This is a genomic window from Savagea serpentis, from assembly GCF_015351395.1.
In the GTDB taxonomy this organism is placed as follows: domain Bacteria; phylum Bacillota; class Bacilli; order Bacillales_A; family Planococcaceae; genus Savagea; species Savagea serpentis.
The window spans coordinates 807400-865070 of record NZ_JADKPV010000001.1 but is presented as its reverse complement, the minus strand read 5'-3'; the positions used below and the strand labels follow the sequence as shown (position 1 = coordinate 865070).

The following is a 57671-nucleotide window of genomic DNA, read 5'->3' as shown; positions in this document are numbered from 1 at the left end:
GAAATTGCAGAACAATTGCATTTGACGGTCGCGAGTGTCGACAATCGCTTGTCCCGTGGACGCCGACAACTGGCGGTAACTTTACATCCGAAAAGGAGAGATGACGATGCCACACCAATCTTTTGATGATTTAGATGTTGAACAAATTGAACCGATGGAGATGACCAATATGGAAAAGAAAAAAATAGAACGTTATGTGAGAGCAGAAGTCCCGACAAAACGACGTGTCGGCGTGATTGGACGCGTCGCAGCCGCTGCGGCAATTTTAACGACGAGTGTCGTCGGAGCAAGCTTTATGTCCCCAACGATCGCGTCGCAAATCCCGTTTATGGAAAACGTCGTTTCGCTCTTTGATCAAAACGAAGCGAAAAATGAACATGCGACGATTATCGGACAAGTGAAAACGTCCAATGGAATATCGACGATGGTCGACCGTGCAATTTTCGATGGAAATACGGTGACGATTTATTTCGCGGTTGAATTAGATGAGCCGGTTCCAGGAGCGGTTGGATTGCAGCAAGGCGTTGGAAATTTACAAGTGAAAAAGTCGAGCGGTATGGCGGGAACAGAACGTATCGAAAAAATTGATGACTTGCACTATATCGGCATGATGGAAATGACATTGTTCGACCATGACGCTCCGACAGCTTCTGTCGTATGGGATATGGAGGCGTGGGAATTTTACAATGCGGATAATGAAGTCATTAAAACGGTCGATACGGATTGGACGATGGCCTTTTCAGTAGAGGCGGAAGAAGCGACGACAACGACGGTTATGGAGCGCTCGTCTGTGGAAGGCGTCGATGTCATTTTAGAATCGATGACACGCACACCGATTTCGACAAGCTTACATGTGAAAACTGTCGCTTCAAAAGAAGCTCGTGAAGCATTGCCCCCTTTACAAGGAGTTGCGCTCAGTTTATTCGGGGGAGAAACATCGATTGAAGAATTGAACATGTTTAGCCCGACATTCCGCGTCGTAGATGATTTAGGCAATGAATATGTCGAATCAGGAGGAGCGGGAACGATGGAAGGAGAAGGGCCGATGTATTCTCTTTCAACATTTGATCCGATTCACGAGGAGGCGAAAAGCTTAACGATCACACCTATTTTAATCGAACGCGACATGCAAGAAATGCCAAGCATTACGATTCAGTTATAAAAGGATAGAAACATCTCACGTCATTTGATGTGGGGTGTTTTTGTATGAATGTAAATTTTCTGTAAATTCCATTATTTCCAATGATTTATTTCGAAAAATCTGACAATATAGAGGGGAATAGGAGGGGAAAGTATGAAAATCGTTTTATTGTTTATTTGGAAATATGTAGGGATTCCTTTTATTGCAATATGGATTATCTTTTCTTTGCCGCTTACAGAAGATACGCAAGTTATTCTTGTTTTGGCTGTACTCATCATCGTCATTTTGTCGCTCGTCGTACCTCCGATTGTGAGAAGGCTCGTTGGAAAATTTGGTGTACAAGCGCTCGCTTATATCGAGGCATCTAACAGGCAACACGCGTACATTGTAGCGCACGTCATCCAATTTGATCGGGTAGACGCTGAACTGTTAGTCATTGAAGAGAACGGAGAACAATTTAGAGCGAAAGCCCGAATTTATATAGAAGAGTGGGAGGCAAGAACATTCGGTCCCCATCAAAAAGCAATCGTCCGTTATTTGCCATTTTATAAAAAACGAGTCGCTTTCGACATCATGCATTATTCGAAAAAGCGAGAGGAAGTTTTAAAGCAGTTTTATAAAAAGAAGAACGTTCAAAAGTCGCGAACGTGAAGTGAGTATAAAATGCAATATGTAGTCATGAAGGATCCATTAAACACTCATTCTACTGAAAAGAAAATAAGACAACTCGATGGAAAGAGTTGTCTTATTTTTGTTACCAATCTCGTTCTTGTAAGGCATCTTCTACGTCGAGTGAGATATCGTAATGGTCGAGCATGTCGATGACGGTGACGGCGATAGAGTCACGGGCGACCGTTTCGATTTCGCTATTTTCCGCTTCGAACAATTCAGCTAATTCGTTAATTTCAATCGTCGCCCGGTCAAATGCGGCTTGAATGACTTCTTCTTGTCGTTCGCCGGTTGCGAGCAGTGCGTCCACTCGTTGTAACGCTTCTTTTACTCGGTCGACGAGATGTTTCGGGTAGTAAGCATCGCGATACATGTCGACGACATACCATTCTTCTTTCATACAATCCCTCCTGTTAATATGTCCTTTTTAATAAAGGAATGTGTAGTTTTTCGTGAATGTCGGTGTGACATTCGGGTGGCGTAAGAAATAGTCTGCCAACACTTCCGTCATATCGACTTGTGGGTCCGCGAGACGTTTCGCTTCTTTAAACATGTCGAAATGTCCTGCACCTGTCGCACGGTAATTGTTCATGACGACGTCATACAGTGCGTCGTCTTTTACAGGTACTCCTTGGTGAGTAAGCATTGTGACACGCTCGCCGACTGGTTTTCGCAAGTCTGCGACAAATTCCACACCGTCCCACATATCATAGTTGTACGGCTCTTCTTTCGGATAAAGGAAAGCTTCTGATACAGTCGGTTCACCCGCTTCATTCAAAGTGAAATAACTTGCGGATTGTTCGATCGCTTCTCGAATGTCTCGCCCTGTTAACTGTAAAACGACGAGTGTGTTCGGGAAAATATAATTCGTAATAATGTCGCGCATCGTCACTTCGCTCGGCAATCCACCCGGGCCATTTTGGAAAATCGACGTACATGAAATGTTCGTATCCGTCGCTTCCATTTGTACCGCATTGATCCATTCGACATACGGATGCTTCTGTAAACGCGCTTCGAATGCATCTTGATACTGCAAGTTCCCGTCGATCGTGCCGAGCGGTTGGTCGAGCCACGTTTGAAGCTTTTCATCTAACGGTGCTAAATGATCTAATAAGTCCACATTCGGTGACGTCGTTTCTTCGATTGGAACGAGAGTAGGGAAATGTTGAATGCCTGTCATTTCACCTGCGTCATCTTTCGTCACTTGAACGATCACTTGGCCGAGCATTTGGCCTTTAGAGCCAGGTTGCACGATGCTCACATCACCGATTCGTTGAGCGAGTTGTCGATGTTGGTGACCGGTTAATAAAACATCGATTCCCGGCACTTCGGTCGCGAGTGCATAGCCTTCGTTTTCTCCCGTCGTTTCGAGCACTTCGCCTGTTTCTAAGTCCGTTTCGAATCCGCCGTGATAGGCGACGACGAGGCAATCGATGTTTTCATGTTGTCGAATGTAAGGAACCCATTCTTTCGCTGTCTCTAATGCGGAGCGGAACGTTAATCCTTTAATATGGTCAGGGTTTTCCCAAACAGGAATGTATTGTGTCGTGAGTCCTAAAATGGCGACACGTACACTACCGATTTCTTGCACGATATATGGCGTTCGTAAAGGTTCGTTTTTTTCATCTAAAATCGAGGCAGTTAAGTACTGGAAGTTTGCAGCATCCATCGCTTTTGTTAAATAATCCATCCCGTAGTTAAACTCGTGATTGCCGAGCACGGCTGCATCATAATTGAGCATATTGGCAAGTTCAATCATCGGGCTCGGTTTTTCTGAATGAAAAGTGGCGTGATAATACGTGAGCGGACTTCCTTGAATGAGGTCGCCGTTATCGATGAGTAAAGTTGGGCGTTCTGCGCGTTTTTCAGCGATGCGTGTCGCCAGTTTCGCAAGTCCAAGGGGAACGTTTTGATCTTCGCCATAAAGGGTCGGGTAGACGAAGCCGTGTACGTCGCTCGTTAAAAGCAGTTGAATTTCATATGTAGACATAGGGGAATCTCTCCTTTGAAATAGTATTCCATATTATGGGATGTCATTATTTCTTTATAATGATAGTTTACATGGAATGAGCGAAAAAGTAATCAATTCATATGAAATTTACGAAAAAGCTATATTATTTTATCAATTGACAATTATAATTCTTTTTATGTTATAATAATTTTGTTGTAACTAACTTACTAGTAGTCAGGAGAGATTGTATGAAGAAAATGAGTATGCTGTTGATGGCTATGCTCCTTTCGGTTGTACTCGTTGCATGTGGTGGCGGGGACAAAGAAGCAGAAAAAGATCCGGAAACAGGCAATACGAAAATCGAGAAGTTATCGATCGGTTTCGTTCCATCACGTGATCCACAAGAAATTACGACAGCGACTGAGCCTTTGAAAGAAATGTTAACAGAACAGTTAGCAAAACAAGGATATGACGTTGCGAAAGTAGATATTACAGTCGGTACGAACTTCGAATCAGTCGGAGAAGCATTATCAGCAGGTACGTCGGATATCGGATTAATTCCAGGTGGCACATACGTATTGTATGACGATGGCGCTGAAGTCATTTTAACAGCGACACGCGCTGGATTAAACAATGATTCTGAAGAAGCGAAAGATTGGAACGACAACAAACCAACAGCTCCAACAGAAGAACAAACAACATCTTATCGCGCGATTTTAATCGCAGGTCCAACTGAAAAAGGACAACAATTAGCGGAGAAAGTAAACGCTGGAGAACAATTAACATTTGAAGACTTAGACGGTGCAAACTGGAACGTCATGTCATCATCATCACCAGCAGGTTACATTTACCCATCTCTTTGGTTAAAAGAAAACTTCGACAAAACAATTCCTGACTTATCTAAAGTCGTCCAAGCCGATTCATATGGTAATGCGTTTGCACGTCTTGCGAGTGGCCAGACAGACGTTCTTGTCACATATGCGGATGCACGTCGTGACTACGAAGACCAATGGACGAGCGAATTTGATCGCAAAGAATCAATCTGGGATGAAACGAACGTCATCGGTGTTATGCCAGCGATTTATAACGATACGATTTCAGTGAGCAAAAACTCAAAAATTATGGATGCTGACTTGAAAAAAGCATTACAAGAAGCATTTATCGAAATTGCAAAAACAGATGAAGGTAAAGAAGTGATTGCCATTTATAGTCACGAAGGATACAAAGAAGCATCAGATAGCGATTACGACAAAGAGCGTAAAGCGCAACAGTTATTGCAAGAATTACAATTAAATTAAGAAATTTCGAGTGTCTTTGTCTGTCATAGGCAAGACACTCTTTCTTTTATAAGAAGAAGGAGTGAACAGCTTGATTCAATTTAAAGAAGTCGGCTTGACGTATCCGAACGGATTTCAAGGATTAAAAGATGTCAACGTCACAATCGAACAAGGAGAATATGTGGCGGTCATCGGATTATCCGGAGCGGGGAAGTCAACCTTTATTCGCTGCGTGAACCGCATGAACGAAATTACGGAAGGAGAATTGATCGTACAAGGTCAAAATGTCCCGACGTTAAATAAAAAAGAAGTGCGCCAAATGCGTCGTTCCATCGGAATGGTTTTCCAATCATTCAACTTAATTACGCGTGCGACCGTATTGAAAAACGTACTCGTTTCATTCGTTCCGGATTTACCCGTTTGGCGTAAAGTGTTCGGGATTTTCACGAAAGAAGAGAAAATGAAAGCATTAGAAGCGTTAGACCGTGTAGGAATTTTAGATAAGGCGTTCGTGCGTGTCGATCAACTATCAGGAGGACAACAACAGCGTGTTGCGCTTGCGCGTACACTCGCTCAAGAACCTTCAATCATTTTAGCGGATGAACCGGTTGCCTCTCTCGACCCGGTCACAGCAAAAGCAGTGATGGACGATTTTAGAACGTTTAACAAAGAATTAAATATGACCGTTATTATGAACATTCACCACGTGGAACTCGCGCTGGAGTATGCTTCGCGTGTCATCGGAATTCGCGCAGGTGAAGTCGTTTATGACGGACCAGCAAGCGATGTGAATGAAGCGGTATTGAGCGCCATTTATAACGGTCAATTGCCTGAGGAGATAGGGGGAGAGTAACGTGAAATTATTCGGAATGAAGCCGTCTACCGTCACGTTGTCAAATGGCAAAACGGTCGTAATGAAACGTTCACAAACTCCTTTCGTCGTGCTTTTATTAGTTGTTTTGACGATCGCTGCAGGAAAATTGACGGGCTTTAATATCGTCGAGTTATTTGAACGTTTGCCTGCTTTATGGGTCATTTTAGAACAATTGTTTAACCCGAACTTCGCCTATGCGAGCAAATTATGGATTCCGTTACTCGATACGATTAAAATGTCGTTTATCGGTTCGGCTTTAGGCGCTTTGTTAGCTTTACCGATGGCGTACCTTGCTTCATCGAATATGATCAGCAATCGTGTCGTCGTATCGTTAAGCAAGTTTTTCCTAAGTGTGTTGCGAACATTGCCGACACTCATCGTCGCATCGATTGCGACATTTATTCTCGGACTCGGGACGATGGCGGGTACGGTAGCGATCTTTATGTTCACAATCGCTTATGTCGGGAAATTATTGTACGAACAAATTGAAAACGCAGATATGAAAGCGTACGATGCGATGCTTTCAGTTGGGATGACACCTTTGCAAAGTTTCCGCTATGCGATTCTTCCGCAAGTGTTACCGTCTTATTTATCGACTGCACTGTTTTCATTCGAAGGGAATGTTCGATACGCTTCAATTTTAGGGCTCGTTGGAGCGGGTGGAATCGGACTCATGTTGAATGAAAACATCGGATGGCGAAACTATTCGAACGTCGGTATGATTCTTTTATTGTTGATGGTAACCGTTATTGTCATTGAGACGATCAGCGAAACATTGCGTAAGAAATTAATTTAGGAGGTGCGTCCATGAATGCAGTACAACGTCAATACGAACAAGAACCGAGATGGAAAACATCGACGATTATTTCGATGATTTTCGCATTTTTGTTTTTAGTTTGGTCGACGACAGCGATCGACTTTTCGAACTTTACGGAAAGCGGTATGAAAATAGCGAAAAATATTTTGCTCGGGATCGTCCAACCGAATATGGACTTATTGTTTAACTTTACACAACAAGGCGTACCTTACTTATTGCTAGAAACAGTGGCGATCGCCTTTTTAGGAACGATTGTCGGTTCTGTCTTAGCGATTCCGCTCGCCTTTTTATCTGCGACGACAATCGTGCCAAAACCAGTGGCGTATCTCGTTCGCTTATTACTCATTGTTATCCGTACGATTCCTGCGATCATTTACGGTTTATTGTTCATTCGCGTGACAGGGCAAGGGGCTTTTACTGGTGTGTTAACGATGTCATTCGTTTCCATTGGGATGTTGTCTAAGTTGTATACCGATGTCATCGAAGAATTAGATCACGGTGTGCTCGAAGCGATGGAATCGGCTGGGTGTACGACGTATGAGAAAATTCGTTTCGGCGTCATTCCACAACTTTCCGCTTTATTCGTTTCGATTGTCATTTATCGTTTCGATATGAATATGCGGGATGCGGCTGTGCTCGGATTAGTCGGTGCAGGAGGTATTGGGGCGCCGTTAATCTTCGCGATGAACTCTCACCGCTGGCCAGAAGTTGGTGCTTTATTGATCGGTTTAATTATTTTAATTTTAATTATTGAATGGATGTCAAATCGCCTTCGTTCAAAAATTATTAAAGGTGTATAATGTACAAAATCCTGTCCGCTTCATGAGCGAACAGGATTTTTTTATTCGAGTGGGCCATCGTAAAGTAAGCCGTCTTTCGTTAAATGCACGAATTTCACATGGTTTTTTTGAAGGAGGGCGATACTTTTATAGGTTTCTTGCCCATTGACTGACCAAAGGATGATGCGTTTATGTGGATTGTCTTCAATGATTTTAGAAGGGATCGCATCGTCGATTCCGAGCTCTCGTAATTTTAAAGCTTCCGCTCGCTCTTCTGAAATATTTTCCTTTTCATCTTGTTCGCGAGTTGGGGCAACGGGGGTTTCTTCTGTTTCGACAGCCTCTTGCTTTTCCACTTGTACGGGTGGAGGTGTCTCCGCCTGTTCAGAACATCCTACAAGCAATACACTTGCGAGGAGCCACGTATATTTTTTCATAAAAAATCTCCTTTCATTCTCTGTACATGTACTGTAACGAAGATAAAAAAGAGAAACAACTTCGCCCCCTCATCGAAGACAGAAACAGTCCGTCTGACGTAGAAAATTTCCAATATTTATAGAATGAAACTATTATTTTATAAAAGTAATTTAGTCATATCAGAAAAGATATGTGACTTATTTTTACAAAGGAATTTATGGAATAAAAAGCGTTGATATATAAGGGAAAATGAAAATATTAATCGTTTTCTATCCAATCTATTCCATTTAAAAAATAACAGAAAAACTGTTGTTGACTTTACTATTCGCATAATTTATTATAGTCACTATGTTCAGAAAATTTAGATAGAACGTAAGAGACAATGTTAGGGGGAGAAGCGGCATGAATGATCAACCGCTGAAAGGCATTACGATAATTGAGTTAGGAAATTTAGTAGCAGCTCCTTTTGCTGGGAAAATTTTTTCGGAGTTTGGAGCGACCGTCATTAAAGTAGAGCAACCGAAGACGGGAGATCCACTTCGGAATTGGCGTGTCATGCATGAAGATACTTCCGTTTGGTGGCATGTGCAAAGTCGCAATAAAAAATCAGTCACTGTGAATTTACGCGAAGAAGAAGGACAACAAATTATCCGCGATCTCGTAGCAAAAAGCGACGTCGTGTTAGAAAATTTCAAGCCTGGAACGATGGAGCGTTGGAATTTAGGTTATGAAGATTTAAAAAGAGTTAATCCATCCATCGTTTTAACGCGCATCTCAGGGTATGGACAAACAGGTCCTTATCGTGAAAAACCAGGATTCGGTAGTGTAGCAGAAGCGATGGGCGGATTACGTTATTTAACAGGCTATCCAGATCGTCCTCCAGTCCGTGTCGGTGTCGCAATTGGCGATATGATTGCAGGATTGTATGCGGTCGTCGGGACAATGTTCGCTCTCCGTGCTCGAGACATTCATCCAGAAAAGCTTGGCCAAGAAGTCGACGTTGCGTTGTATGAAACGGTATTCTCGTTATTAGAAGGGATGCTTCCTGAATATGACTTAACGAATATTGTACGAGAACGTACAGGCAGTACATTACCAGGAATTGCGCCTTCTAATACGTACTTATGTAGTGATGGCAAGTACGTCGTGATCGGAGGAAATGGAGATCAAATCTTCAAACGCCTCATGGTAGCCATTGGACGCCCTGACTTCGCAGAAAAATCAGAATATTCGACAAACCAAGGGCGTGCAGATGATGTGGAGACGATTGATGAAGCGATTGAAGCATGGACGAAGCAACATACTTTAGAAGAAGTGCAACATTTGTTAGATGAAGTGAGTGTACCCGTCGGCCCGATTTATAGCATCGCAGATATTATGAAAGATCCGCATTATATTGCGCGCGAGATGTTGCAAAAAGTGGAATTAACGAGCGGCGAACAGTTAACCGTGCCGGGCATCGTTCCGAAATTATCGCGGACACCAGGGTCATTAGATGCGACAGGCCCTCGATTAGGGGAACATAATGATGAAATTTATGAAGAGTTTTTAAACTTTACGTTAGAAGATTATAAACAATTAAAAGAGCGAGGCATCATTTAAATGACAGCAGTAGAAATCATTGACGTAAGCCCGAGAGATGGACTGCAAATTGATTCACGAATCGCATCGGTGGATGAAAAAGTGACATTAATTGAACGATTAGCGCAGTCTGGCTTACGTCGTATTGAAGTGACGAGTTTCGTTCATCCCAAATTCGTCCCGCAAATGGCCGATGCGACAGAAGTGCTCGCACGTGTGACGCAAATTCCAAATTTGCAAACGATTGCACTCGTCCCGAATTTAAAAGGATACGAACGCGCGAGGCAGACTGAAGTTTCGGAAGTGAACTGGGTAAGTGCAGCGACAGAGACATTCAATGCTAAAAATATCGGACAAACGAAAGATGAAAACTTTCACCAATTTCAACAAATGCTCCGCCTAGCAAAAGAAGACGGGAAGCGTACAGCGTTTTCGATTGCGGTATCCTTCGGTTGTCCGTATGAAGGCGAAACAGATCCGCAAGCAGTTCTTGACTTGGCGGAGCGGGTTCTCGCAACAGACGTTGACCGATTAATGATTGCCGATACGATCGGGATTGCGATTCCGACGCAAATTGAAGCACTCATGCCCGAACTCGTTGAAATGACAGAGAAAGCTGGAAAAGAATTATCTTTACACCTTCATGATACGCGGGGATTTGGGGTTGCGAATGCGTATGAAGCGTACCGCATCGGTGTGCGTTCATTTGAAGCTTCTGCGAGCGGTATCGGTGGATGTCCATTTGCACCAGGAGCAGCAGGTAATATTGCAACGGAAGATCTTGCCTATTTGTTTGAGCGTATGCAAGTTGATACTGGATTGCAGATGGACCGTTTAATCGAAGCGGCGAACGTAGCTGCTTCTTTATCAACGAAAACACCATTAGGAAAAATGAGAGAGATTTATAATCGAGAAAAGGGGAATGACCAATGAAAAAAATGTGGCAATGGGCATTGATGCTCGTACTCGCAATGGTATTAGCAGCATGTGGCGGGGGAGATAAGCCGAAAGAAGAAACAGGGAAAGAAGAAAGCAAAGGGGAGTCTGACGGCTATGAAGAAGCACGCATTCGACTCGCGTACAACTTACCACAAGATCATCATATTTCTGTAGGGATTGAAAACTTCGCGAAAGAAGTGAAAGAACGTTCTGACGGTAAAGTGAACATTCAAGTGTATCCAGCAGGACAATTATTGAGCGATAAAGATATGAACCAATCGATTTTATCAGGTGGTGTAGAAATGGGGATGAACTCTTCTACATTATGGGCTTCGACTGTACCAGCGATGGGCATTTTCGACGTACCTTACGTATTCAATAACTACGCGACAGTGGGTGAGTTATTACAAGGTGAGTTTGGAGACATTTTACGTAAAGAGATGGAAGCAAAAGGCGCATATCCTTTAATTTTCGCAGACTACGGATATATGCAGTTCGCGAACAATAAACATCCTTTAAAATCGCCAGATGACTTCAAAGGCTTAAAGATTCGAAGCATCGGGGATTTACCATCCGAATTAATTCAAGCATATGGTGCTTCACCTGTCTTTATGGGAGGCGGCGAAGTGTACATGGCTTTGCAACGTAAAACAGTAGACGGTGCAACGAGTGGTACGACAGCGATGTTGCAACGAAAATACGAAGAAGTAACAGATTATTTAACGATTAATAATTATGCATACCTCGAATTTTTACTTGCGGTAAACGGCGATTTTTGGAACGGCTTACCTGAAAAGACACGTCAATTACTGACGGAAGTAGCAGCCGAAACAGAAACGTGGATTCGTGAACAAGCGGAGAAAGAAGATGCAGACTCTGCGAAACAATTAGAAGAAAAAGGGATGGACGTTTACGTCGTGCCAGACGAAGAATTGCAACAATGGATTGATGCATCTGCACCTGTACGAGACGTCTTCGTACAAACAGCAGGAGAAGTCGGACAAAAATTGTTAGATTTATCCGACCAACAATAATCGAGCAACGGCATGTAGCAATCGCTGCATGTCCGTTCGCTTTTCATAGAGGAAGGAGAATAGAATGTGAAAAAAGTGTATCAATTATTTGATCAATTATTGTATATTGGCGCCTACCTTGCTGGAATTTTAATTTTATTGACGACGATTATGACATTTTATGAAGTCGTTTCACGTTCGTTCTTCCATCAGCCAACGTCTTGGGCAACAGAATTATCCATCTATGCTATTATCGGAAGTTGTTTTTTAGGAAGTGCTTACGCGGTTCGCACGTATTCACATATTACGGTCGATTTGCTTGTGAACAATGTCAGTCCGAAAATGAAAGTCGTTTTAGCTTATGTGACGAATAGTTTAGGCCTTATTTTTAGTTTAATTTTTACATTATATAGTTTTTACCACGTTCAAAAAACGTATGAGCTCGGTGTAACGTCCGCTTCTTTATTGCGTATTCCGATGTACATACCGGAGTCGTTTCTCGTCGCAGGGGGCGCTTTATTAATTATTGCGTTTACCCTACAATTAATCGACGGTGGGGAACATGAAGGAGGCGAGCATTTATGAATTTCTTCTTCACAGGTGGGTTAACATTATTGCTCATTTTAGGGTTACCTGTCGCCTTCACTCTCAGTTTGCTTGCGGTAGCTGGCATGTATTTCTTTGATGGAGGAACATTTGCCTTTGCACAAATTCCAATCATCTCCTATAAATCATTGGATGATTTTTCATTGACAGCTTTGCCGATGTACGTCCTGATGAGTCAAGTGCTCGTCATTAGTGGTGTCGGTCGTGATTTGTACGATATGGCAAGCTCATGGTTCCGCCATTTACCCGGAGGACTTGCGATTGCGACGATTTTCGTCTGTACGGTATTCTCCGCAATTTCAGGCTCTAGTGTAGCAACTGCGGTAACAGTCGGTTCTGTAGCATTGCCTGAAATGGTTCGCCGTGGTTATGAAAAGCGTCACGTGCTCGGATTACTCGCAGCAGGAGGAACGCTCGGTATTTTAATTCCACCGAGTATTCCGATGATCATTTATGGATCCGTAACAGGGGAATCAGTCGGTAAATTATTTATTGCGGGTATCGTACCTGGTATTATTTTAACATTATCATTCATGGCTTTCTCGGCTTTCCAAACGCGTCACATTCGCGATGAAAAAGCAACATGGAAAGAACGCATGCAAGCTTCTCGTAAAGCGATTTGGGGATTGATTTTACCAGTCGTCATTATCGGTGGTATTTATAACGGGACATTCACACCGACGGAAGCCGCGGCAGTTGGGGTTGTTATTAGCTTCGTCATTGCGATTTTCGTCTACCGTACGATTAATTTAGCAACGATGAAAGAGATTTTACTCGCAACGGTGAAGACGAACGCGATGATTTTATTCATCATTGTCGGTGCGATGTTGCTCGGATATATTTTGACAATTTTACAAATTCCACAAGATATCGTCAATTACGCAACAGGCTTAGACATTTCACCTTGGGTTATTTTCATCTTTATTAATATCGCGCTTTTAGTGCTCGGAATGTTTTTAGAAACGGTTTCGATTTTAGTCATTACATTGCCGATCTTATATCCGATTGTCATCGCATTAGGATTCGATCCGATTTGGTTTGCGATCATTATGGTCGTTAATATGGAGCTTGCCCTCATTTCTCCGCCAGTCGGCTTAAATTTATTCGTACTAAAAGGATTGGACAAAGAAAATACCATTAGTGAAATCGTAAAAGGCGTCGTTCCGTACGCTGCGATTATGGTTATTTTTATCGTCATCTTGTCAATTTTCCCAGAAATTGCGACAGGCTTAATTGACAATGTCGATTAAATGAAAGTAAAAAAATGTATGAAAGGAAGAAGTATTTCCATTTCATACATTTTTTAATTGTGAATCATTAGCTCGCCATAATGAAAAATAATGGGATGAGTAAGAGTAAAATAAAAAAGACGATGATGACAGTGACAATAATGGACGGTAATACGACCGTGAAGAAGGCACGCCATCCAGAGAGATTGTGGACGACTCGCATTCCTTGAACGAGAACGACAAAGGACCAAATGTAAGAGATGACCATGATTAATGAACTGAAACCGAGGACCAAATCTTGTGTTGGTGTATTGAATTCAGGATTTTGGAACAATTGACTTCCCATTACTATGCTAATGACGATCGCTAAAATCGCTCCAGGAATGATGGAAGGTAACGCGGCGAAGCCAATCGTGCGCAATGTGTCGCGGTAGGATCCTGTCCCTTTCATCATGCGAGCAAATAGCATGTAAAGTCCTGCGCTAATGGCCGCCCCGACGAGACTAAAAATAGGTGTAACGATTAAAATGACGAACCAAATCCATCCAGAAGCGATGAAATTTTGCATATCTTCATCCGGCATAGCGAAGTTGAAAAATGCGCCGATGACGGAACCGAGCATAATAAGAATGAGAGTAGTACTTAAAGTCGTTTCATCGAGCAAACGGCGAATCGTCGCACGTGGTTGAAACCAAATCGTACGTAATGCATTCGATAACATAATATCTTCCTCCTTTCTTTTCTAATACCTCATTATCATCTCATACAAACATTCGCACTGTAAACAAATAATGGGAATTTTCATAAGAGAGCATACAATGCTCTTAAAGAGGGAAAATATGATATATTAAAGAGCGCAAGGTGAATTGACAGGCATGGGAGGATTTTTGTGAACAATATTATGAAAGGAATTTTACTGATGATTATTTCGTCCATCGGTTTCGCTGCGATGACGGTATTTGTTAAATTATCAGGAGAATTACCTTCGATACAAAAAACATTTTTCCGAAACTTAATTTCGGCGATCATCGCTTTTTTCTTCGTGATGTATTATAAAGAATCGTTATTCGGAAAGCGCGAAAATCAAGTCGTTTTATTGTGGCGTTCGATTTTCGGGACATTAGGCATTATCTTTTTATTTTATGCGATCGATCATTTAGTATTGTCCGATGCGGATATGTTAAATAAATTAAGTCCGTTTTTAGTCATCATTTTTTCAGCGATCTTTTTGAAAGAAACAGTGCAACGATTCCAAATTGCGACGATTGTCATCGCATTTATCGGAATGTTGTTCATCATTAAGCCGTCGTTTTCCGTCGACTTTATGCCGTATCTCGTCGGTGTGATGTCGGCCGTATTCGCAGCTGCAGCATATACATTGTTGCGCGTGCTCGGGAATCGGGAGAAGTTTTATACCGTCGTCTTTTACTTTTCATTTTTCTCGACAGTCGTATTGTTGCCGTTCCTCATTATTTTTTATGAGCCGATGACAACACAGCAACTCGTCTACTTATTGCTAGCAGGTGTATTTGCGACGGTCGGGCAATTTGGCATTACGCTCGCATACAAATACGCACCGGCTCGTGACATTTCGATATTTTCTTATTCGACGGTGCTCTTTACGACGATCATGAGCTTTATGATTTTCGGGCAAGGGCCAGATATTTACAGCATCATCGGATACATTATTATTTTAAGCGCGATGACGTATATGTTTTTACAAGGGCGGAAAGCGACAGTATAAATGAAACCGACAACGCAATGTTGTCGGTTTTTTTAGGTTGTTTTGTATGTTAAATTAAGCTTCTACTGTTGCGTCTTTATTTTTCTTTTTCACCATCGCATTCCACGCTTCAATCATTAAGAACACACAGAGGACGAGCAGTAAAAAGGCTGCGATTGCTCTAACATTTAGTTCGAGCTTTGATACATATACTAGATGAATTTATAAAATCGGTAATTTTGATAAAATAGTAATATTACTTCTGAGTTCAATTAGGTAGTAATCGATCATTTTAAGCCGGATAAATTATTCCATTAGGTCGTTCAATTTTGATTCGCTTCACGATTTTTCCATAAAGTGGTTCGCAGTTCAATCATTGGTTGTGTTAACATGCGGACAGGTTGGCTTGATAATACGAGAACGAGTATCGCTGCAATGAGCGCAAGCGCGAATAAGTCAATCGTCGCATCGACTGTAAAGAAGTCGTTTGCGCGCGCATATTGAATGAAAAATCCGTGCAATAAATAGACGTACAATGTTCGCTCACCTAGCACTGTCCCACGCCACTCTTTCGTCGGAATGAGTGCAAGTACGCTCATCGTCATGACAGCCGCAACACTATACACGACGAGGCGCCATAACGCACCGGTTTCGGAAGCGCCAAGTGTTTCATAAGACTTTGACGCAAGCAACCATCCCGTATCAATTTCAGGTCCGTAATAGATGAAAAAGAATGCAATGATTAAAATGAATATCGCTCCTATACGAACGAGGGGACGTTGCAATTTGTCGAAATGTTCTTTCGTCAAAAAGTATCCGGCTAAAAAGAAAGGGAAGAAGACGAATGTGCGAGATAAACTGAATGCATGTCCAATATCCGCATTGTAACCGACGACGAGTCCAATGACGACTGCAATCGGTAAACCGACATAAGCTGGAAAGCGGCGGAACACGGTCAACAGTAAATGCCAGCTGAATAAGCTAAGTAAAAACCAGAGCGACCAGTGTGGCACAAACATATTGTCGGTCGCCCAATTATTTTTCCCAATCCAAAAATAGTAGCCGGTGTAGGCGATTTGGAAAATGAGATAGGGCACGATCAATTGTTTGAATAATTTCCACACGTCGCGCAATGAATGCATTCCTTTTGCAAAAAATCCCGATAATAAAATAAAAGCAGGCATATGAAATGTATAAATCCATGTATAAATCGCGGAGATGCCTGTCGTTTTTGATGTGAATGGTTGAATTAAATGCCCGAAGACGACGAGAAAAATGAATAACACTTTCGCGTTGTCAATATAGGCGTAACGTTTTGTCGTCATGAAAATCACCCTTTATAAATGATTACTTCCTAATTACCCTCTATTTTGCTCTTTTACACATTACAATTGGGTAACAAAAAACCCTCACCGTAGAAGGTAAGGGTTAGTTGAGAATGCTATGGACGCTGTTCGCTCTGTTCATAGACGTTTAAAAGACGTTGTTTTAATTCGCCTTCCATACGTGCGATTTCAATTTCGACTTCTTGACGTTTCGCACGGCCTTCTTGCTGGATCGTAAGCGTTTCTTCAATCGTCGTAATTAAGTTTTCTTGCGTCTGTTTCAATGTTTCAATTTCGACTAAACCACGTTCGTTTTCACGAGCGGTTTCAATCGTATTTTGTTTCAACATTTCAGAGTTTTTTAACAACAGATCGTTCGTCGTTTTCGTGACGAGCTTTTGAGATTCAACCGCTTGTTGTTGGCGATTTAACGTAAGTGCAATCGCAATTTGATTTTTCCAAAGCGGAATCGCCGTCATAATGGAAGACTGAATTTTCTCCGCAAGCGTTTGGTTCGTCTGTTGAATCATGCGAATTTGAGGCGCACTTTGAATTGTAATTTGACGCGATAATTGTAAATCATGTAATCGTTTTTCAAGGCGATCGACGTATTGAAGCATGTCGTTCATCTCTTGAACTTCCATCTGGTCTTGTGACGCTTCGGCTTTCGCACGGAGTTGTGGAATGACTTCGTTCATAATTTCATCGCGTTTTAATTCTGCTGCTGCGATATAAATATTGAGCGCTTGGAAGTATGATTTGTTTTGTTCATACAATTGATCTAAGTTTTGAACGTCTTTCAGTAATCCTGCTTTATTATGTTCTAATTGGACGCTAATTTTATCGATTTGCGTGCCGAGTTTTTGATATTTTGACATCATTTCGTTGATTGAGCCTTTTGCTTTGCTGAACATCTTGCCGAAAAATCCTTTTTTTTGCGGGGATAATTCATCAGGGTCGAGTGTTGATAATTTGCCCATTAATTCGTTTAAGACATCCCCGATTGGTCCGATATCATTTGCTTGTACGTGATTGAGCATCGAGTTTGAGAATCGTGTCAATTCATTTTGAGCGTTCGCTCCGTATGTGATGATCGCTTCGTTATTGCCGACCGGAATTTGTGCCGCGATTTGCTGTGCTTTTTTCTGTTCTTCTTCGCTTAAGCGCTCGAGCATCGTCGTTGGACGTTCTTCAGTTACTTCAGGCACATGAGGCTGCGCTGGTTGTGGGTCAAGCTCAAATGGATTTTCTAATAAGTCGTCTAATGATTTTGGTTCGTTGTGGTTTGTCATTTCGTATCCTCCTCAGGCGGTTTCGGTAAGTGTTGTCGGTGTGCGACGTCGATGTAATCGAGTTCGATTTTTAATTGTTCGACATCGGTGGACACCGCGCGTTTTAAATCGGATTCGAGCAATTCTTTCACCGTCGTTAATTTTTCTTTCGTCGCAATGAGTGCATGTTTAATTTCAGCATCTTGCAACGGTTGGTTGGATAGCATCGTATATTTGGATGTAATGTCGACAGCGGATTCTAAGTGTGCATAGAAAAAGCTATCGACATAATAAAATTTGCGCGGATTTTTTTCTACGATTTGGATGATGCGTTTGGCGAGTTGGTTTAACTCATGGAGTTGTCGAAATGAATGAACATTACGCACTTGCGCATAGCTCGTATTTAATTCACGTAATTTCGCACGCGCTTGATCGAGCTGATCGACGATGGCGCGATATTCTCCACGAGAAAGGCCGAATCGCTTGGCGGTACTTGAGATTTGAACTTGTTTCGAAATGAATAAAGTGCCGGCATAGGCTCCGATTAAGGCGCCGGTCGCACCGAGGAATCCGACATTTGTATTGAACAATAAGTAAAACCATGTCGTGAAACTAATCGGTAAGGCGAGTAAATGCCGCACGAAAAAATGTTTAATTCGATTCATAGTAAATGGCCTCCTCTAGAAAACTTCTAACTCTACTACGTAATCGAGGGCTAAAAGGTTCCATTCTTACTTATGTATTATACATGAAACGCTTGAAAAAATCGGCTTTTCGCTTTGCAGTAAGCAAGAAAAACCCATGCTATTTTAAAATATGCTAAACTATGGGTAAATCAGGTAGGAAGGAGACGGTACGATTGTTTGAAATCATTTATATGAAAGCGGACTATGAGCCGTGGTGGATGTTTGACGATTGGGAAGACTGGGTAGAATCGAAGCAGGCGTATCGCTCTTTAGAAGAAGCGACTGCACAATTTCATAACATTATCGAAGAATGGCAACAAAAACATGAGTTTTTTGAAGTGAGAAAAGGGTGCTTTGCCGCGTTTTGGACGAAGGCAGAACAGTGCTTCTGTGACCATTGCGACGATGATTTACAAATGTTTCACGGCTTCATTTTAATGCAGGAAGGTAAACCGATTGTAAAGGAATGTTAATATTCAAATCATTCGGTAAATAGTTTGACAATTTAATCTGTTATGGTATATTAAAGGTAATAAAGACAGGAACTTGATACATCTTCACCGAAATTGACGTATTCACATATTACAAAAAGTGATCGGCTTTAGCGGTACTTTTTGTAATATGTGAATTTTTCTTTTTTCGACAAGTTCATGTATTTATTAGTAAAATTTTGGAGGTTTGTTCACATGAAACAAGGTAAAGTAAAATGGTTTAACTCAGAAAAAGGCTTCGGATTCATCGCTGTTGAAGGCGAAGACGACGTATTCGTACACTTCTCAGCAATCCAAGGCGACGGATTCAAAACTTTAGAAGACGACCAAGAGGTTGAATTCGAAGTTGTTGAAGGCGAGCGCGGATTACAAGCAGCAAACGTTGTAAAATTATAATATTTGCGAATTCAACATCTCCCACCTATGAAAATAGGTGGGAGATGTTTTTTTATTTCTTCTCTTTTCCTTTCCTTTCATGGTACGATTGTAGGAAAGGAGCGATTATGATGGAACAACGTGAACAGACAGAACAAAAAGAACAGCAAGAACAAGTTTTTTTATGTGAAGATTGTGGCTATCCGCATCGCGGAACAAAGCCGCCAATCTACTGTGTGAAATGCGAGAGCGATGCACCAGAAGACGCTTGTTGGACGGGGGTGTGACGATGGAGATAGAGTTTCAGCTATTGACGAGTGAGCATATGTCGACCATTTTACATATTCAAGAAGAAGCATTGCGTGTTGTGGAGCGAGAAGGGCAGTTGCAACCGCTAAGTGAAGCGGAATATCGCTTTATATTAGACGAGGGGCGCGGCATGATGTTAGGAGCATTTTTACAAAGCGAACTCATCGCCTTTCGTGCTTTATTACATCCATTTGTCGATGAGGCACATCTTGGACAGTATGTTCGATTGCCAAAAGAAGTATGGCCTCATATGTACTATAGTGAGATTACGATCGTTCATCCCGATGCGCGTGGCAAAAGTTTACAAAAGCGTTTAGGAGAACGATTGATGTCGCTTTGTGAAGCGGAGCATATTGCGGCGACTGTCGCACCAGACAATATTCCGAGCATCCTTGATAAGTTTCACCTCGGATTTCAATTATATGCTTTAGAGCAAGTATATGGTGACCACTGGCGTTACGTTTTTCGTCGTGACCGACAATCACCGGTTTTTTCAGAGAAATGTACAATCGCAAAAGAAGAGGAAGAAAAGCAAAGGCAACGGTTTGCGGATGGTTGGATCGGTACGTCTTACAATCGTTTGACAAATGAATTGTGCTTGGAGAGGTAGAGTGTGATATGTCGAACATATTAAAATTTTTAATCGTATTTGGTGGAGCGTTAGCAATTGTCCTCATCTTTATGGTATTGCGTTCACCTGCGACAATGCTTATTGCAACGAGTGCTCCGATTGTCGCGTTCATCTGTTTTTACTTTTGGACGAATGGGAATCCGACGAATAAACAAAAATAACAGCGAAGTCGCTGTTATTTTTTTGTGCGAAAAGTCGCGGTATAATAGGCAAGCATATCGCCCGATTCATTATACAGTTCCCCTTGTAGGAGGGAAGTGCTGCGCATTTCTTTGATGACGCTCGCTTTTGCGATAATCGTTTCTTCGATGGCGGGTCTTAAAAAATTGCTCACCATTTGAATCGTCGTCGCATCATTCGCCCCACGTGCTAAGACGAGCATACCCATTGCTGTATCCATAATGGACATGTAGACACCCCCATGAACGGTTTGTTGTGTATTGTTCAGTTGTTTGCGAAACGGCAAGCGAATGACCGCTTCTTCACGTGTACAACGAACATATTCAAATCCGAAAAAACTCCAAAAATCACTTTTCGTAAATCGTTCGATGATTTCTTGTTCTATCATTGCATATTCTCCTTTATTCGCTCGATCAGTCGCTCGCTTGTATTTTCAATGATGAGTTGTGAACGCTCGGGTCCAGATAAAAAGCCGTTTTCTTCCATCGTTTCGAGAAATTGAATGAGTCCATCATAAAATCCATTCGTATTGAGTAAGCCGATCGGTTTTTGATGCAAGCCAATTTTCGCCCATGTGACGACTTCGAACCATTCCTCCATCGTACCGGGTCCTCCAGGCATCGCGATGAAGCCATCCGCAAGATCAATCATTTGTTGTTTTCGCTCATGCATTGAGTTTGTTTCAATCACTTTCGTTATGTGATGGGCGGTAATTTCGCGTGCAATGAGCACTTCGGGCATGACGCCAATGACTTCGCCACCTGTCTCCATGACCGCATTCGCAATTTCACCCATTAATCCAACTGTTGCACCTCCGTAGACGAGTCCGAGCTTTTCGTTTGCTAAAGTCGTGCCGAGCATTTTCGCTTCTTGTTTAAAAATCGGTTTCGCACCATCACGAGAACCGCAATAGACTGCTATTCTTTTCATATTGATTCTCCTATTCTTTTGCGTATAGTACGAGGTCGCTAAAATATAACTGACAAACCGTATCGATTGAAACGGCTTCGTCGAAAGGAAAGTAGCGACTATACACTTCCGTCCATAACGGAATGTCGTCGAATTTATCCGAATCAAAAATATCGAGCAAGGCGACGACTTCCCATTGTACATTTTCTCCAAATGTATTCATATAAGCTTCTTCTTGCAATTTTTTTGCGAGCTCGTGAAAAATTTCTTCATACGTACTGCCTTGGCACTCTCCGATAATGATGCTGTGCTCATACGTATGAGCGATTCGGTCTGCCGGTTGACGTTTCGACATTTTTAACACGCTATATGATTGTTTCATCGGCATGCTCCATATGAGAAAAAGTGAGTTGATACGTCAAGCCTGTTAAAAAAGGCAAGAAGCCGAATATGAATAAAATGCCATTCATCGGAAGAAGGGGGGTGAGCATAAGTGCGAAAAAGATATAGAGCGTCGTCACTTGCATCGCGTACATTCCCGCTCGCTCTGTCAGTTGTCGTTCTCGTTCGTCACGCGCTAACAATTCGGGGAAGAAAAATAACTGTAAGCTCGGTCGTAAATAGACAGGTTGAAGCCAATATTTTTTAATGAATAGGTGGATTCCCCAAAAAAGCAAGGTGAACGTATATGTAGCGATTTTTCCAGATAGTGACCCGTTCGCTCCTTCATTGAGTCCGATCGCAAAAAAGGGAATAATCAAAAGGATAAAGATGCGTAAGCGAAAAACAGTTTGTCTCGTCATAAAGAGCTCTCCTTTTTAAAAAAGATTTGTTCAATCGGTAATTCGAATAGTTCCGCAATATTCATGGCGAGTAAAAGAGAAGGGATGTAAGAGCCTTTTTCTAAGGCGACGATCGTTTGGCGTGTGACATGAATGCGATCGGCAAGTTGTTGTTGCGTCATATTGTGCAGTACCCTCAATTGCTTCACTCGATTATCCACTTCGTTGCCTCCTTATAAAAGTTAAGTCAACTTGACATCATGTAAAGTGTACCATACATTGAATTGTTTGAAAATAGAAAAAACGACGAATCAAGTCGATTCATCGTTTAATAGTGGTTTCAACATGTCTTCGTTTTCGATGACATCTTGTAACGTATATTGGTCAAGTACTTGAATGAAAGCTTGCAGCGCTTGGCCGAGCATCCCTTTTAGACGACATTGCGGAGAGACGACACATAAATTGTTTTCCGAAAAACATTCGACAAGATGAAAATCATCTTCCGTTTTGCGGACGACTTGTCCGATATTAATGTCTTTCGGATCGATATGAAGCCGAATGCCTCCTCCTCGACCTCGAATCGTTTCGATATAACCGAGCAAGCCGAGTTGATGAGTCACTTTCATTAAATGGTTTTTAGAAATATTGTAAGCATCCGCAATATCTTGAATCGTGCTTAACCGATCTTTCGGTTGCAGCGCCAAATACATGAGGGTGCGGAGCGAGTAATCTGTATACATCGTTAATCTCATAGGATTTCACCTCTTTCTCTATCATAGCGAAACCGATTGTAAAAGTGAACATTTTGTAAACATGTACATAATATATATCTTTTAATCGAAAAGTTTGGTATAAATAACATATATACAAAATACATCTTTAAAGGAGATCATTTGAATGACTTTATCGAGAGAGACGAAAGATATTATTTTAGCGACAGTTCCTGTATTAGAAGAGCACGGTGTAGCCATTACGACAGTTTTTTACAAAAGAATGTTTGAAGCGCATCCGGAATTGTTGAACATTTTCAATGAAGCGAATCAAGCGCAAGGGCGCCAACAGTCAGCGCTCGCGATGATGGTGTATCAAGCGGCGAAACATATCGACAATTTGGAAGCGGTCGTGCCGCAAGTGATGCTCGTTGCGCATAAGCATCGCAGTTTAACCGTTCAGCCAGAACATTATCCGATTGTCGGAAAGTATTTATTGTTGGCGATTCAAGAAGTGTTAGGAGACGCAGCAACGCCTGACATTATGCGAGCATGGGAAGAGACGTACGGCGTCATTGCGAATATTTTCATCGACGTCGAACGCCAACTGTATGAAGCGAGTGCATGGGAAGATTTCAAACCATTTATCGTGAAGAAAAAAGAAGTAGAAAGCGAGCTTGTGACGTCGTTTTATTTAGAACCGAAAGATGGGCTTCCTTTGCCGACGTATGAAGCGGGACAATATATTACGGTGCGTTTACATACAGGAGACGAGTATTTAGCGAATCGTCAATATACAATTTCATGTGCGCCGAACGGTCAAACGTTCCGCATTTCAGTGAAACGTGAGCCGAATGGACGCATATCGAACTATTTGCACGATCACGTTCAAGTAGGAGACGAATTAGAAGTAACGGCACCTGCAGGAGATTTCTATTTAGAAAAAGCAGAGCGCATTACCCTACTATCAGCAGGTGTCGGCATTACACCGATGATGGCGATGGCAGAAGCGGCTCGCGGACAAGTCGATTTCATCCATACGTCAAAAAGTAAAGCGGTACAACCGTTCATATCAATTTTACCGAATATAGTGGAACAAGGCATTTATATTTATACAGACGAATCTCCACGCATCGACGAGCGAGTGCTTCGTGACTACGTCCATAATGGCACGTACTACATTTGCGGTCCTGAAGGGTTCATGCGCGATATGAAAGAAGCATTATTACAACAAGGGGTGAAAGAAGACCAAATTCGCATCGAATATTTCGGCCCAGCGATTGCATAAAAGAAAAACGACTCAAGCGGACGAAGCTTGAGTCGTTTTTTAATGGTGAAGTACTTTCGATAAAAAAGCTTGTGCTCGCTCGGATTTTGGAGCTGAGAAAAACTGTTCAGGTGGGGCGACTTCGACAATTTTACCATCTGCCATAAAGACGATTTCATCACAAATTTCTTTTGCGAAGTTCATCTCGTGTGTGACGACGACCATCGTCATCCCGGCGATCGCAAGTTTACGAATCGCGTCGAGCACTTCCGTTACCATTTCAGGGTCAAGTGCGCTCGTCGGTTCGTCGAACAGCATGACGTCAGGGTCCATCGCAAGGGCGCGAGCAATCGCGACACGTTGTTGTTGACCACCGGACAATTTATTCGGATAAGCGTCGTATTTGTCGCCGAGTCCTAGAGAGTCCAGCAGCTCTTTTCCGCGTTTCTCCGCGTCTGCTTGTGCCATTTTTTTCACTTTGATTGGAGCGAGGGTCACGTTTTCGAGCGCTGTTAAAAAGGGATATAAATTGAAGCTTTGAAAGACGAAGCCGATTTTACTGCGCGCTTCGTTAATATTAATTTTCGGGTTGTGAATGTCAGACCCATTGATTGTAATTTGACCGGAATCGATCGGTTCAAGTGCGTTCAGTGTGCGAATGAGCGTCGATTTTCCGGCACCACTCGGCCCGATGACCGCGAAGACATTCGATTGTGGGACATGTAGTTGAATGTCTTGTAAGACGGTGTGATCGCCGAATGTTTTCGTCACATTTTCCATTGTAATCAATGCGGATTCCTCCTAGTTTTCGCGTGATAACCAACGCTTTTCGAGCGTGCGGATCACGAGTGATAATGTGAGTGTCATGACGAGGTAAATGAGGGCAACAAATGTCCAAATTTCAAGACCTCGGAATGTCGTCGCAACGAGATTTTTTGCGTTTAATGTTAAGTCTGTTGCCGAGACGACCGACACGAGTGATGAATCTTTAATTAAAATGATAAACTGAGAAGCGAGCGGTGGGAGCACTTTTCGGAATGCTTGAGGTAAGACGACGTAACGCATTGCTTGAACGTGTGTCATCCCTGCTGAACGCGCGGCTTCCATTTGCCCTTTCGGGACAGCTTGTACACCTGCGCGAACAATTTCCGCGATGAAGGCTGCAGAGAAGAGGGCGAGTCCGATAATGGCTGACCAATATGCACCTAAATTTAAAAATCGTCCGAGGACGAAAAAGATCCAAATTAATAAAACAAGTAGCGGAATTCCGCGCATCAGTTCGATATAAATCGTGCTGATCACTTGTAAAAATTTATTGCGTGAAATGCGTCCGAGTCCAATGATGATGCCAATCGGGATACTAAAAAGTAATGCGAGCGCTGAAATTTCTAATGTTTTCAGCGCTCCGTCGATAAAGACATCCATATTGTTCGTAATGACGGACCAATCGTATTGATAGGAATTCATAATAGATGTCTCACTCCTTATTCTTCGTCAACTTCGTTTAACCAATCACTATTGTCGAACCATTTTTCACGAGAAGTTAATTCTTCTGGGCTGTCGACATAGCTATCTAAAAATGAATTGATCCATTGAATCGTTTCGAAGTCATTTTTTGGTACGGCAATTCCTAATTTTTCTTTTGATAATAATTCAGGTAATACTTTCACATTGTCGCCTTGTTGGGCTTTCCAAACGGCAATGGCTGGTTCATCGTAGAGCACCGCGTCCGCTTGACCTTGACCCATCGCTGTCGCTGCGAGTGGGAAGTCATCGAAGACCATCACTTCCGCATTTTTGAAAATGTCTTGAGCCAAAATGGCACCTGTTGTTCCGACGCCGACCGCTACTTTTTTACCTTTCACATCTAAGTCTTCCCAAGATTTCGTCGCATTGTCGTCACCTGGTAATAAAATCGCTTGACCTGCTGTGTAGTAAGGTTGAGATAAGCTGACTGCTAATGCGCGGTCTCCGCGAATTGTAAGGCCTGCGATGATCATATCGACTTCGCCTGCTTGAAGCGCTGGTGTTAAACCGTCAAAGACGAATTGTTTAAATTCGACATCCACGCCTAACCATTTTCCCATCGCATTCGCTAAATCGACATCATACCCGATAAATTCTCCATCTGTATTTTTCATTTCAAATGGGAAGTATCCTGGTGCCGTGCCAACGACTAATTTTTTATTCTTTTGAATTTTTTGAAGTGTTGAGTTTACCGTTTGGCCACCTTCTTCGCTTCCATTCCCTCCGCAAGCTGCTAAAACGAGCACGAGTGAAGCGACCATGGCAAATAATAATTTTTTCATGATAAATTCTCCTTATCCAAATTAAGTAATAGTATGAAGTTTTACTAATATATCATGTATATTTATACAAATCAACTACTATTTTATTAATTTCAGAATATTATTTAATTTGAAAAGCGTGAGAAAAACCGCTACAATTAAGGAACTTTATGTTTAGAAGGAGAAGACGTCTAATGCAATTGTTAAAAGAGAAGATTGAACAAGAAGGTAAAGTGTTGAGCGAGAAAGTATTGAAAGTTGATACATTTCTTAACCACCAAATCGATCCGAAATTAATGGTCGAGATTGGCAAGGAATTCGCAAGACTGTTCCGGGAAGAAAAGATTACGAAAGTCGTGACGATTGAATCATCAGGAATCGCACCAGCAGTCATGACGGCATTGAAATTAGAAGTGCCTGTCGTATTCGCACGCAAACATCAATCCTTAACATTAACAGAAAATTTATATCGTTCGAAAGTATATTCATTCACAAAACAAGTATCGAGTGAAATTGCGGTAAGCGGTGATTTCGTCACAGCAGATGATCACGTTTTACTCATCGACGACTTTTTAGCGAATGGACAAGCGATGCTCGGGTTAATGGATATCGTAGAGCAAGCAGGTGCGACAATCGGTGGTGTTGGAATCGTCATCGAAAAAGGATTCCAAGACGGAGGAGCGGTCATTCGAGATAAAGGAGTACGTGTCGAATCGCTCGCAATCATCGATAATATGTCACCAAATCATATTACTTTTCAATAAAGAAAACAATCGCCTCGCATATTTGTGCAGGCGATTTTTTTATAAGGAGGGAAAATATATGCGAGTCATTCAATTTTTATTCATTTGTTGTTTAGTCGCTTGCGCTCCAACTGAATCTGAGCCGATGTCACGTGAGCCTTATACAACCCAAGAAACAGAGCGTTTCGTTCGTGAGCAGTTAATGAATGATCAAGGAGAATTACGGACGAATCGAACAGACCGGAAAGATGAATATTTATCAGAATCACTCGGGCTTTGGATGATGTATTTAGTCCGCATTGGAGATAAAACCTCTTTTGAACGACTCCATGAGACTGTGCATCGATGGATGACAAAAGAGGGAGCGGTTTATTGGCAACGAGACGGACAAGTATGGAAACAAGCAACAGCGAGTATCGATGATTTACGCATCGCCTATGCGTATTTATGCGCCTTTGAAAAATGGGAAAAAGATGAATATTACACATTTGGAGAAAAAATTGTTCATCATTTCTCCAAGTATCAAGTAAAAAATGGGAAATTCTCTGATTTTTATGATTTAACAATGAATAAAGAGGGAAACACTCAAACGACGAGTTATTATAATGAATATGCTTTACGCACATTCGCTCAGCATGGATGGTTGGAATCTACTGTAGTAGAACGGTGGGTGGAAGGTCGCAAAGAGGAACCGACTGACGGTACAATGTATCCCCCGACTCGTTTTCTGATCGAAGAAGAACAATATGAGTTCGATGAAGAAATAAATGGCATCGATATCGCATATACGTTGTTGTATCGTGCCGATTGGACAAGTCGAGAACGACAGTTGTATGACGCATGGCGCGAGCAATTTATGACAGAAAGCCGTCTGCCAGGACGGATAAGCCGCTCTAATCATCCGCTCGTTACATTTGAATCGCCTGCACAATATGCTTTGTTAGGGCTCGTAGCGCTTCGCCAAGAGGATCAAAGATTTGCTGAGCAATTGTATGCCAAGTTACGTTCTATGCAAAGTACAATGCCCGGGTATGAAGGGCAATTCGTCGATGAAAAGACGGGAGATTTACACGTTTTTGATCATGTATTATTTTTAATTTTTGAACAGGAGGTGGCCTATGACAACGTGGAGTAAAGAGCGTATTCAAATTACGCTCGCTTTTATTTTGTTTTTTCTCATCGCTATTTTTTTCTTTCCTTTACTTGTAGATGATCCGTCGAGTCATCTTATTTTAAGTGTGTTATTTATAACAATTGTCATCATCACTTTTATAAAAGGAACGATTCTCGGTTTAATTATGACATTATTTTATATTTTTAGTTTCGGTTCTGCGCTTTTTTTCACGCATTTGACGCAGACGACATTTTTTCCTTCTTTGCATACTTTTTCAATACAAACTTTTTTTCTCGTCTCTTTCATTTTAATTATGATCGTCATTTTAGCGGGAGCGATGCATCGTTTCGTAGAACGTTATGATGAAGAACATCGACAAATAGCTGAGCAATTTGAAACTTTATTGACGATTGATCTTGTGACAGGTTTTGATAATCGCTCTCGTTTATTGTTTGATATGCGTTCTGAAATGAGTCGAGCGAAACGGTATGAAGAACCTTTTACGTTAATCATGTTGCAAATTGATCATTTTCATGCGTTTTATAAGCTGTACGGCGAGTTGGAAGGCAATAATATGATTCGCATGGTAGCCGATGGGATGGAAGAAATGATGCGAATTTCAGACCGCAAATATCGTATCGCTGCTGATCGCTTCGTTCTATTATTACCGCATACGGCCGAGGAAGGAGCACTCGTCGTCCAGCGAAAATTAAAAGAGCGACTAAGTGAGCATCGCTTATTAAATGGAAAAAAAGTTGATCTTTCTTATCATGTGAGTCAGTATACGTATGATTTATCCGAAGTGACACGTGAAGAAGTGATGACGATGATGGAAAGTGAGTTGAAAAGTAGTGAACTATAAAACATTTGTTTTCTTTTTCCTTTTTTTATATTTCGCGATTTTTCACTTTCCGACATTTGCTCACTCCGCGAGTCTTCTCATCGATCCTTCGGACACGAGGACAGATGACAGCTTTATTATGGAAACGACAATCCGCTCTTATGACGAGTCGCTCGTTGTGCGAAAGCCGTATGATGTCACAACACTCGGGAGATACGATACGATTTTTATTTACAGTGAACAATCTTTTCCTTTGCCAGAACATCTCGAACAACAATTTATTACTTATGAAGGCCGTCTGATTTTAATTGGAAACATTCCTGAAACGAAAAACATTTGGTCGAGTTTTGAGACAGATGGGACGGTAGAAATTTTTTCTCTACAAGGGGAGCCAATGCAATCGGGTTTATCGATTGAACGGGTCGTACCGAATAAATATTTACAAACCATTGTAGAAGGGGAGCGTTACGGTGACTGTTATCCATATATCGTATCGAATGGATATGACATATATTATGTAGCTTCCACTAGAGTAGAAGGTTTGAAGCAATACACGTTCAATCGCCTTTTAAATAATTTATATCAAAATCAATCAGGGCATCCCGCATTTATTCGGTTAGAAGGCATCGATGCGACGAGTGATGTAGAGCAACTTGAAGCGATTACGCAATATTTAAAATCTCAACATGTACCTATTTTATTATCCGTCAAATTAAACCCTACAAAAATTAAAAACCACGCATTCAAACAAAATAAAAAATTACTACAATTATTACAAAGTCTTCAACAAGATGGCGCTCGTATTATTTTAAATACTTCTATCTCTAATATGGACTGGGCGATTCGTTATTTAGCTCATCAAAAATTGTATCCATTTGCGATTGAAACGGAAGATTTAACATTTTCTTACGAACGATATAAACAGATTCAACATTATAGCAACTTATATTTCGGTCCTTTAACATCGAGTCATATCGGAAAAGTTCAACATATATTACCGTCGACAATTGATGGCTTACCAAATTTAACTCTCTATCCAGAAACATTAGGTTTTGTGCAACAAAATGAGACATCTATTTTTAGAACGTGGCAACATAAATTACAATTGCTGATCGAATTACCAGCGAGCGTTTTATCGATATCGTATCATCCGTACTTAGGAGTAGACCCGTTAAAAGAAGTTGTTCAAAAGATGAATCAAACGAGCGGCATACAGTGGATTCAGTGGGATGAGTATGAAACGACGGTACAAAACGAGACGATGGCGATTGCTTTTTCAAAAGACCGCACGATTCAAGTGACGAAAACGAAGCCGTTTTACGATCAATGGCTCTACCTTTGGGAAAACAAAACGACGGAAACTGTATTATGGATATTAGTCGGACTCGTCGCAACATTCGTCACGTTATTTATTTTTTACATCGTGCGGATGCGCATGCGTTTACGGAAGCGATTATTCCGGGAAAGGAGCAGTTAAATGGCGAATATACTCTTTTATACAGCGCTCATTTTAATATGGTCGATGCTTTTGTACCATATGTTTTTAATGCAAGGCGGGTATCGTCATTTCGCGACTTTCGAAAAAGTAATACCGAAGTGGGAAAAGAATATGGTCGACTTGCCGAAAGTGAATGTATTTATTCCGGCACATAATGAAGAAGTCGTCATTCGCCAAACATTAGAAGCGATGAAGCGACTATACTATCCGAAAGAATTATTAGAAATTGTCGTCATTAACGATAACAGTTCGGATTGTACAGGAGAAATTGCAGCGGAATATGCGGCGAAATATCCGTTTATTCGTGTGATTGATACGGAACCACCGAATAAAGGAAAAGGGAAGTCGAGTGCACTAAACGAGGCATTGCGTCAAACAGATGGGGAAGTGATCGTCGTATACGACGCGGACAATACCCCTGAAAAAATGTCGGTTTGGTATTTAGTGATGGGCTTATTAAATGATGAACAAGCGGCAGCAATTGTCGGGAAATTTCGTGTCGTCAATGCGAAAGAAACGTGGCTCACACGATTTATTAATATTGAAACGATCACATTTCAATGGATGGCACAAGCAGGGCGTTGGTATTGGTTCGGTGTAACGACGATTCCCGGAACGAACTTTGCGATACGACGTTCAGTCGTCGAAGAGCTCGGCGGTTGGGACGTGAAGGCACTCGCAGAAGATACGGAGTTAACGATTCGTGTGTATGAAAAGGGCTATCACATCCGTTTCTTCCCGAAAGCGATTACGTGGGAACAAGAGCCAGAAACATTGAATGTTTGGTGGAAGCAACGGACACGCTGGGCGCGAGGCAATCAATATGTCGTGTTAAAGTTTTTAAGTCAAATTAAAACATTGAAACGAAAATCGATTATTTTTGATTTGTTTTACTTTTTCTTCACGTACTTTTTATTTTTCTTCGGTGTTATTTTGTCGAATAGTTTATTTATCATTAATTTATTTTATGATTTGAACTTATCGATCGGCAATGTTGCCCTCGTCTTATGGGGGCTCGCGTTCTTACTCTTTATCGCAGAAGTGATGATCGCGCTCAGTATCGAGACGACCGAGATGAATACGAGCAATTTTTTCCACGTGATCGCCATGTACTTTACGTACTCGCAAATGTGGATTATCCTCGTCATTTATTCTCTTTATTTAGAAATGAAACGCGTCCTCTTTAAACAAGAAGTGACTTGGTATAAAACAGAACGATTTGATAATAAGAAAAAATAAGGCGGTGTACACATGATTAAACGTATTTTATTCCTTACTGTTTTCGTCTTGAGCTTCTCATGGACGACCGCCCATGCAGCGGAACGCGTCGACTTACCTTTATCGTTTGAGCCAATTCAATTGTATGGGCCGACGAGTGAACATACGATGTATTATACAATTGAAGGACAAGCAGAAAGTGCTAATTTAGAGCTTATTTTGACACATTCTACTGAATTGATCGAACCATCTGCTATTACAGTCGAAATTGACGGTGAGCTCGTCGCAACCCGTGCTTTGCAAAAAGGAGCTGATCCGAAACTCGAATGGTCGATTCCTCTACAAGATTCAATGAAAAAGCATGGTACGCATACAGTGCGTGTCAAATTTAACGGAGTGATTTTACAAGGAGTTTGTGTCGATCAACAGACAACATCGAACTGGATGATGGTGCATCTTCAATCGCATGTTCAGTTGAATGGATACGAACGACACTATACGAAGTCGTTAAAAAATTGGACAGAAGAATATACGCCGATGGTAGATGAAGTGACCGCAATTGTCATTCCTACAAAAACGTCGTCCTCTGTTCAATCTGCGGCAATGCGTTTGCGCGCTCATTTAGCTCAGTTGGCAACACAATCTAAACAAGTCGTCATCACAACAGATCCTGCAGTAGGTAATCAACAAATAATCGTCGGATTGTATGACGAATTTGATGATCCCATTCGCGAACGTTTGGAAAGCGTTGAACGTATAGAAGGGGAAATGCAATTAGGCAGAATCGATGAACGTTTCGCATATGCTTTAGCAGATGACGCAGAACAATTAGAGCAGTTGCTTCCCGTCTTATACGACGAAACATGGCGCAAACAGTTATCTCAAGAGCGTTTATCTATTGGAGCCTTGCCTGAGAAAAACAATGCACAAACTCGCTTCACCTTTTCAGAATTAAATATTGCACCAGTCATTCTCGATTCCGTTACAACGGAAAGTGCGAAATACATCCTTTCTTTACCGTATGCCTTACCAATGAATGGGGAAACGACGATTCAACTGCAATTACAAAAATCATCACTACTTGAGCAAAACGAAGAGTTTGGAACGAATGAACAAGCTGAATTAATCGTTGCGATTAATGAGTTTTTATATCCGGTGGAATTAAAAACGAAGCAAGAAAATTCATTATCTGAGTTTATAGAAGTTACCATTCCAAACGAGCAACTGATGCGTGACTCCAAATTTACACTTCAATTGAAAAGTAATGGCCTACGCGTCAATGATCCATGTATTTCAACAGACCGTAATCTATGGGTACAAATTGATCCAAAACAGTCAGCAATTCAATTTGCAAACGGTGCTATACCAACTGATGCGGTATCTTTCTCTCGTTATCCGTATCCTTTCGCTTATGAAGAAACTGTCGTCGTTCTCCCTTCTTGGACAGATGTAAGTGAAGAGGCAATCGATACATTAGTGCAACGTTTTCACTTAAATGATTCGATGACCTATTTCCGTACTGCTGATGAGGTGGAAGAATCATTAAAACAAAATGCACATGTTATTTTTATACAGCCTCATCATTACTTAGAGGCGGAGCAACTTGATTTTAAAATCGTAGAGGAGCGTTGGCAAAGTGCAGCGTTTGGATTTTTAGAAGGGACGGAAGACTTCGTATTAACGGCGAAAGCAAGTCCTTGGAATGCGGAAAAACAAGCATTTTATATCGATACGATGCGACCGAATATTGCTTCTTTTCATTGGATTGACCGTTTCGTTCAAGACCAACGAGAAAGCACACATGCAATCGTCAATACAGTAGGAACGATTATTTATGAAGGACATCATTCGGCAAATAATGAATCTGTCGTGAAAGAAAAGACAAATGAATGGCCACTCTTTTTCATCGGTTTCGGTTTATTAATTCTTCTATTAGTTGGTGGAATTATTATATTGGCAAAACGTCGTAAAAAAAGAGGTTAATACAAAAACGTGTGATATCAGAAGTGATCTGACGTCACACGTTTTTTTAACTACGAATAAGCGGAATGTGTACGAGGTATGTAATATCATCATATTGAACCGAACTTCCTTGTACGGCGATACTCGCTTTCGCTGTCGTTTTTGCACCGGCGTCGCGCACGAGTTGCTCGAGCAGTTGAATGGCGCGCCCTGTACCGACGAAATCATCGACGACGAGAACATGTTTTTCTTTTAATCGTTTGGCATCTTGACCGTCCAGCACATATGTCAATCCCTCTGCTTCTTGTGAAAGACTTGTTTGCATATACGGTTTATGTTCTTTACGCGCGACGATAAAGTGTGACATACCGTATAAACGAGCGAGTTCCGCAGCGAGTGGGATTCCTTTCGTTTCAGCTGTGACGATGAGATCAGGACGTGTCACTTTCTCCACTAAGGCACGTGCACATGCTTCAACGAGCTCACAATCACCTAAAATATTTAATGTCGCGATTTGCAATTGATCATTTACTGAAATGACTGGTAATTGACGAGATACACCAGCAATTTCCATCGTAAATAAAGCCATGCTAATTCCACCTTCCTTTTTCAAAATATTTTGTTTTTATTATTATAGCATTATGTTCGAACGATTTCGATATGGTAGAGTATTTCATTCAAAAGATGGTATACTTTCATTATTGTAAAAAAGAGAGGTGAACGAACTTGCGCCATTGGTTAATGACGCTTTGTATAGCGAGTCTACTTCTCGTAGCTGGCTGTACAACAGATACAGTACGAACAGAGATTATCCTCGATCCGAATGAGATTGGTATGCATGTGGATGGGACAGATGCTCTTGCGATTCATTCGTTCGATTATGGAACGCATACGATTCAATTAGAAAGTGGAGAAAGTTTTAGTTTTCCGATGCGTGGCTCTTACAGCGTACCTGAAGAGAAAAAACTATATCCGATTGTCTTTATGGGACATGGGCGCTCAGATTTATATGAACATGCGGAAGACTTGTATGCAGGATATGATTATGTCATTGGTCATCTCGCGGCGAATGGAGTCGTCGGATTATCACTTGATTTGCATGCTGCATTTCCACTCGACCAAACATACGAGGATGAAGGAGAACGCGTTCGCAAAATGATGAAAGCAACGATTGAAACGGTCATTGCGCGCTCACGTGAAGCGAACAATCCGTTCTCTCAAAAAGTACATCCTGATAAAATTGGCATCGTCGGCTTTACAGAAACAGGTCAATACGTCTTTGAATTAGCGAACGAAATGCAGGCGAATAAAATAAAAGTCGATGCCTTATTATCTGTCACCCCACAATTTGTAGAAAAAGAAACGAAATGGCCAGAAGAAGTGGACCGTGCGATCATCGTTTCTGAATATGATAGCATCGTCAAAACATATGACGGCTATGCCATGTATGATGAATTGTCGAGTGAGTCTGCTTTAAAATTAATCACCTTATTAAAAAGAGGCAATCATCATTACTTTAATACGAAATTGACGACCAATGACGTAGCAGAATACGGAACGAACTTCGAATTGCGTCATCAATTAAAACGTGATGAACAGGAACAATTTTTCAAACAGTATGTGACCGATTATTTTTTAGGAATTTTAAATCGAACGGAAACATCTTTAATTCGCAGTTTACAAACGAAATCACAGCCTGACCGCATGTATGGGCAAGACGTTTTGTTGACAGCAGAATTAAAAGGAACACGTCTTCTTTTAGATCCTAAAAAAGTAGATTTAGAAAATGTTCATTATGAGAAAACGAAAGCGGAACTTGTCCAAGATACCCTTATCCAAAAAGAAGCTAGCATTCCTTTATTAACTGGCTTACATCCTAATGGGACCATTCAAGAACGCTCTTTCTTAAAAGTAGATTGGTTGAAGAAAAGCGCATCCATCGACTTTGAACCATTGCTTCAAAATATTGTCGGAAATGAAGTGTTGACCGTCAACTTTATTTTAGGTCCAGCGAGTGAACGTAATAAGCCTTATTTGCACCAAGCTTTTGCAGTAGAGCTTGAAGATGAAGAAGGAAATGTAGGACGTGCTCGCTTACCTGAACAATTAAATGCCATTGAAATCGAAGAGGGTGGCTTACACGAAAATGAGGCAGGTGAACTCCGTTGGTCTCGTTACACACCGATTCGTTCCGTTCGAATACCGTTAGAACGATTTGTCGATATTGACTTCGAACATGTGACAAAACTTAGTCTTTATTTTGGAGATACGGATGAAGGAACAATATTAATCCATTCAATTACTGTGCAATAATCCAAAAACACCCCTCTGCCTTGCAAAAATAAGGTAAAGGGGTGTTTTTTCATGTTGAAAAAGTGTGAAAAGTCCGTTATAATTCGTGATAGTGAGAATCATTATCAATAAATGGAGGTGAAAAATATGTACTTTGAGAAAAAGGAAAAGTGGAATCCAGCAGATCATTATTTACTTTTTGTCTTTAAAGGATCCATTGTCGTGCAATTTGCGACGCATTCGATTCAATTTAAAGAAGGGGAATGTTACACGGTTGAGAAAGATAGTCAATTGGTGGACATTAGACAAGAAAGCGGAGCGGAATATGCTTTGTATGCGTTCCAATTCGTCGGAGAAGAAGATGTATTGAACTGGCCAATTATTCGATATACACCGGATAAGTTAAAGTCCGCTTTAGTCCGCATTGAAGACATTCGCGCGTTAAATCAGCCTTTATTATTCCAAAAAGAAGTGTTTGATTTTATTTACCTTATTCATAAACATAAAGATCGTCGCAGTCGTCAATGCATCCACCAAATGGAGTATATCCGGGAATATATCGATCAATCGTTTGCAGAAGCTTTAACCCTTCAACAAATGGCAGACCATTTCTATATGAGTCCGAATCATTTGAATGAATTGTTTAAAGAGCGTTACGGTATGACCGCGATGGCTTATGTGACGGAACGCCGCATTACGATGGCGAAATTTTTACTCGCGCGCAATGTGTATCGCGTACGAGATATCGCACATAAAGTGGGCTATGATGATGAATTTTATTTCAGCCGTAAGTTTAAACATGAAACGGGGATGACGCCTACGCAATTTGCGAGAAAAGCGAAGCATGATCCCCAGTATGATGTGCTTCCTATGTAGTCCTTCTCCGCAGTCTTTGGAGGAGCGCGAAGAGGACTAACATCGTGAAAGCACCTGCGCTGTCGAGCACGACGTCTTGCATCATACCTCCCCGGCCAGGGATGAATGATTGATGCCATTCGTCGAAACAAGCGACAAGCACAGTGATGAAGAAGGCGAGAGCATAATGACGAGTCGCATAAAGTGCCGTGAGCGCAATTGCGCCAAAATAAAAGAAATGCATCATTTTGCGCGCAATAAAGCGTAATAAACCATTGACTCCACGCGTCTCTGTCGAAATATCTCCGCCCCAAAATGTAATGTGGAGGTTGTGTAACCAAGCGAACTGAACGATTGGTTCACTGTCATTCACAACAGGTGGTCCTGCTGGTTGATGAGAGCTCCACGTTACGATTATAACGAGTAGTACAAAAGGAATCCAACGTTTCACAATTAACACCCTTTACGAATAGCCATCGCTTCGTTGCGATGGCTATTTTTGTCTATCACTTTAATGTATCAGCTTTTCTATGATTTGAAAAATATTTCGATTGTCACATATTGCATTCACAAAGTTGTATAAAACTTCACAATCTCTCGTTAAAATATTTTGTGAAAGAGGTGTTCGATTGATGAATGCATTATTACTCATTGGGTTGTTCGTTTTATTTATCGGCCCTTTAGTCGTGGCTTACTTCGTGTATACATTTATGATGAAGCGCATTAAAGAGCATGAGGCGTCACAAGAGGAAGAACGGCCAGCAACAACATCAAATCACGCTTTGCAACAAAGAATAGAGCAACTTGAGCGTCGAGTGGATGAATTAGAAAAAAGAAAATAAAAATGCTGCACTACGTTTTGACGTGTGCAGCATTTTTTCATCTAGATCATCAATTGAATGCCGGTATAAATAATAATGGCTGTAAACAATACGGTTAAATGAATGAGCGAATAGAAAAATAAGACCGTCGCCCAGCCATATGCATCTTTCTTTCGATAACTCGTATAACTCATATACAACCAGATAAGGGAGAGGATGAGCGCAAGTCCCGTAATAAAATAACTGATTGGGATGAAAAGAAAACTTGATAACACGAGCAAAATTAAGTAGAATTGAGTCTGTTTATATGTACGTGGCATCCCTTTCGCTACAGGAAGCATCGGTACATGCGCTGCTTTGTAATCGTCATGTTTGCGAACAGCAATCGCATAGAAATGTGGCATTTGCCAGAGAACCATGACGACGAATAATGCCCATAAGCCGATGTCATTCACATCGGTCGTAATTGCGGTCCATCCGATTAGTGGAGGCATCGCACCGGAAAGAGCTCCCACTTCTGTATTCCAAATCGTTCGACGTTTTGTCCAAATGGTATAAGGGAAAATATAAAGGAACAATCCGAGCAACCCGAGTATCATCGCCAGCATCGAAGCGAAGTATAAACTAACCGCTCCGACGACTGTAAAGCTAATCGCAATGGTCCATACTTTCCGATTTGAAAAAGCACCAGTGACAGTCGGTCGATTTTTCGTACGATCCATAATCGCATCAATATCTGCATCATATAAATTATTAAAAGCGCCGGCTGCACCAATAATGAGAGCGGAACCGATTCCCGCAAATAATAAATGATAAATGTACTCACTGAAAGGAGCGTCCATTCGATAAAGGGCCATCATCGCTCCAGCGAACAACGGAATTAAGTTTGATTTAATAATCCCCGTTTTCACTACTTGTGCGAAAAGCGATGGTTCTTTTTTTACACGTTGCTTACTCACGCTAATACTCCTTCCGATATTTCAATCTTTTTTCACACATAATCGATAGATATCGTATCGACTATTAAACTAATTGTCAAGAAACGAAGCGTTCCTTCTATCGTAACGCTTTGAACATGAACATGACATGAACAAATTGTGAAGAATTTTAAAAAAGAAAGCAGGATCACTATGTCTATGATAATTCCATTGAAAATTAAGTATGAATATGAAAATCGACCGTATTTTTTATACCCGACCGTTATTAAAGGAAAGCGAAAACATATACTCATTAACTTAGGATATCCCGGTTCATTACCGCTCATAGAAGACGCATTGCGACAAGAAGGCATCGAACCAAAAACGATACGAACCGTTTATTTTACCCATCATCACGATGAAGCAATTGGTGCCGCAGCCGAATGGAAGAAAAAATATTGGCGTACAAAATTTATGACATCGATTGAAGAAGCCCCTTTTATCGACGGACGCAAAAAGCCGTTTAAAATCGAACAAGCGGAGCAATTATTAGAAGCAGCAGAAGACGAATTACAAGAACAAACTGCGGCACAATATATGGTGGCACTCGCGAGTATTCCACCTGTCAAAATTCACCGCACGATAGCGGATGGCAATCGATTACCTGTCGAAACATTCGCGGAAGTAATCGCGACTCCTGGCCAAACACTTGGACATACGTCGATTTATTGCCCGGAAGAAAACATCATCATCGCTGGCGAAGCGGCAGCAAAAGAAAAAAGCTACATTACAGTAGGAGACATGAACACCGCTCTCGATTTAAAAGAAGCGTCAGAATCTCTTGAGAAAATTATCAATGTCGACCCTGAAATGATTATTTGTTATAAAACAGGCATTTTTGCTAAAAGTGAAGAGACCGAGTATACTGAACAAGATTAACAAAAAAGGAGTGAATGGCATGAGCTTACCAAACTGTCCACAGTGTAACAGTGAATACACATACGAGGACCGTCATTTAATCGTTTGTCCGGAATGTGCACACGAATGGGACCCAAACGCTGCCCCAGAAGAAGAGGCAGGACCTGTTTACAAAGATGCATTCGGCAATATATTACAAGACGGGGATACGGTAACGGTCATTAAAGATTTAAAAGTAAAAGGCAGTTCAACCCCAATTAAACAAGGAACGACAGTGAAGGACATCCGTCTTAAAGAAGGCGATCATGACATTGACTGTAAAGTGCCTGGTTTCGGTGCAATGGAACTGAAAACACAATTTGTAAAAAAGATTTAATGGGATACAAGGCTGTAGGAATGATGAAACTCCTACAGCCTTGTATTTTTAATGTTTTGTAGAAATAATAATTTTTTGGATTAAACAATCGTTCAGGCAATATTTCGACATTCGAATCATCTATATGTAGCGCTTTCAAAATAAAAATCAATTTATTCAGTATATTTCGATTGATGATTGCAATAATAAAAGAGTCTGTGCTAATCGTGAAAGTATTCTGTATATTTATTCATTCATTGACATTGAGAATTAGAGATATTATTCTATTATCATGTTATATATCAGTATAAATATGCAGAAGGAGGAAACGAGTTGACACAAGTATGTACGAACCGCGATCAATTTATGCTCGGGGTGAAAGATTGTATGCCGACCGTGCTCGGTTATTTGAGCGTCGGATTCGCAGCGGGAGTTGTCGAATATACGGCAGGATTAAATATTTTTGAAATTTTATTATTATCTTTACTTGTCTATGCAGGTGCCGGTCAGTTCGTTGTCGCAGGCTTACTCATTGCGGGGGCTCCTACGTTTACCATTATTTTAACAGTGTTTATTATTAATATGCGACACTTTTTATTAAGTGCCGTGCTCGCACCAGCATTCAAAAATAATACGACATGGCAAAATGTCGGAACTGGCTTTTTATTAACGGACGAAACATTCGGTGTTGCGGCTAACCAAATGGCCCGCTCTGGTGGAAAAATCAACTATTACTGGATGCAAGGATTAAATATTACCGCATATGCGAACTGGGTGCTTGCCAATTTGCTCGGTGGAATTTTAGGGAAATGGATTACCGACCCATCGACATTTGGACTCGACTTTGCGCTTGCTGGAATGTTCATCGGTTTACTCGTCTTACAAATATCGTCGCAGGCGAATTTACGCACAGATATTTTTGTCATTCTCGCATCGGTTATTTTCACAATTGGAAGTACACCGTATGTACCAATCGGTTTAAATGTGATGGTCGGAGCATCACTTGCAGCTATCGTAGGAATGGGGGTAGAAAAATGGCGATCGATTCAACCATCTTCCTCATCATCATAGGTAGCATGATCGTAACGGCATTACCTCGTATTTTACCGATTACAATTTTAAGTCAGGTAGACTTACCGAACTGGTTTATGAATTGGTTAAAATATATCCCGCTTGCGATTTTGACAGCGATTCTCGTCCAAGAAATCGTACCGCTCGGGGAAGGTGAAACGTGGAATCCTGCACACCTCGTCGGCACTGTCGTTGCTTTCATCATCGGCTTCTGGACAAAAAGTCTCCTTTGGACCGTCATCGCCGGTATGCTCACCGTCGTTCTCATGAACTTTTTCTTGTAACATGATAAGATAATAAATAAGAACAAAATCGGATTGCGCGTGATGCAGTCCGATTTTTTATGTATGTAGGAGGGATTTAAATGGATACGAGACGATGTTCGGAATGTGGTCGGGACACGACAGGTCCACTAAAACACTATGTGACAGAACAGTTCGAGTGGCGTTCTGTCTGTGAAGATTGTTTACAAAAAGTGACGGATCGTAAATACGGAGCCATTGAATCAAAAAGAGGAAAATTACAGCCGATTTCGAAAAATAGTAAGCGAATGAACGGCTATTTGCAAAAATCATTGCGTATTTCATCCTTTGTGCTCGTGATATTTCTCATCATTTTCATCATTCAACGTCTCGCTTAATGGTATACTAGTCATAAGTATAAAGGAAAGGTAGAGGAAGAAGGATGCGAACTCGTATCGTTTGGCTCACTTGTCTATTTTTAATAAGTGCGCAATTACCGCTCGCTCATGCTGTTTCTTTTAAAGAATTGCAGTTGGATCAACGTCAAACCGAACAACGCAAACTTCAACTTCAAGTAGAAAAGGATACCCTCGACCGCAAAGTTGAACAAAAAGAACAGCAACTGAATGAGAAATTAGAAACATTAAATGAACTCGAAAAAGAACACCAAATGATTGAACTAAACATTCAAGAAACAGAGCAAAAATTGGTAGAACAACTCGATGTGTTAGACAAAATTCAAGAGGAACTAGCCGAGGTACAAGCGCTATATGATGAGCGTAAAAAAATCGCCGATCAGCGACTCATTGCCTTACAAATTCATGATCGACAGTTAAATTATGTCGACATTTTACTCGGAGCGTCTAATATTTTAGACTTCTTTAAGCGAATTGAAGGAGTGAATTTATTTTTGCAAGTAGACCGTGATTTGATGACGGCGATGAATGAAGAGAAGGAAGAAATCGAGGAACAACAATATATCGAACAGCAAGCGCTTCAAGCGATTGAAACGTCGAAAGAATTACTGGAAGTGCAACGAGATTTCGCCAAATTGCATGAAGAGCGTCAACGAGAAATCGTCGCTCAATTAAAAGAATCATTCCATACATTGACAACGGAACAACAAAAGGTGACGCAACAATATGAAGCAGACATTGAACGGTTGAAAGTGATTGACGAAGAAATGAATGAGTTATGGAAACGCCAACGTCCACCGACTGTCATTTATCCAGAACGGACATCAGGGGGAGCTTTGACACCCCAGATTTCAGGAAAACGTCCAGAACATGTCTCACTGATTTGTAGCGATACAATCGATGATGCTTTCTTTAAAAAATTAGAAGCATCTGGAAAACTGGCAGGTCAAGGTCCTCTCATTCTCCGCATCGCTGAAAAGCACCGTATTGATCCAGTTATTTTTGCAGCAATTACGATCCACGAAACGGGACATGGAACGAGTAAAGCGATTCTCGAATATAACAATCCAGGCGGTATGATGAATCCGAAGACGAATTGGTCGACTTTAATTCGTTACAATTCACTTGAACAAGGATTAGATGCAACAGCGCGCACCATTTCTCGGTTAATGAATAAGGGTGGACTAAAAACGATTGAACAGCTCGGCGCGGTCTATGCGCCCATCGGAGCGGCGAATGATCCGTCCCATTTAAATCGCCACTGGGCACCGAGTGTGAAGAAGTTCATCAATGAAATGGGCGGTTACCGTTGTACACATTAGAGTTTATGCAGTCCTGCATAAACTCTTTTTTCATCCATTTTTTACAATGAAAAATATTAAACGGGAGGATTACAGCTTAAAAAGAAGCAATTTTAGGAAATTATGCTAAACTAAAAGCAATGAGACGCAGAACAATATTAAAGGAAGTTTTCAAAAGGAGATTCAGACGATGAAACAAACGGAATACATTCAATACGATGGCGTTGAATTAGCAGCGCTTGTGCGAGCAAAAGAAGTGTCCGCACAAGAGCTCGTACAAGCGAGCATTGCGCAACAAACAAAAGTAAATGGCCCACTGAATGCCATTGTCCATCATCGCCATGAACAAGCATTGGAAGAAGCGAAGTCAATTCAAGGACAAAGCCCACTCAGTGGTGTCCCATTTGTACTGAAAGATATTTCTCAGTCCATTAAAGGTGCACGATTGACATCGGGCTCTACGCTATTCAAAGAGCATATCGCGACAGAAGAAGCAAATTACACCCGAACGTTACGAAAAGCAGGATTCGTATTTACTGGATTTACGAATACACCTGAATTTGCATTGAAAAATATAACAGAACCACGCTTGCATGGGCCAACCAGAAACCCATGGTGCCATACACGTTCTTCAGGGGGCTCTTCAGGAGGAGCGGCCTCTGCCGTAGCAAGTGGAATTGTGCCGATTGCTGGAGCGAGTGACGGAGGTGGATCGATTCGCATACCTGCTTCTTTCACTGGGCTCGTCGGCTTAAAACCGAGTCGCGGAAAAACACCGGTAGGCCCATCAGTCGGACGTAATTGGCAAGGGGCAGCCATCGATTTTGTGCTCACCCGGACAGTGCGAGACGCTGCGGCTTCTCTCGATATTTTACAAACGATTCAACCAGATGCAGCATTCCAAAGTCCATTGTATGAACAAGGGTATTTACATACTTTGCGACGAGAACCGACAAAGACGATGAAATTCGCTTACACGCTCACTTCGCCTGTCGGAACTCCGGTGAGTGAAACAGCAAAGGAAGCAGTGCGACAAGCGGTGCAATTCATTGAAAAAGAAGGGCATATCGCGGAGGAAGTGGAATGGCCGATTGATGGTGAGGCATTAATGCGTCATTATTATGCGATGAACTGTGGAGAAATGTCTCATCTGTTCCATCAACTTGAACGCCAAGCGGGACATGCGATTACTCTCGATCATGTAGAAATTGAAAGTTGGATGCTCGCAGAAGCTGGTAAATTTATTACGGCGCGAGAATATGTGGAAAGCTTGCATGCTTGGGACGATGCTGCCCGTCACATGTCTCGTCTACATGACACTTACACGTATTTCATGACGCCCACGACCGCTGACACGGCTCCGCGCATCGGTGAACTAACCCTCGATGCATCACGTATTGCCGAGCTACAAGAAGACATGTTGCGCGCGGAAACAAACGACAAGCGTCAAGATGCGATTTATGAAATGTTTTTGCCAAGTTTAACGTATACACCTTTTACACAACTTGCGAATTTAACAGGGCAACCTGCCATTTCATTGCCGGTCGCGTCCGATGAAGAAGGCATGCCAATTGGAATTCAGCTTATGGCGATGAAAGGGAATGATCATTTACTTTTACGCGCCGCAAGCTATGTCGAACAAACGGATTTATGGAAAGGGTTTAGAAACAATCCTTATTTCCAACATGACTAACAAGGAGGAGAAAACTTTGACCCATTATGTCATAATCGGTGGTGATGCAGCAGGGATGAGTGCTGCAATGGAAATTGTGCGTCATGATAAAAAAGCGCAAGTAACAACATTGGAACAAGGAACCGTTTATTCATACGGACAATGCGGTTTACCGTATGTCATTGATGGACGGATTGCGAATGCAGAGCGTGTGATCGCACGTTCTCCCGAAACATTTCGAGACCGTTACGGCATCGATGCACGCACGAATCATCGCGTTGAATCGATTGATTACGAAAAGAAAGAAGTGCATGGCACACATGTAGAAACGGACGAAACATTTACAGTGCACTACGATAAATTGCTGATTGCGACAGGTGCCCATCCGCTCGTGCCTTCGCTTCGAAATAGCGATTTATCAGGCATTCAAGTATTTAAGACGATTGAACAGACGAAACAGCTCGTCGCAGCCATTGAAGAAAAACAACATGTAACAGTCATCGGTGGAGGGTACATCGGACTGGAAGTGGCAGAGGCGTTAACGCTCGCTGGCAAAAAGGTCCGACTCATTCAACGAGGCGACCGTTTAGCGAAAAATTTTGACGACTCAATTTCGGAAGCGATTTTAACGAAAGCACGAGAACATGGCATCGAAGTGTTATTGAATGAAGAAGTAATCGGATTTGAAGGAGAAGACGTCGTGCGCAAGGTGACGACGAAGAACGGAGCGTATGCGACAGATTATGTCGTATTAGCACTCGGTGTTCGCCCCGCTACAGCTTTCGCACAATCTCCGCAACTGCACACATTACGCAATGGCGCCATTGTGACAAATGAGCAGATGGAGACGACAATTCCAGACGTCTATGCGGCAGGTGACTGTGCAAGTCATTTCAACCGACTAACCGGAAAGCACGACTACATCCCACTCGGAACGACCGCGAACAAGCAAGGGCGTGTCGCAGGTCTTGCGATGTGTGGAGAAGATGCCCGCTTTAAAGGGATTGTCGGCACGTCGATCTTCCAATTTTTCGATTATGCCATTGGCGGTACGGGATTAAATGAACGAGCACTTCAAGCGACGAATCGAGATTATGACTCCATTACGCTAACTGCCAATGCGATTGCTGGGTATTATCCAGGCGGTGATAAAATGACATTAACGCTTTATTATGATACGTTTACGCGTCACTTACTCGGCGTTCAAATCATCGGTGGAGCGGGTGTGGACAAACGACTCGATGTCATCGCAACTGCATTGTACGCACAATTAACGGTGGAGGATTTACTCGATTTAGATTTAAGTTATGCGCCACCATTTAACGGAGTTTGGGACCCGGTTCAACAAATGGCCCGTCGTTTACAACGCTAAAAATACCACTCCAGAGCTTGTTCATGATAAAATGGACAAGCTTTTTTAATTTTAATGAAAGAAAGAGGGGATTGTTCTGAATGTCGTCAAACAATTAGGCTGGTTTTTTAAACAGCGTAAAAAACAATACATTTTTGGGGTTAGTATGCTCATTTTCGTCGCTTTTTTAGCGTTAATTCCACCGAAAATTATCGGACTCGTCATCGATGGGGTAACGGACAATACGTTGACGTCCGAACAACTGACGCGCTGGCTCATCATTTTAGTCATCGCGGGAATCATTATGTACGTCGCTCGTTATTTTTGGCGCGTGATGATTTTCGGTTCGGCTGTTTACTTAGCGCGCACGTTACGTGAGCAATTATTCGTTCATTTTACGAAAATGTCTTCATCCTTTTATCAAAAGCGTCGTGTCGGAGATTTAATGGCTCATGCGACGAACGATATTAACGCCGTGCAACAAACAGCAGGTATGGGAGTACTCACACTCGTCGATTCACTTGTAACCGGAACGGTCGTCATTTTGACGATGGGCTTTACGATTAGTTGGAAATTAACGATTATCGCGCTCATCCCGCTTCCAATCATGATTTTACTGACGAGTTATTACGGTCGTTTACTTCGCGATCGGTTCCGTTACGCACAAGAAGCGTTTTCGGATTTGAATGATAAAACACAGGAAAGTATTTCAGGAATTGAAGTCATTAAAACATTTGGACAACAAAAACAAGATATTGAGGACTTCACGAATTTATCGACAAAAGTCGTCGAAAAAAATATGCGTGTCGCACGCGTCGATGCTTTATTTGACCCAACGATTAGCGGAATTTTTGCGGTGTCCTACATTTTATCTTTCGTTTTCGGAACGCGCTTCATCATCGATGGACAAATGACAATTGGTGATCTTGTTGCGTTCAGTACGTATTTAGCAGCGCTCATTTGGCCGATGCTTGCGTTTGGCTTTTTGTTCAACATCGTCGAGCGAGGAAGTGCGTCGTATACGAGAATTCAACAATTATTCGATGTCGAGCCAGAAATCGTTGACGTACCGAATGCAATCGACGAACGTCCTGTCGGAGATCTTCATTTCGACGTGAAACAATTCCGTTATCCAGGAGCGGAAGAAACGACGTTACACGACGTTTCATTCGAGTTGAAGCGAGGCGAAACGTTAGGCATCGTCGGAAAAACAGGCTCGGGCAAAACGACGATTTTAAAATTGTTAATGCGGGAGTTTGAAGGATATGAGGGAACGATTACGTATGCGGGACACTCGATTGATGCGTATCGTCAACAACGTTTATTAGAATCGATCGGGTATGTACCGCAAGATCATTTCTTATTTTCTACCACGATTCGAGACAATATCGCGTTCACGAATCCAGCGACGAATGTCGAACAAATTGAACAAGCAGCGAAACTGGCCTTCATTCATGAAGACATTTTACGTTTGACAGAAGGATATGACACGCTCGTCGGAGAACGTGGCGTCAGTTTATCTGGCGGACAAAAGCAACGTGTGTCGATTGCGCGAGCATTATTGATGGATCCTGAGTTGTTGCTTTTAGATGACTCTTTATCTGCGGTAGATGCGCGTACAGAAGAAGCGATTTTAACGAATTTACGCAAGACGCGCCAGGACAAAACAAATATTATTACGTCCCATCGTTTAAGCGCGATTCAACATGCGCATCAAATTATCGTCCTCGACGAAGGAACAATCATCGAAAAAGGAACGCATGAACAATTGATGGATCAACGAGGACATTATTACGATATGTACATGTTGCAGCAACTCGAACAATCGGTAGAACAAGGAGGTGGTTCGCATGAGTGAAGAAAAAACGATTAAATTGACAGCGCGTGAACAATGGCAAGTATTTAAGCGTCTATTCGCTTACGTGGCCCCTCATAAAAAGGAAGTCGCAATCGCGATGACGATGCTTCTTTTATCGATTGCAGGTGGAATTGCGGGCCCGCTAATTATTCAGCGGTTTATCGATGATTTCATCACGCCGATGCAATTTCCAAAACAGGAAACAATCACGATATTTGCGCTCTATGTCGGCATTACATTAATGCTTGTCGTTTTTAGTTATTTTCAGATGATTCGCTTCCAACATATCGCGCTCAAAATTATTCAACAAATGCGCATCGACGTATTTACGAAAGTGCAAGGTCTCGGCATGCGTTATTTCGATGCGACACCAGCAGGAAGTATCGTATCGCGTGTGACGAATGATACGGAATCGATTAAAGAAATGTTCGTCAGTGTCATCGTCACATTCATTTCATCGATTTTAACGCTGATCGGGGTATACATCGCACTCTTTTTCTTAGATGTGAAACTGGCGTTCATCGCTCTGTTACTCCTTCCGTTCTTTTTAGGAATTATGACGATTTACCGGAAGTATAGTGCGGATTTTTATGCGGATTTAAGAGAAAGGCTCAGTCAGTTGAACGCGAAAATTGCAGAGTCGATTTCGGGTATGGGCATGATTCAAACATTCCGCCAAGAAGCGCGTATGGCGGATGAATTTAAAGAAATTAATGACAATCATTTCAAAGCAGGATTACGCAACATTAAATTCGACAGTATGTTGCTTGGCCCTGCGATTGATTTATTGTATGCGTTGGCGATTGTCGTCACGCTCGGATATTTCGGGTTCACTTCTATGGAGACAGCGATCGATGTCGGAGTTATTTACGCCTTTACGACATTGCTTGGGCGCTTATTCCAACCGGTCCAACAAGTGATGCAACGTTTATCCATCTTCCAACAAGCGCTCGTCTCCGCTTCACGCGTCTTTCGTTTAATGGACGATGAGACAGTAGAACCGAGTCAAACGGGCACCGCGACAAAGCCAATTACAGACGGCGTCATTGAATTTAAAGATGTATCCTTCTCTTACGACGGGGAACGAGACGTGTTGAAAAATATATCGTTCACTGCGCAAGCAGGCGAAACGGTCGCGCTCGTCGGCCATACAGGAAGCGGGAAAAGTTCCATCATTAATTTATTGATGCGCTTTTACGAGTTTGAACGAGGGTCGATCACAATTGACGGACAATCAATCAAGTCGTATCCTGCTTCCCAATTGCGTGAAAAAGTCGGACTCGTCTTACAAGATCCGTTTTTATTTTACGGAACGATTGCAAGCAATATTCGCTTGCACCATCCAGAAATGGACGATAAGACCGTGCGAGAAGCGGCACAATTCGTCCAAGCGCATCATTTCATCGAACAATTACCGAACGGTTATGAAGAACATGTGACCGAACGCGGTTCGACGTTTTCAAGCGGACAACGTCAATTGATCGCATTCGCGCGAACGATGGCGACGGATCCGAAAATATTAATTCTCGATGAAGCGACAGCGAATATCGATACGGAAACGGAAGTGGCGATTCAAGCGAGCCTTGAAAAAATGCGAAAAGGCCGTACGACGATCGCAATTGCCCATCGACTCAGTACGATTCAAGATGCCGAGTTGATCCTCGTGTTACACCAGGGTGAAATTGTCGAACGAGGCACGCATCAACAACTGTTAAGCGAGCGAGGCCTTTATTACAAAATGTACCAACTCCAAAATGGACTCGTTGATTAAAAATTTGAAAGTATAGCAAAACCTTTCAACTATTCTCCTTTAAGTATTTCGGATTTGTCAGTAAATCATGTAAAAGCTAAAATGAAAATTTCATAAAGTTAAAAAAGAGAAGTATTTAGGTACAGCACTTTGCTGTACCTTCTTTTGTGTAGGAAAAAGACCATAGGAGAACGATCATAGCGAAAATAGCGCTCATTTCTCTATGTTTTTTAAAAGATTGAGCATAAGAAACGCTATTTGTGTACGTTTTTGGTAAAATGATCGTAATTATCATCTTTCGTGAATATTTACGTCATCGTTCACAATTGTCGTGTATCGTGTATGATGTAAGAGATGAATCGTTTAGGAGGATTAAGGATGCATAAAATTACATCGTATGATGAATGGGTTACTTTATTAGAAGAACAACCGAAACTATTACTATTCGTAAAAATTAACGGCTGTTCAGTTTGTGACGGGTTATTACCGCAAGTCGAACCGCTCCAAGAACAATATCCAGACGTTCCATTTTACCAGGTGAACGTGTCGGAAGTACAAGAGATTGCGGGACAGTTTTCGCTGTTCACAGCACCGGTCGTTTTACTATTTTTACACGGCAAAGAATATGCTCGTTTTGCACGTTTCGTTCAACGCGACGAACTTATGAAACGTCTCGATGAAGTACAGCAATGGGAGGACTAATCATTCATGCGCCTCGTTGACTTTATTCCATCGTTTTTAAAAGATTTACCGCCATCCTTTCTCATTATCGGATCGACCATTTTCTTTTTAGTAATGGGAACAATGAGTGTGATTGTGCGTCAAAAAATTGCGAAGCGTCCAATCACCGCTAAAAAAATTATTTTGCCACCCCTTTTCATGTCGACCGGGATGTTGATGTTCGTCTTTGAAGAGTTTCGTGTACCGTGGCTTCAAGTCATTGAAGCGTTCGGCGTCGGTGTATTGTTTTCATTCATTTTAATTAAAACGACGAATTTTCGAAAAGAAGGCGATCAAATTTACGTGCAACCGTCACGTGCATTTTTACTCATTTTAGTCGGGTTACTCATCGTGCGTGTTGTGGCGAAAATGGTGCTCAGTTCATCAATCGATGTCGGAGAGCTTGGAGGTATGTTCTTTTTGCTCGCATTCGGCATGATCGTGTCATGGCGCATCGGGATGTATCGAAAATATCAACAGTTAGTCAATCAATAGGTGCGCTAATTGCGCATTCTATTGATTTTTTCATAAGGAGGAATGGACATGCAGTGTAAAGAAGCCATCGCACAATATTTATTTCATTTACGAAATTTAAATAAGTCCCCTCATACGTTGAAACAATATCGCATCGATTTAGAACAGCTAGCGCAAGCGTTAGATGAAGCGCGTATTGAAGATGTGACAAGTGAAGATTTCAGGCATTTTGCAATCCATTATGAAGACGTCTTACTAGAAGCGGGGTTTAAACCGACTTCTGTGCGACGAAAAATTTCGTCTTTGCGCTCATTCGTTCACTATTTAGCAGTCGCTCATATCATTGAAGAAGATTTTAAATCCGCTATTTTGCATACACAACCGTACCAAGTAGAAGTGCGGATTCCTTCGATGACCGAAGTGAGCGCGGTGTATCATCATTATGAAGAACCAGTTGCCATGACGAGCTATGAAGAGTGGCTCCCCTTTCGCAATCGCTCCATCGTCCAATTGATGATCGATACAGGATTGAAAGTAGCCGAAATTAAAAATTTACGCTGGGGACATTTTGACCAAAAAGAACGAAAACTCGCTTTATTGCGAAAAAATTTAACATTTCAATGGATTGATTTAATGGATAAAACAGTAGAAGATTTACAGCATTATGCGAAACGAACAGCAGAATTGTTTGATTTTGAGTGGGAAGAAGGGCATGCGCTTTACTTTACCGATCGCGGTCTCATGAATGAACCGATGAGCGAGCGGACGGTAGAGCGAGTCGTGGAGCGGGCGACTGCGGGAGAATCACTCGATGTGCGCGGCTCGGAATTGCGTTATTTCCGTTTATTGCAGCGAAGTGTTCAAGAAGACCCGGAAGATTTGTTGAAGCATTTCGGATATGCGTCGAAAGAACAAATGATTCAACGTCTCCAACAATTGAAGCCGAAACGATAAAAAACAAAGCCGAGTAGAGATTGTCTCTATCGACTTTGTTTTTTACTTATCCGCAAGTTCAAATAAGTATTCATATTGACTGAATTCAATTTCTAGTTCCGTTAAGCGTTTGCGCAAAAACTTATGATCACGTTTTGGTGTTGCGGTAATATACCCTTCTAACATATGCTTAAATTCGATTTTAGAAGCACCGTCTGCAAGCGCAACTTCACCAATTTTCGCAGCAATTTTTTGCTTGGCGACCGGTCGGAATAACTCAGGCACAGGGCTGACGAACTCTTCCAGTAACTCTTTCGCCTCGTCATGCCATAAGTGAAGCGATTCATTCACATAATGCTCTTCCCAGTCCAATGTCGACATGCCGTCTTCTTTCGGCAACACTTTTAAAAACTTCCGGAACATAAAAAATCCACCGATCGCAAAGAGACCGAGTAGGACGAATATCCAAAATACGATAAATCCCATAAAAACATTATTCGTTGTTCCTAAAACGAATGAAGGGAGTACAGTTGCTATCAAAATAGTCACCTCGATTAATTAATCTCTTCTTCATTATAGTCGCTTCTTCCGAAAAAATCATCCTATGAAACGATTGATGAAGAAAGCATGAAAGAAAAAGTCGTTTATTCATCATAACTTCACACATTTACATGAGAATAGAGGAGAATTAACTTATCTCGTCATTCACTTCACTCTATGTTAAAATGAATACAGAAATTTATTGGAGGCTTTATATGCGTAAACGTTTATTAGTGGTCATTGCGTTCGTTTCAGTCGTCTTAGCAGCTTGTGCACCAGGCGCTTTCAAACCTGATCATAAGTATAAAATAGAGGACTTTACATTTGATAGCCATCGCGGAGAAAAAGTCTCGCTCGATGATTTGAAAGGTGATGTGTGGCTTGCGCAGTTCGTCTTCACGAATTGTACGACAGTCTGTTTGCCGATGATGGCGAATATGACGGAATTGCAAGATATGATGGAAAAAGAAGGGCTTGAAGATTATCATATCGTGTCATTTAGCGTGGATCCAGCCGTCGATACACCTGAGCGCCTTGCAGAATATTTAGAAGGCTATCATCCGGTCGATGAGTCGAAGTGGGAAATGTTGACCGGTTATTCACAAGAGTTTATTGAGAAATTTGCCGTTGATTCATTCCGTCAAATCGTCATCGATGACCCAGAAAGCGATCAAGTCATTCATGGGACGGCTTTCATTTTAGTCGATCAAAATGGTGTGGCAGTGAAAACATACGGCGGCGTTCAATTTGATGGGACGCGCGAAGAACACTTCAGTCAAATTATTGAAGATATGAAAAAATTACAACAATCTTAAGCAGAGAAAGGGAGTGTTCAAATGGCCGGTCCAAAAAAGAAAAAATCCTTCTTGAAACGGCTCATTTTTTTATTAGCGACTGTAGCGGTCGTCCTATATGGAACACTCGCGGTTCTCATTTTCACATTTGAAAAAAGCGGACTCATCCAAAAAGCGGCACATGTCGTCATAGATGAAGTCCAAGATTTAACAGGTGGTTTAACGATGCCGTCTGAATACATTACAATCTACCAAGCAGCAGCGGAAGAATACGATATTCCGTGGACTTTGCTTGCTGCGGTACACCGTATCGAAACCCGCTTCTCGACGATGTCTACACTTATTTCCCCAGTAGGGGCAGAGGGGCATATGCAATTTATGCCTTGCACATTTGTCGGATGGAGTCATCCGAGTTGTTCGGGGCTTGGGCAAGGGGATATTCCAGAACAAGATAAAACGAATCCAGAAGTAATTGCAGAGTACGGGGGATACGGAGTCGATGCGAACGGGGATGGTGTTGCCGATCCATTTGACATTGAAGATGCGATTTATTCAGCAGCCCACTATTTATCAAGAAGTGGGGCGGCAGAAGGCGATATTAAAAAAGCGTTATTTAACTATAACCGCAGTGATCAATACGTATCTGATGTATATGCTTTCTATGAAGAATTTGAAGAAAAGCGTGATCAGTTAGAAGGATTGGCCACGGCTGAAAACTAAAAACACTCCTACCCGGGAGAGATGGGTGGGAGTGTTATTTTGTCTACATCTCACGAAATCTATCTTTGAACGATACATTGGGAGTGTAGTCGTCAAGCATTCACATTCGTTTCGCTGCACATGTAGACAAATTACATAATGATGGCACCATCGACATGCAATGTGTGTCCATGAATATAATTTGCTTCATCAGAAGCTAAAAAGACATAGGCATTGGCGATATCTTCCGGTTTACCGAGACGGCCGAGCGGAATCATCTTCGTCATTTTTTCAATGACGGCATCTGGCATTTTTTTAACCATCGGAGTTAAAGTGAATCCCGGCGCAACAGCATTGACGTTAATATTATGACGGCCGAGTTCTTTCGCCCATGTCTCTGTCATACCGATGACCGCTGCTTTAGAAGCGGCGTAATTCGTCTGTCCAAAGTTTCCGTGAACGCCACTGACCGATGTCGTATTAATGATTTTTCCACTCTGTTGAGCAATCATATGAGGAACAACTTGTTGCGTACAGTAGAAAACACCTGTCGTGTTCACTTCGAGCACATGTTGAAATTGTTCTGCGGTCATTTTTGTCAACTGAGCGTCTTGTGTAATTCCCGCATTATTGACAAGAATATCGATTGTTCCGAAACGTTCAGCGATTTGAGTGATGACTTTTTGAACGTGATCCAATGAACTTACGTCTAATACATAGGTTTCAAAAGATTCCAAATGTTCCGTCCGCAATTGAGTAGCCCATTGATGAAGTGCCTGTTCATCGTAATCGACAATAGCTACTGTCGCACCTTCTTGTAGAAAGCGTCGAACGGTCGCTTGGCCAATTCCGCCGCTACCACCTGTAATGATGGCTACCTTTTGTTGTAAGCGCATACAAGACCTCCTTTTTAAAAAACGTTCTCGCATTTAATGTTGATTATACCATAGCTAAACGAGAACGAAAACGTTTTCTTTTAATCATTTCGTATCGTTAAACAGAAAAAAGAGAGAAAGGACATTACGCCTTTTCTCTCTTTTTGAAATTACGCACGATTCATTGATTTTAAAATTAAGCTTAAAATTGCAACGAGTACAATCGCACCAATTAATGCTGGAACAATATAGAAGTCGGACACTTGTGGGCCCCATGCTCCTAATAAGTTACCACCGATCCATGCACCGACAATCCCTGCAATAATATTACCAGGAATACCGAATGGAACATCTTTCCCTAAAATCGCACCCGCTAACCAACCTAAAATACCACCAATGATTAAATACCATAAGAAACTTAACATATTCTCCATCTCCTTTTCTATAAAACAAGTATGATTGCTTGTAATCTATGTATACCACCTCAACTTAATTTGAAACGTATTATTTTTTAAAAAAGAAAAAATATTGAAAAGTATGCGTTGATAGAAGGTATATCAACGCATATTTGACAAAAATATTTTCATGAAGTATACTAGTCATACGTATGAAAAGGAATACTATGCACGTAATCTGGCAGTCTGATTTCAATTTTTGAAGACACTTATTCACACTGGAGCAGTTAGAGAGCTGCAAGGACGCAAAAGTAGGTAGGGTTTGCGTTGCTTAAGGATAAAAGATCGAGACAGAACACGAACCGCGGCTGTGGGACGAGTTGTTCACCACGAATGTTCAATGAAAACATTCATTATAAAATTACGATTAATATGACCTAGACAATACTAAAGGGGTAGCCTCGCTTATGCGGTGCTACCCCTTGTTCAATTATTCGATGACTTTGGCATTTAATACATTTTTGAAATGCTTTAAAGCAAATTCGTGAGCTTCCATGTCGAAACTCGCAACCCCACCTGTGTGGATGACGATTTCATACCCTAAATTGTAAGCGTCAATCGCTGTATGCAAAATACAAATATCTGTACATACCCCCATTAAATGAACGGTGCGGATATTTCGTTCGCGAAGTAAAATATCTAAATTCGTTCCCGCAAATGCACTGTAACGTGTTTTATCCATCCAAATGACACGCGCTTGATTCGCTTCATATAAAGACTGAAGTTCACCAAACAAATGACGACCTTCTGTTCCGCGTATATTGTGAGGAGGGAAGAGGGCAGTTTCCGGATGGAACGGATCGTTCTCTTCGTGGATGTCGTTTGGAATGACGACGAATTGCTGGCGCTCGATAAAATCTTTCGTCGTATCGACGATATAGCGCTCGAGTTGTTGCCCCGGTAAACCACAAGTTAATTTGCCATCCTCAGCGACAAAGTCAATCGTGTAATCAATAACTAATAAAGCTTCTTTCATATTTCAAACTCCTTCACATCATATTTTCTTTAGTATACTGATTATTTTACTAGTTGTCTTGACATGTGTCTTGTTCTGATTGATATATGTTCAAAAACATTAACGAGTGAAATCTAAATGGTGATGAAGCGACTTCTGTCGTGCTGAATTATGCTGATACTAAAGTATTTCTTTTGGCTATTTAAGCGATGTAATTGAGAAAATGAATGATAAAATCGAAAGGTTATTCGTTTTGCTTATCACAACCTATAATTATATTATATTTTACTTATGACATGGAGTATTGTAATATGAGGAGTGAAGAGAGTGTGGTTTATTCCAAAATCACACTACGTACATAAAGGAGGAATTTAAAATGGCAAAAAGCAATTTGCATAACAGCCGTACATCATTCGATTTAAACGGCAAGACGTACAATTACTACCGCATCAAAGCTTTAGAAGAAGCTGGCGTAGCAAACGTTTCAAAACTCCCTTACTCAGTAAAAGTATTACTTGAATCTGTACTTCGTCAACATGACGGTTACGTTATCCAAGATAATCACGTTGAAAACTTAGCAAAATGGGGTAAAGACGCGGACAAGGACGCAGAAGTACCATTCAAACCATCACGCGTAATTTTACAAGACTTCACAGGTGTTCCTGTAGTAGTTGACCTTGCAGCACTTCGCTCAGCGATGGCTGAAATGGGTGGAGACCCACAACAGATCAACCCTGAGATCCCGGTTGACCTCGTCATTGACCACTCTGTACAAGTAGACCAATACGGTACGGAAGCGGCACTGAATGCAAACATGAAATTAGAATTCGAACGTAACGCTGAACGTTACCAGTTCTTAAACTGGGCACAAAAAGCATACGACAACTACCGCGCAGTTCCACCAGCGACAGGTATCGTTCACCAAGTGAACTTAGAGTACCTTGCGAACGTTGTGCATGCTGTTGAAAATGAAGACGGCACATTCGAAGCATTCCCAGATACATTAGTTGGTACTGACTCACATACGACGATGATCAACGGTATCGGTGTTCTCGGATGGGGTGTTGGTGGTATTGAAGCGGAAGCAGGAATGCTCGGACAACCTTCATACTTCCCAATTCCAGAAGTGATCGGTGTTAAATTGACAGGAGACCTTCCAAACGGAACGACAGCAACTGACTTAGCACTTAAAGTAACACAAGTATTGCGTGCGAAAGGTGTCGTTGGTAAATTCGTAGAGTTCTTCGGACCAAGCGTAAGCCAATTACCACTTGCTGACCGCGCAACAATCGCAAACATGGCGCCAGAATACGGTGCAACTTGTGGTTTCTTCCCAGTTGACGAAGAGTCACTCGACTACATGCGCTTAACAGGCCGCGACGAAGATCATATCGCAGTCGTTAAACAATATTTAATCGAGAACGACATGTTCTTCACACCTGAAAAAGAAGAGCCAGTCTACACAGACGTTGTTGAAATCGATCTTTCAGAAATCGAAGCGAACCTTTCAGGTCCAAAACGTCCACAAGACTTAATTCCACTTTCTAAGTTACAAACTGCATTCCGCGAATCAGTTGTAGCACCAGAAGGTCCACATGGTTTCGGCTTAACGCCAGAAGAATTCGACAAAAAAGGTACGATCGAATTCGCTGACGGACGCACAGCTGAAATGAAAACAGGTGATATCGCAATCGCGGCAATCACTTCATGTACGAATACATCGAACCCATACGTTATGTTAGGAGCTGGACTCGTAGCGAAGAAAGCTGTGGAGAAAGGTTTAACACCACC

Annotated in this window: 67 protein-coding genes (2 of these 67 only partly in view); 44 read left to right on the top strand and 23 right to left on the bottom strand. The window is 41.7% G+C overall.

Going from position 1 to position 57671, the window contains the following annotated elements; genetic code table 11:
• From IRY55_RS04445 to IRY55_RS04435, 3 genes are all read left to right on the top strand, one after another.
• On the top strand, positions 1–126 hold the 3' portion of the coding sequence (locus tag IRY55_RS04445) for a sigma-70 family RNA polymerase sigma factor (protein ID WP_194562036.1). The gene continues 423 nt to the left of window position 1, outside the view; only the last 126 of its 549 coding nucleotides appear in the window; its start codon lies beyond the left edge, outside the window; it ends in the stop codon at positions 124–126.
• Positions 107–1162, top strand: coding sequence for a DUF4179 domain-containing protein (locus IRY55_RS04440; RefSeq protein WP_194562035.1), 1056 nt, complete (start codon positions 107–109; stop codon positions 1160–1162). The genes IRY55_RS04445 and IRY55_RS04440 overlap by 20 nt, the downstream gene beginning before the upstream one ends.
• A 132-nt stretch (positions 1163–1294) precedes the next feature.
• On the top strand, positions 1295–1792 hold the full coding sequence (locus IRY55_RS04435) for a hypothetical protein (RefSeq protein ID WP_194562034.1): 498 nt from the start codon (positions 1295–1297) through the stop codon (positions 1790–1792).
• A gap of 103 nt (positions 1793–1895) precedes the next feature.
• Here IRY55_RS04435 and IRY55_RS04430 read toward each other — a convergent pair whose 3' ends face one another.
• Both IRY55_RS04430 and IRY55_RS04425 read right to left on the bottom strand, forming a co-directional pair.
• Positions 1896–2210 carry a DUF5713 family protein gene (locus IRY55_RS04430; protein ID WP_194562033.1) on the bottom strand — a complete coding sequence of 105 codons (315 nt, stop codon included), beginning with the start codon at positions 2208–2210 and terminating at the stop codon, positions 1896–1898.
• A gap of 27 nt (positions 2211–2237) precedes the next feature.
• Complete coding sequence (locus tag IRY55_RS04425) at positions 2238–3800, bottom strand: bifunctional metallophosphatase/5'-nucleotidase (RefSeq protein ID WP_194562032.1); 1563 nt, start codon at positions 3798–3800, stop codon at positions 2238–2240.
• 209 nt (positions 3801–4009) lie between these two features.
• Between IRY55_RS04425 and IRY55_RS04420 the strand changes: the two genes are divergently transcribed.
• The 4 genes from IRY55_RS04420 to phnE (IRY55_RS04405) all read left to right on the top strand — a co-directional run bounded on the left by IRY55_RS04420 (position 4010) and on the right by phnE (IRY55_RS04405) (position 7529).
• Complete coding sequence (locus tag IRY55_RS04420; protein WP_194562031.1) at positions 4010–5059, top strand: phosphate/phosphite/phosphonate ABC transporter substrate-binding protein; 1050 nt, start codon at positions 4010–4012, stop codon at positions 5057–5059.
• 70 nt (positions 5060–5129) lie between these two features.
• Positions 5130–5891: a phosphonate ABC transporter ATP-binding protein gene (gene phnC, locus IRY55_RS04415; protein WP_194562030.1), complete on the top strand. Its 762-nt coding sequence runs from the start codon at positions 5130–5132 to the stop codon at positions 5889–5891.
• A gap of 16 nt (positions 5892–5907) precedes the next feature.
• Positions 5908–6708 (top strand): phosphonate ABC transporter, permease protein PhnE, encoded by an 801-nt coding sequence (gene phnE / locus IRY55_RS04410; protein ID WP_194562389.1) that lies wholly within the window; start codon positions 5908–5910, stop codon positions 6706–6708.
• An 11-nt stretch (positions 6709–6719) separates the two neighbouring features.
• Positions 6720–7529, top strand: a complete 810-nt coding sequence (phnE, locus tag IRY55_RS04405; protein WP_194562029.1) for a phosphonate ABC transporter, permease protein PhnE — start codon at positions 6720–6722, stop codon at positions 7527–7529.
• A 41-nt stretch (positions 7530–7570) separates the two neighbouring features.
• Here the strand turns inward: phnE (IRY55_RS04405) and IRY55_RS04400 are convergent, their stop codons facing one another.
• Positions 7571–7945, bottom strand: a complete 375-nt coding sequence (locus IRY55_RS04400) for a hypothetical protein (RefSeq protein WP_194562028.1) — start codon at positions 7943–7945, stop codon at positions 7571–7573.
• 382 nt (positions 7946–8327) lie between these two features.
• Between IRY55_RS04400 and IRY55_RS04395 the strand changes: the two genes are divergently transcribed.
• From IRY55_RS04395 to IRY55_RS04375, 5 genes are all read left to right on the top strand, one after another.
• Positions 8328–9527, top strand: a complete 1200-nt coding sequence (locus tag IRY55_RS04395; RefSeq protein ID WP_194562027.1) for a CaiB/BaiF CoA transferase family protein — start codon at positions 8328–8330, stop codon at positions 9525–9527.
• Positions 9528–10439 (top strand): hydroxymethylglutaryl-CoA lyase, encoded by a 912-nt coding sequence (locus IRY55_RS04390; protein ID WP_194562026.1) that lies wholly within the window; start codon positions 9528–9530, stop codon positions 10437–10439.
• Positions 10436–11479 (top strand): TRAP transporter substrate-binding protein, encoded by a 1044-nt coding sequence (locus IRY55_RS04385; protein ID WP_194562025.1) that lies wholly within the window; start codon positions 10436–10438, stop codon positions 11477–11479. Before IRY55_RS04390 ends, IRY55_RS04385 begins: the two co-directional genes overlap by 4 nt.
• Before the next feature lie 66 nt (positions 11480–11545).
• On the top strand, positions 11546–12043 hold the full coding sequence (locus IRY55_RS04380; protein ID WP_194562024.1) for a TRAP transporter small permease: 498 nt from the start codon (positions 11546–11548) through the stop codon (positions 12041–12043).
• Entirely contained in the window at positions 12040–13314 is a 1275-nt protein-coding gene (locus IRY55_RS04375; RefSeq protein WP_194562023.1) for a TRAP transporter large permease, read from the top strand. The genes IRY55_RS04380 and IRY55_RS04375 overlap by 4 nt, the downstream gene beginning before the upstream one ends.
• 67 nt (positions 13315–13381) lie before the next feature.
• Here IRY55_RS04375 and IRY55_RS04370 read toward each other — a convergent pair whose 3' ends face one another.
• A complete protein-coding gene (locus tag IRY55_RS04370) occupies positions 13382–14014 on the bottom strand; it encodes a Yip1 family protein (protein ID WP_194562022.1) in 633 nt (210 codons plus the stop codon).
• 168 nt (positions 14015–14182) lie between these two features.
• Here IRY55_RS04370 and IRY55_RS04365 point away from each other — a divergent pair, with 168 nt between their 5' ends.
• Positions 14183–15037, top strand: a complete 855-nt coding sequence (locus IRY55_RS04365) for a DMT family transporter (RefSeq protein WP_194562021.1) — start codon at positions 14183–14185, stop codon at positions 15035–15037.
• Between the two features lie 302 nt (positions 15038–15339).
• Here IRY55_RS04365 and IRY55_RS04360 read toward each other — a convergent pair whose 3' ends face one another.
• The 3 genes from IRY55_RS04360 to IRY55_RS04350 form a co-directional block, all read right to left on the bottom strand.
• Positions 15340–16341 (bottom strand): acyltransferase family protein, encoded by a 1002-nt coding sequence (locus tag IRY55_RS04360; RefSeq protein ID WP_194562020.1) that lies wholly within the window; start codon positions 16339–16341, stop codon positions 15340–15342.
• A gap of 116 nt (positions 16342–16457) precedes the next feature.
• Positions 16458–17633, bottom strand: a complete 1176-nt coding sequence (locus IRY55_RS04355; protein WP_194562019.1) for a toxic anion resistance protein — start codon at positions 17631–17633, stop codon at positions 16458–16460.
• Positions 17630–18277: a 5-bromo-4-chloroindolyl phosphate hydrolysis family protein gene (locus IRY55_RS04350; RefSeq protein WP_194562018.1), complete on the bottom strand. Its 648-nt coding sequence runs from the start codon at positions 18275–18277 to the stop codon at positions 17630–17632. Before IRY55_RS04350 ends, IRY55_RS04355 begins: the two co-directional genes overlap by 4 nt.
• A 194-nt stretch (positions 18278–18471) precedes the next feature.
• Between IRY55_RS04350 and IRY55_RS04345 the strand changes: the two genes are divergently transcribed.
• The 5 genes from IRY55_RS04345 (at position 18472) to IRY55_RS04325 (ending at position 20265) form a co-directional block, all read left to right on the top strand.
• On the top strand, positions 18472–18771 hold the full coding sequence (locus IRY55_RS04345; RefSeq protein WP_194562017.1) for a DUF1033 family protein: 300 nt from the start codon (positions 18472–18474) through the stop codon (positions 18769–18771).
• 213 nt (positions 18772–18984) lie between these two features.
• A complete protein-coding gene (locus tag IRY55_RS04340) occupies positions 18985–19185 on the top strand; it encodes a cold-shock protein (RefSeq protein WP_194562016.1) in 201 nt (66 codons plus the stop codon).
• Between the two features lie 110 nt (positions 19186–19295).
• Positions 19296–19451, top strand: a complete 156-nt coding sequence (locus tag IRY55_RS04335) for a hypothetical protein (protein WP_194562015.1) — start codon at positions 19296–19298, stop codon at positions 19449–19451.
• A gap of 2 nt (positions 19452–19453) precedes the next feature.
• Positions 19454–20083, top strand: a complete 630-nt coding sequence (locus tag IRY55_RS04330; RefSeq protein ID WP_194562014.1) for a GNAT family N-acetyltransferase — start codon at positions 19454–19456, stop codon at positions 20081–20083.
• 8 nt (positions 20084–20091) lie between these two features.
• Complete coding sequence (locus IRY55_RS04325; protein ID WP_194562013.1) at positions 20092–20265, top strand: hypothetical protein; 174 nt, start codon at positions 20092–20094, stop codon at positions 20263–20265.
• 14 nt (positions 20266–20279) lie between these two features.
• Here IRY55_RS04325 and IRY55_RS04320 read toward each other — a convergent pair whose 3' ends face one another.
• From IRY55_RS04320 to IRY55_RS04295, 6 genes are all read right to left on the bottom strand, one after another.
• Positions 20280–20672: a PaaI family thioesterase gene (locus tag IRY55_RS04320; RefSeq protein ID WP_194562012.1), complete on the bottom strand. Its 393-nt coding sequence runs from the start codon at positions 20670–20672 to the stop codon at positions 20280–20282.
• The gene (locus IRY55_RS04315) at positions 20669–21214 is read right to left on the bottom strand and encodes an LOG family protein (RefSeq protein WP_194562011.1); all 546 of its coding nucleotides are present in this window, start codon (positions 21212–21214) and stop codon (positions 20669–20671) included. The genes IRY55_RS04320 and IRY55_RS04315 overlap by 4 nt, the downstream gene beginning before the upstream one ends.
• A gap of 10 nt (positions 21215–21224) precedes the next feature.
• On the bottom strand, positions 21225–21575 hold the full coding sequence (locus tag IRY55_RS04310; protein ID WP_194562010.1) for a hypothetical protein: 351 nt from the start codon (positions 21573–21575) through the stop codon (positions 21225–21227).
• Positions 21559–21996, bottom strand: a complete 438-nt coding sequence (locus IRY55_RS04305; RefSeq protein ID WP_194562009.1) for a hypothetical protein — start codon at positions 21994–21996, stop codon at positions 21559–21561. Before IRY55_RS04305 ends, IRY55_RS04310 begins: the two co-directional genes overlap by 17 nt.
• A complete protein-coding gene (locus IRY55_RS04300) occupies positions 21993–22196 on the bottom strand; it encodes a helix-turn-helix transcriptional regulator (protein WP_328799615.1) in 204 nt (67 codons plus the stop codon). The genes IRY55_RS04305 and IRY55_RS04300 overlap by 4 nt, the downstream gene beginning before the upstream one ends.
• Positions 22197–22286: 90 nt before the next feature.
• The gene (locus IRY55_RS04295) at positions 22287–22727 is read right to left on the bottom strand and encodes an RrF2 family transcriptional regulator (RefSeq protein WP_194562008.1); all 441 of its coding nucleotides are present in this window, start codon (positions 22725–22727) and stop codon (positions 22287–22289) included.
• A gap of 145 nt (positions 22728–22872) precedes the next feature.
• Here IRY55_RS04295 and hmpA point away from each other — a divergent pair, with 145 nt between their 5' ends.
• Positions 22873–23973, top strand: coding sequence for an NO-inducible flavohemoprotein (gene hmpA / locus IRY55_RS04290; RefSeq protein WP_194562007.1), 1101 nt, complete (start codon positions 22873–22875; stop codon positions 23971–23973).
• A 39-nt stretch (positions 23974–24012) separates the two neighbouring features.
• Here the strand turns inward: hmpA and IRY55_RS04285 are convergent, their stop codons facing one another.
• The 3 genes from IRY55_RS04285 to IRY55_RS04275 are packed head-to-tail and all read right to left on the bottom strand — an operon-like array spanning position 24013 to position 26261.
• Positions 24013–24741, bottom strand: coding sequence for an amino acid ABC transporter ATP-binding protein (locus IRY55_RS04285; protein WP_194562006.1), 729 nt, complete (start codon positions 24739–24741; stop codon positions 24013–24015).
• Positions 24742–24753: 12 nt separating this feature from the next.
• On the bottom strand, positions 24754–25419 hold the full coding sequence (locus tag IRY55_RS04280) for an amino acid ABC transporter permease (RefSeq protein ID WP_194562005.1): 666 nt from the start codon (positions 25417–25419) through the stop codon (positions 24754–24756).
• A 17-nt stretch (positions 25420–25436) separates the two neighbouring features.
• Complete coding sequence (locus IRY55_RS04275; protein ID WP_194562004.1) at positions 25437–26261, bottom strand: transporter substrate-binding domain-containing protein; 825 nt, start codon at positions 26259–26261, stop codon at positions 25437–25439.
• 173 nt (positions 26262–26434) lie between these two features.
• Here IRY55_RS04275 and IRY55_RS04270 point away from each other — a divergent pair, with 173 nt between their 5' ends.
• The 6 genes from IRY55_RS04270 to IRY55_RS04245 all read left to right on the top strand — a co-directional run bounded on the left by IRY55_RS04270 (position 26435) and on the right by IRY55_RS04245 (position 33637).
• Complete coding sequence (locus IRY55_RS04270) at positions 26435–27004, top strand: xanthine phosphoribosyltransferase (protein ID WP_194562003.1); 570 nt, start codon at positions 26435–26437, stop codon at positions 27002–27004.
• Positions 27005–27062: 58 nt separating this feature from the next.
• Positions 27063–28118 (top strand): glycosyl hydrolase family 8, encoded by a 1056-nt coding sequence (locus tag IRY55_RS04265; RefSeq protein WP_194562002.1) that lies wholly within the window; start codon positions 27063–27065, stop codon positions 28116–28118.
• Complete coding sequence (locus tag IRY55_RS04260; RefSeq protein ID WP_194562001.1) at positions 28102–28959, top strand: GGDEF domain-containing protein; 858 nt, start codon at positions 28102–28104, stop codon at positions 28957–28959. Before IRY55_RS04265 ends, IRY55_RS04260 begins: the two co-directional genes overlap by 17 nt.
• 118 nt (positions 28960–29077) lie before the next feature.
• Complete coding sequence (locus IRY55_RS04255; protein WP_194562000.1) at positions 29078–30415, top strand: DUF2334 domain-containing protein; 1338 nt, start codon at positions 29078–29080, stop codon at positions 30413–30415.
• Positions 30416–31675, top strand: coding sequence for a glycosyltransferase family 2 protein (locus IRY55_RS04250; RefSeq protein ID WP_194561999.1), 1260 nt, complete (start codon positions 30416–30418; stop codon positions 31673–31675).
• A 12-nt stretch (positions 31676–31687) separates the two neighbouring features.
• Entirely contained in the window at positions 31688–33637 is a 1950-nt protein-coding gene (locus IRY55_RS04245) for a cellulose biosynthesis cyclic di-GMP-binding regulatory protein BcsB (protein ID WP_194561998.1), read from the top strand.
• Positions 33638–33683: 46 nt separating this feature from the next.
• Here IRY55_RS04245 and IRY55_RS04240 read toward each other — a convergent pair whose 3' ends face one another.
• Positions 33684–34205: a phosphoribosyltransferase family protein gene (locus IRY55_RS04240; RefSeq protein WP_194561997.1), complete on the bottom strand. Its 522-nt coding sequence runs from the start codon at positions 34203–34205 to the stop codon at positions 33684–33686.
• 137 nt (positions 34206–34342) lie between these two features.
• Here IRY55_RS04240 and IRY55_RS04235 point away from each other — a divergent pair, with 137 nt between their 5' ends.
• Both IRY55_RS04235 and IRY55_RS04230 read left to right on the top strand, forming a co-directional pair.
• Positions 34343–35929, top strand: a complete 1587-nt coding sequence (locus IRY55_RS04235; protein WP_194561996.1) for a dienelactone hydrolase family protein — start codon at positions 34343–34345, stop codon at positions 35927–35929.
• Positions 35930–36055: 126 nt separating this feature from the next.
• The gene (locus IRY55_RS04230) at positions 36056–36784 is read left to right on the top strand and encodes a helix-turn-helix transcriptional regulator (protein ID WP_194561995.1); all 729 of its coding nucleotides are present in this window, start codon (positions 36056–36058) and stop codon (positions 36782–36784) included.
• On the opposite strand, the gene IRY55_RS04225 is transcribed toward IRY55_RS04230, so the two are convergent.
• Positions 36777–37214 (bottom strand): VanZ family protein, encoded by a 438-nt coding sequence (locus IRY55_RS04225; RefSeq protein WP_194561994.1) that lies wholly within the window; start codon positions 37212–37214, stop codon positions 36777–36779. The two genes, IRY55_RS04230 and IRY55_RS04225, sit on opposite strands and share 8 nt — an antisense overlap.
• A gap of 178 nt (positions 37215–37392) precedes the next feature.
• On the opposite strand from IRY55_RS04225, the gene IRY55_RS04220 reads away from it, so the two are divergent.
• Positions 37393–37605, top strand: coding sequence for a hypothetical protein (locus IRY55_RS04220; protein ID WP_194561993.1), 213 nt, complete (start codon positions 37393–37395; stop codon positions 37603–37605).
• Between the two features lie 41 nt (positions 37606–37646).
• Here the strand turns inward: IRY55_RS04220 and cyoE are convergent, their stop codons facing one another.
• A complete protein-coding gene (cyoE, locus tag IRY55_RS04215; protein WP_194562387.1) occupies positions 37647–38561 on the bottom strand; it encodes a heme o synthase in 915 nt (304 codons plus the stop codon).
• Positions 38562–38714: 153 nt separating this feature from the next.
• On the opposite strand from cyoE, the gene IRY55_RS04210 reads away from it, so the two are divergent.
• From IRY55_RS04210 to IRY55_RS04150, 13 genes are all read left to right on the top strand, one after another.
• On the top strand, positions 38715–39440 hold the full coding sequence (locus tag IRY55_RS04210; protein ID WP_194561992.1) for an MBL fold metallo-hydrolase: 726 nt from the start codon (positions 38715–38717) through the stop codon (positions 39438–39440).
• Between the two features lie 19 nt (positions 39441–39459).
• Positions 39460–39795 carry a zinc ribbon domain-containing protein YjdM gene (locus tag IRY55_RS04205; protein WP_194561991.1) on the top strand — a complete coding sequence of 112 codons (336 nt, stop codon included), beginning with the start codon at positions 39460–39462 and terminating at the stop codon, positions 39793–39795.
• Between the two features lie 312 nt (positions 39796–40107).
• A complete protein-coding gene (locus IRY55_RS04200) occupies positions 40108–40845 on the top strand; it encodes an AzlC family ABC transporter permease (RefSeq protein ID WP_235961011.1) in 738 nt (245 codons plus the stop codon).
• Entirely contained in the window at positions 40809–41129 is a 321-nt protein-coding gene (locus IRY55_RS04195; RefSeq protein WP_194561990.1) for an AzlD domain-containing protein, read from the top strand. Before IRY55_RS04200 ends, IRY55_RS04195 begins: the two co-directional genes overlap by 37 nt.
• Before the next feature lie 80 nt (positions 41130–41209).
• Complete coding sequence (locus tag IRY55_RS04190) at positions 41210–41485, top strand: hypothetical protein (RefSeq protein WP_194561989.1); 276 nt, start codon at positions 41210–41212, stop codon at positions 41483–41485.
• A gap of 44 nt (positions 41486–41529) precedes the next feature.
• The gene (locus IRY55_RS04185; protein ID WP_194561988.1) at positions 41530–42825 is read left to right on the top strand and encodes a coiled-coil domain-containing protein; all 1296 of its coding nucleotides are present in this window, start codon (positions 41530–41532) and stop codon (positions 42823–42825) included.
• Between the two features lie 169 nt (positions 42826–42994).
• Positions 42995–44497 (top strand): amidase family protein, encoded by a 1503-nt coding sequence (locus IRY55_RS04180; RefSeq protein ID WP_194561987.1) that lies wholly within the window; start codon positions 42995–42997, stop codon positions 44495–44497.
• Positions 44490–45848, top strand: coding sequence for an FAD-dependent oxidoreductase (locus IRY55_RS04175; protein WP_194561986.1), 1359 nt, complete (start codon positions 44490–44492; stop codon positions 45846–45848). The genes IRY55_RS04180 and IRY55_RS04175 overlap by 8 nt, the downstream gene beginning before the upstream one ends.
• Before the next feature lie 76 nt (positions 45849–45924).
• Positions 45925–47685: an ABC transporter transmembrane domain-containing protein gene (locus IRY55_RS04170; RefSeq protein WP_268920774.1), complete on the top strand. Its 1761-nt coding sequence runs from the start codon at positions 45925–45927 to the stop codon at positions 47683–47685.
• On the top strand, positions 47678–49456 hold the full coding sequence (locus tag IRY55_RS04165; RefSeq protein WP_194561984.1) for an ABC transporter ATP-binding protein: 1779 nt from the start codon (positions 47678–47680) through the stop codon (positions 49454–49456). Before IRY55_RS04170 ends, IRY55_RS04165 begins: the two co-directional genes overlap by 8 nt.
• A 357-nt stretch (positions 49457–49813) precedes the next feature.
• Positions 49814–50137, top strand: a complete 324-nt coding sequence (locus tag IRY55_RS04160) for a thioredoxin family protein (RefSeq protein ID WP_194561983.1) — start codon at positions 49814–49816, stop codon at positions 50135–50137.
• A 6-nt stretch (positions 50138–50143) separates the two neighbouring features.
• Positions 50144–50650: a CcdC family protein gene (locus tag IRY55_RS04155; protein WP_194561982.1), complete on the top strand. Its 507-nt coding sequence runs from the start codon at positions 50144–50146 to the stop codon at positions 50648–50650.
• Positions 50651–50698: 48 nt separating this feature from the next.
• Positions 50699–51583, top strand: coding sequence for a tyrosine-type recombinase/integrase (locus tag IRY55_RS04150; RefSeq protein ID WP_194561981.1), 885 nt, complete (start codon positions 50699–50701; stop codon positions 51581–51583).
• Between the two features lie 42 nt (positions 51584–51625).
• Here the strand turns inward: IRY55_RS04150 and IRY55_RS04145 are convergent, their stop codons facing one another.
• Positions 51626–52048 carry a DUF2621 family protein gene (locus IRY55_RS04145; RefSeq protein WP_194562385.1) on the bottom strand — a complete coding sequence of 141 codons (423 nt, stop codon included), beginning with the start codon at positions 52046–52048 and terminating at the stop codon, positions 51626–51628.
• Positions 52049–52317: 269 nt separating this feature from the next.
• On the opposite strand from IRY55_RS04145, the gene IRY55_RS04140 reads away from it, so the two are divergent.
• Both IRY55_RS04140 and IRY55_RS04135 read left to right on the top strand, forming a co-directional pair.
• Positions 52318–52917, top strand: a complete 600-nt coding sequence (locus IRY55_RS04140; RefSeq protein WP_194561980.1) for an SCO family protein — start codon at positions 52318–52320, stop codon at positions 52915–52917.
• A 21-nt stretch (positions 52918–52938) separates the two neighbouring features.
• On the top strand, positions 52939–53616 hold the full coding sequence (locus IRY55_RS04135) for a lytic transglycosylase domain-containing protein (RefSeq protein WP_194561979.1): 678 nt from the start codon (positions 52939–52941) through the stop codon (positions 53614–53616).
• Between the two features lie 131 nt (positions 53617–53747).
• On the opposite strand, the gene fabG is transcribed toward IRY55_RS04135, so the two are convergent.
• From fabG to IRY55_RS04120, 3 genes are all read right to left on the bottom strand, one after another.
• Positions 53748–54491 (bottom strand): 3-oxoacyl-ACP reductase FabG, encoded by a 744-nt coding sequence (fabG, locus tag IRY55_RS04130; RefSeq protein ID WP_194561978.1) that lies wholly within the window; start codon positions 54489–54491, stop codon positions 53748–53750.
• 149 nt (positions 54492–54640) lie between these two features.
• Positions 54641–54895: a GlsB/YeaQ/YmgE family stress response membrane protein gene (locus tag IRY55_RS04125; protein ID WP_194561977.1), complete on the bottom strand. Its 255-nt coding sequence runs from the start codon at positions 54893–54895 to the stop codon at positions 54641–54643.
• Positions 54896–55355: 460 nt separating this feature from the next.
• Positions 55356–55901 (bottom strand): cysteine hydrolase family protein, encoded by a 546-nt coding sequence (locus IRY55_RS04120; RefSeq protein WP_194561976.1) that lies wholly within the window; start codon positions 55899–55901, stop codon positions 55356–55358.
• Between the two features lie 355 nt (positions 55902–56256).
• Between IRY55_RS04120 and acnA the strand changes: the two genes are divergently transcribed.
• Positions 56257–57671, top strand: partial view of an aconitate hydratase AcnA gene (gene acnA, locus IRY55_RS04115; RefSeq protein WP_194561975.1) — the 5' portion only. 1306 nt of this gene lie beyond the right edge of the window; 1415 of the gene's 2721 nt are visible here — the first part of the coding sequence; the start codon lies at positions 56257–56259; its stop codon lies off the right edge, out of view.

Coding starts and splice junctions, on each gene's coding strand:
- IRY55_RS04420 (WP_194562031.1), top strand. CDS start 4,010: ATGAAGAAAATGAGTATGCTGTTGATGGCTATGCTCCTTTCGGTTGTA.
- IRY55_RS04240 (WP_194561997.1), bottom strand. CDS start 34,205: ATGGCTTTATTTACGATGGAAATTGCTGGTGTATCTCGTCAATTACCA.
- IRY55_RS04230 (WP_194561995.1), top strand. CDS start 36,056: ATGTACTTTGAGAAAAAGGAAAAGTGGAATCCAGCAGATCATTATTTA.
- IRY55_RS04270 (WP_194562003.1), top strand. CDS start 26,435: ATGCAATTGTTAAAAGAGAAGATTGAACAAGAAGGTAAAGTGTTGAGC.
- IRY55_RS04260 (WP_194562001.1), top strand. CDS start 28,102: ATGACAACGTGGAGTAAAGAGCGTATTCAAATTACGCTCGCTTTTATT.
- IRY55_RS04335 (WP_194562015.1), top strand. CDS start 19,296: ATGGAACAACGTGAACAGACAGAACAAAAAGAACAGCAAGAACAAGTT.
- IRY55_RS04140 (WP_194561980.1), top strand. CDS start 52,318: ATGCGTAAACGTTTATTAGTGGTCATTGCGTTCGTTTCAGTCGTCTTA.
- IRY55_RS04150 (WP_194561981.1), top strand. CDS start 50,699: ATGCAGTGTAAAGAAGCCATCGCACAATATTTATTTCATTTACGAAAT.
- hmpA (WP_194562007.1), top strand. CDS start 22,873: ATGACTTTATCGAGAGAGACGAAAGATATTATTTTAGCGACAGTTCCT.
- IRY55_RS04330 (WP_194562014.1), top strand. CDS start 19,454: ATGGAGATAGAGTTTCAGCTATTGACGAGTGAGCATATGTCGACCATT.
- IRY55_RS04400 (WP_194562028.1), bottom strand. CDS start 7,945: ATGAAAAAATATACGTGGCTCCTCGCAAGTGTATTGCTTGTAGGATGT.
- IRY55_RS04430 (WP_194562033.1), bottom strand. CDS start 2,210: ATGAAAGAAGAATGGTATGTCGTCGACATGTATCGCGATGCTTACTAC.
- IRY55_RS04375 (WP_194562023.1), top strand. CDS start 12,040: ATGAATTTCTTCTTCACAGGTGGGTTAACATTATTGCTCATTTTAGGG.
- IRY55_RS04395 (WP_194562027.1), top strand. CDS start 8,328: ATGAATGATCAACCGCTGAAAGGCATTACGATAATTGAGTTAGGAAAT.
- IRY55_RS04355 (WP_194562019.1), bottom strand. CDS start 17,633: ATGACAAACCACAACGAACCAAAATCATTAGACGACTTATTAGAAAAT.
- IRY55_RS04325 (WP_194562013.1), top strand. CDS start 20,092: ATGTCGAACATATTAAAATTTTTAATCGTATTTGGTGGAGCGTTAGCA.
- IRY55_RS04175 (WP_194561986.1), top strand. CDS start 44,490: ATGACTAACAAGGAGGAGAAAACTTTGACCCATTATGTCATAATCGGT.
- IRY55_RS04205 (WP_194561991.1), top strand. CDS start 39,460: ATGAGCTTACCAAACTGTCCACAGTGTAACAGTGAATACACATACGAG.
- IRY55_RS04310 (WP_194562010.1), bottom strand. CDS start 21,575: ATGAAACAATCATATAGCGTGTTAAAAATGTCGAAACGTCAACCGGCA.
- IRY55_RS04245 (WP_194561998.1), top strand. CDS start 31,688: ATGATTAAACGTATTTTATTCCTTACTGTTTTCGTCTTGAGCTTCTCA.
- IRY55_RS04165 (WP_194561984.1), top strand. CDS start 47,678: ATGAGTGAAGAAAAAACGATTAAATTGACAGCGCGTGAACAATGGCAA.
- IRY55_RS04155 (WP_194561982.1), top strand. CDS start 50,144: ATGCGCCTCGTTGACTTTATTCCATCGTTTTTAAAAGATTTACCGCCA.
- IRY55_RS04350 (WP_194562018.1), bottom strand. CDS start 18,277: ATGAATCGAATTAAACATTTTTTCGTGCGGCATTTACTCGCCTTACCG.
- IRY55_RS04120 (WP_194561976.1), bottom strand. CDS start 55,901: ATGAAAGAAGCTTTATTAGTTATTGATTACACGATTGACTTTGTCGCT.
- IRY55_RS04435 (WP_194562034.1), top strand. CDS start 1,295: ATGAAAATCGTTTTATTGTTTATTTGGAAATATGTAGGGATTCCTTTT.
- IRY55_RS04280 (WP_194562005.1), bottom strand. CDS start 25,419: ATGAATTCCTATCAATACGATTGGTCCGTCATTACGAACAATATGGAT.
- IRY55_RS04320 (WP_194562012.1), bottom strand. CDS start 20,672: ATGATAGAACAAGAAATCATCGAACGATTTACGAAAAGTGATTTTTGG.
- IRY55_RS04315 (WP_194562011.1), bottom strand. CDS start 21,214: ATGAAAAGAATAGCAGTCTATTGCGGTTCTCGTGATGGTGCGAAACCG.
- IRY55_RS04190 (WP_194561989.1), top strand. CDS start 41,210: ATGGATACGAGACGATGTTCGGAATGTGGTCGGGACACGACAGGTCCA.
- IRY55_RS04370 (WP_194562022.1), bottom strand. CDS start 14,014: ATGTTATCGAATGCATTACGTACGATTTGGTTTCAACCACGTGCGACG.
- IRY55_RS04275 (WP_194562004.1), bottom strand. CDS start 26,261: ATGAAAAAATTATTATTTGCCATGGTCGCTTCACTCGTGCTCGTTTTA.
- IRY55_RS04385 (WP_194562025.1), top strand. CDS start 10,436: ATGAAAAAAATGTGGCAATGGGCATTGATGCTCGTACTCGCAATGGTA.
- IRY55_RS04425 (WP_194562032.1), bottom strand. CDS start 3,800: ATGTCTACATATGAAATTCAACTGCTTTTAACGAGCGACGTACACGGC.
- phnE (WP_194562389.1), top strand. CDS start 5,908: ATGAAGCCGTCTACCGTCACGTTGTCAAATGGCAAAACGGTCGTAATG.
- IRY55_RS04195 (WP_194561990.1), top strand. CDS start 40,809: ATGGCGATCGATTCAACCATCTTCCTCATCATCATAGGTAGCATGATC.
- IRY55_RS04250 (WP_194561999.1), top strand. CDS start 30,416: ATGGCGAATATACTCTTTTATACAGCGCTCATTTTAATATGGTCGATG.
- IRY55_RS04160 (WP_194561983.1), top strand. CDS start 49,814: ATGCATAAAATTACATCGTATGATGAATGGGTTACTTTATTAGAAGAA.
- IRY55_RS04295 (WP_194562008.1), bottom strand. CDS start 22,727: ATGAGATTAACGATGTATACAGATTACTCGCTCCGCACCCTCATGTAT.
- fabG (WP_194561978.1), bottom strand. CDS start 54,491: ATGCGCTTACAACAAAAGGTAGCCATCATTACAGGTGGTAGCGGCGGA.
- IRY55_RS04185 (WP_194561988.1), top strand. CDS start 41,530: ATGCGAACTCGTATCGTTTGGCTCACTTGTCTATTTTTAATAAGTGCG.
- IRY55_RS04210 (WP_194561992.1), top strand. CDS start 38,715: ATGTCTATGATAATTCCATTGAAAATTAAGTATGAATATGAAAATCGA.
- IRY55_RS04440 (WP_194562035.1), top strand. CDS start 107: ATGCCACACCAATCTTTTGATGATTTAGATGTTGAACAAATTGAACCG.
- IRY55_RS04255 (WP_194562000.1), top strand. CDS start 29,078: ATGGAAACGACAATCCGCTCTTATGACGAGTCGCTCGTTGTGCGAAAG.
- IRY55_RS04125 (WP_194561977.1), bottom strand. CDS start 54,895: ATGTTAAGTTTCTTATGGTATTTAATCATTGGTGGTATTTTAGGTTGG.
- IRY55_RS04340 (WP_194562016.1), top strand. CDS start 18,985: ATGAAACAAGGTAAAGTAAAATGGTTTAACTCAGAAAAAGGCTTCGGA.
- phnE (WP_194562029.1), top strand. CDS start 6,720: ATGAATGCAGTACAACGTCAATACGAACAAGAACCGAGATGGAAAACA.
- IRY55_RS04360 (WP_194562020.1), bottom strand. CDS start 16,341: ATGACGACAAAACGTTACGCCTATATTGACAACGCGAAAGTGTTATTC.
- IRY55_RS04180 (WP_194561987.1), top strand. CDS start 42,995: ATGAAACAAACGGAATACATTCAATACGATGGCGTTGAATTAGCAGCG.
- IRY55_RS04305 (WP_194562009.1), bottom strand. CDS start 21,996: ATGACGAGACAAACTGTTTTTCGCTTACGCATCTTTATCCTTTTGATT.
- IRY55_RS04135 (WP_194561979.1), top strand. CDS start 52,939: ATGGCCGGTCCAAAAAAGAAAAAATCCTTCTTGAAACGGCTCATTTTT.
- IRY55_RS04265 (WP_194562002.1), top strand. CDS start 27,063: ATGCGAGTCATTCAATTTTTATTCATTTGTTGTTTAGTCGCTTGCGCT.
- IRY55_RS04145 (WP_194562385.1), bottom strand. CDS start 52,048: ATGGGATTTATCGTATTTTGGATATTCGTCCTACTCGGTCTCTTTGCG.
- IRY55_RS04390 (WP_194562026.1), top strand. CDS start 9,528: ATGACAGCAGTAGAAATCATTGACGTAAGCCCGAGAGATGGACTGCAA.